We start from the raw sequence: 52,513 nt of genomic DNA on the forward strand, positions 1-52,513 counted from the left end.
CTCCAGCCTGTACCGCCCTGGCGGCTATCGTAGAGCTCTTTCCCTGCACCTATACCTATAGAGAACAATAAGCCAAAGCTGCGACTGCGGGCATCTGACCAATTCTGGTGCTCGCCATATGCCGTGCCTGCGGCGGCAAAAGCAGCAGAGGCGAAGAAGTGCTGAGCTTTGTCTTTTCCCGTCCAGCTATCGTTGGCCATGTGGGTACAGGCAGTGCTCAGAAAGAATAGGGGGGCGATGATGGCCGAACGGAGAGATAAACATTGCCCCATGGAGTATTCCTTTTATAGATGAAATATAAACCAGCCTTTAGATAAAGTAGCATGTCAATTCCATGACCGAAACCGATCAGAAACTGGATGAAGGGCAATAAAATAGCTGCGGTAGCCGCGGGATAAAATCAGTCTCCTTTCGGAGACCGTATTTACGGTAGACCAAGCTTTAAAAATTAGCGTTTCTTTAATAGTCAGATTTAGATCCGACGAAGCCAAAATATATTGATGGCAAAGTCGTCAGCCATCACTTTAATTTGGCCAATAAAAAACCCGGCTATTAACCGGGTTGCTATCTGAACATCGAAATTTACAGGATGCGGCTGATTAAACGGTCGATACGAATACGCCGTAAGCGACGAATCAGTTTCCTGACTTTCACCGGATATTGCTGAATATTTTCTAGCTCAAGGTAGTGGGAAACAACTTTGGTATGCGTGCGGATGCATTCTAGCTCTTTCGCCCGCTGTTCGTGCATTTCATGCTTGGGATCGTGGATCAGAATAGCGTTTTCTAGATCTAGACGCCAGGCTCGCGGGTTCAGGTTATTACCCGTAATCAGCTGCCAGGTATCGTCTACCCACATGCCTTTTAGGTGATAAGTGTTATCACCGTCTTTCCATAGTCGAACCACAAGCTGGCCATTATCCACAAAGCGCTGTAAGCGACTGAGGAAGCGACGCAGATTTATTTCATACAGATAAGGTAGAGCTCCGATGATCTTGAAAGGCTCATCTTCCGGAATATAGAAATCGTTTGCCGTTTTGTCTCCGACAATAATCTCAACCTGTTTACCTTCGCGCAGCAAATAAATGATATTGCGTACCAGCAGTGCGGGCAGATTGAAGTAAGGCGTGCAGATAGTGAGTTTTTCGTCGGCTGAACACATCAGATGATGTATTGCTTTATTTAACGGACTTTTCTTTCCCAAGCCAACCAGCGGGGTCACGGCTAATTCATCATTACTGCTTCGAGCCGTAAATTCATAACCGACATCACGCAGGGACAAGCGGAATTGGCGGGTCTCGTTTTTTATTTCAGGGTTTTTCGGACGATCGCTACGATCTAAGCGCTGTACCGCACCGGCTCCTAGGATCTGTTGCTTGATGTATTCCGCCATTGCATTCGCCATGGCCGGATTTTTAATTAACTGGTAGCGATCATAACGGTATTTATCGTGCTGATGCAGATAAACATCATTAATACTGGCTCCGCTGTAAATGACTCTATCATCAATAATAAAACCTTTCAGATGTAGGACACCCAAGGCTTCGCGAGTATTTACCGGTACGCCATACACAGGAACGGCAACGCCCGGATGCTGCGCCGCCATATCACAATACCAATCGGCGTTGGTATTAACCGCAGCAGCACCAATACGGCCACGCTGGGCACGATGCCAGTCAACTAATACACAAATTTCCAGCTCAGGCCGCTGTTGTTTCGCCTGATAAAGTGCCTGCATGACGTCCCGACCAGCATCATCTTGCTCCAGATACAGCGCGACCAGATAAATACGTTGGGTTGCCTGAGCAATTAATTCCAGCAGAGTTGCACGGAAAACCTTTGGGCAGTAAAGCGTTTGGACATCATCAACTGACTGGGGGAGTTTGGGCAGTTGTGCAAGGTGTTGTTGATGTTTGCTACGTTTGAATTTTGACAACATCACAGTGCGCTTCTTCTCTCGTTATTTGATGGCAAAACCGCCATAGCTTAAGAATACTAATCCATAGAATCTGGCGATAATACCACTAGTTACCCGTATTGTGCGTAAGTTTTGCCTGCGGGTTAGCTAATCGACAAGCTCTGTGGCCTCGGTCACCCTTATGCTCGTCATCTTTCACGCTGGCTGCTTGCTTTCAATCCAATGACTTCGCGAGCTAAGCTTTGGCAAATTCGCAACGTTGCTGTTTGGCCACCGCGTGAAATTTATCGGGCATAAATGAGTCAATAAATCACAGCGTTAATTCGAGATTAACGATTCCATCTTCCAACTGTACGTCAACGCTGAATCCCAGCTTTTGTGCCAGCCCGATCATCCCGCGATTGTGCGGCATGGTAATGGCAGTTAAACGGGTTAAACCGTGGCCACGGGTATAGTGAATCATTTTCTCCAATAGCCGGCTGCCTAGCCCCAGACCTTTCAGATCGGATCGAACCAGAACTGCGAACTCGGCGTCAATATTGTCTGGATCGCTTAAGGCGCGAGTGACACCGATGATTTCGCTGTTTTCATGTTGTGAACGCACTGCGACAAAAGCCATTTCTCGATCGTAGTCGATTTGCGTCATATTCGCCAAATCATCGTGATTGAATTCGTTTATCTCACTGAAATAGCGGTAATAAAGATCTTCTTTCGTCACCTTATCAATGAAGTCTTTCAGCAAGGGTTCGTCTTCTGGCAGGATTGGGCGGAACAGGCAGGTGGAACCGTCTTTCAGGCGCACCTGTTCTTCCAGTTCTTGTGGATAGGGGCGAATGGCCAGGCGAGTTTGCGGATCGCCGCTAATTGGCGCCAATTGCATAGAAACATCCAATAGTGTGAATTCACTGCCGGAGGCCAGCACTGGGTGAATATCCAGGCGGGTGATCTCTGGGCAATCGAGTATCAGATTGGAAACCTGCACCAGTAAGTGGCTAAGACCCGGAATATCCAGAGGTTGTAGTGCGCCCCGTCGGCGAATTTTTCCACCTTTTACCGCCTGTAAAATCAGATAGCGAGCCAGCGCCATATTCAGCGGCGGCAGAGCAACCGCTGCCTGCGTTTCCTGATGCCACTCTACGCCACCCTCCCCCAGCATAATCAGCGGGCCGAAAATAGCATCTTGCTCCACAACAATCCGCAGTTCCTGTGCGCCAGCGCGGTGAGCCATGCTTTGTACCAGCAGGCCATGAACACGTGCCTGCGGATAAGTACGCTTAACCCGATCGAGAATATCGTCAGCGGCGCGCTGTACTTCTATCGCAGTGCGCAGATAGAGCATGACCCCCTGAACCTCCGATTTATGGGGAATATCCGGTGAACGCAGTTTGATTGCTACCGGATAGCCAATTTGTTCAGCGATATGTACCGCTTCCACACTGTCACTGGCAATCCAAGTTGGCAGGATGCTAAGGCCGTAGGCTTGCAGAATGGGCTGCACTTCATGGGTATCCAATTGCGTGGTGCCGTCCGCCAGCGCCTGACGAATTAACTGATGCACGTGAGTGGTATTGGCTGTTAGTCCTACCGGTAGAGCGGGCGTTTCCTTTAACTGTTTCTGGTTACGGCGGTATTCCACCATATGCATAAAAGCGGTAATCGCCCCCTCAGGGGTGCGATAAGTTGGTATTCCCGCTTCGGTAAACATACGGCGGGCGTCCTGAGAGGAATATTCGCCACACCAATTAGTTAGCAAGGTAATTCGTTTTCCGCGCGGGTGTTGCTGGATGGCGGAGATCAGCAGTTCGGCTGTTTTATTACCCGGAGCTGCTGCGCTAGGGGAGTGAATTAATAGCAGGGCATCATAATCTGTACTGTCCAATAATGGTCTGACCGCCGCCAGATAGCGTTCGGCACTGGCATCGTCCCGTAGGTCTATTGGGTTGCGAATAGTGACAAACGGCGGTAGTGCTTGGCTTAGCGCGCTATGAGTTTGTTCCGATAAGGTCGCCAGCTTGCCGTTACGGCTAATCAATTCATCCAGAGCCATCGCCGCTGGCGCAGAGCCGTTGCTGACAATCAATAGCTTTTCACCGCGCAGCGGGCGCATATGACTGAGCGTTTCGACTGCAGAGAATAATTCGTGTGTGTCTTGCACTCGCAGTAAACCCGCTCGTTGGATTGCTGCGTCGTAGGCGGCGTCCAGCCCTTGCTGACCGTCGAGTAACTGCTGAGCACGCTGAGTTCGACCACTTTTTACTACCAAAATGGGTTTATTACGCGAGGCGCTGCGAGAGGCGGATAAAAAGCGGCGGGCGTCGCTGATATGCTCGATATACAGCATGATAGCGCTGGTCTTGGCATCGCGAGATAGGAAATCAAGCAGGTCATCCAAATCTATATCCAAACTGTTGCCCAGCGCAATAAAGTAGGAAAAACCGACTTCTCGCTGCTGTGCCCAGTCCAGCACAGTGTTGGCCACTGCCGCCGACTGGGAGATAAATGCCAGCTTGCCTTTTTGAATCGGAACTGGAGAGAAACTGGCGTTCAGTCCTTGCCACGGAGCCAGTAGCCCAAGGCTATTTGGCCCAAGTAAGCGCATGTTATAGCGATGAGCACAGGCTTTTAACTCGGCGAATTGATCCGGCGGCGCGGACAGAATAATAACGGTTTTACAGCCTCGGGTGCCTAAGGCATCTAAAAGTGACAGATTGCGGCTGGCATTGGTGCACAGAATGGCTAAATCTGGTGTTAGCGGTAGGGACGCAATATCGGGATAGGCCAATACGCCGCTGACCGCTTTATGGCCTGGCGTGACCGGTAAAATGGGCCCGTTAAACCCGCCGTCCAGCAGATTACGCATCATCAGGAAGCCCGCCCGCTCCGGTTTTTCAGAGGCACCGATAACCGCAATCGACTTGGGGCGTAACAGTGCTTCTAATCCTCGTTGGCTCATGGCGTCTCCTGTTAGTTAACCTGCTAAAGGTTGCCTGAGAGACTTTAGCTGTTTTCTGGCAGAATTGCTGTGACCCGTGGCACTGGATGGTGAGGTTTACCCGCTAAGTATTGTTGCCTGAAATAGTTAAAGTGTGCGCTCAGTCCTTCCGCCGCTTGCAGATCGCCTGCTTGCGCCAGCAAAGCGGCAGCAACTTCAACGGTGCAATGCTGTTCTGGTCGCTGGGCTTCACGTAGCTGATAGTTTGAAGTCATGCTGACGTTAAGAGAAAGCATCGGTAATCCCGCAAGATATGGGCTTTTGCGAAACATTTTCTTTGCTTCTGTCCAAGTGCCGTCGAGCAAAATAAACAGCGGTGGTTTACCGCCTGCTGGCATCTTATTAAGAACCTGTCGATCCGGTTCGGCATAGGCTTCGGGAAACACGACATAAGGCTGGCGGGAAGGATCGGCAATGGCTGCTAATAGCGCTGGGTCTACTTCAGTTCTGGCCCACAGGAAGGCCTGTGTGTCCGGCAGAATATCGGCGATCAAACGGCCGGTATTGCTGGGTTTTAGCGGCTCGGTATCGAACATCACCAGACAAAAACGGCTGGTGGCCTGTAATGGTTTAATGGTGTCGCACAGACACAGACGCTCGGCCAGCAGGCAGTTTTGACAGCGAATGGCGCGACAACCGCGGGCGCGGTAAGGGCGCGTCGAAGCGTCGAGGCGTTGTTTACGCAGGCGCAGAACGGCATTTTCAGTCATAACGGCGGCGGCAGTTGGGGTATCAGTCACGACTGACTCCTGAGAAAAAGCGCTATTCTAATCAACCCTTGGGGACAGGGATAGAACAAACGCCCCGACAGAGACATTCTCGGCCGGAGCGGTGGAGTTAACCGCGATGATTAACTCGAAATGGGTTAAACTAACGCTAAGATAAACTGATTACTGCGCCAGTTGCTCATCCAGCCAGCCTGCAAAGGCGGCTTTAGGCAGTGCGCCGCTGAGCATATCGACCATTTTGCCGTTTTTATACAGCATAATGGTGGGAATGCTGCGAATGCGAAAACGCGTACTGAGAGCAGGTTCCGCTTCGGTATTCACTTTGACGAAGCGGATCTTGCCTGCGCGCTCATTCGCCACATCTTCAAAGATTGGCGCAAAGCTGCGACACGGTCCACACCAGGGTGCCCAAAAGTCGATAACAACCGGGAGGTCGTCCTGTAGCAGTTTATCCAGCGTTTCTGCGGTGGCGTTGGTCACTTCGCCGTCAAACAGCGAATGACCACAGCGGCCGCATTTAGCGCCATCATCAATACGTTCTTCCGGCAGGCGATTGGTCGCCATACATGCTGTGCATACCGTATTCATAAATTAGCCTTAATTCTTGGGTAAAGAGAGCAGGAAACAACAGTATTAAGTGGTTTTAGCGTGGGAGAGCGCGGCTCTGACCACGGTGTTGTTTCGTTTATGTTATCTATTATGATGACAAATGCTGTTATCGCCAAAAAGGTTTATTCGATGAATACGATAGTTGCCGGCTTTTAGCGCTCACTTATGGCTTACCGGGCGGACATCAGGTAATCTTCGCGCCCTGCGCGTTGGTGGAGAAGACAATGAACGATTCATTTAGTGGCAAAAACGGCAAAGTTAAAGTGATGTACGTCCGTAGTGACGAGAGCAGCAGCGACGACCGTAACAAAAACAAGCGTCCGGCAGGCAAAGGCCGTCCGGATAACGCACGTCAGGGCGGTTCGCATCAGGGCAATCCACGTCAGGATGGCTCACGTCAGGACAATTCACGTCGTGGTGACTCTCGTCGTAGTGATTCAGGCCGTAATGAAAGCGATCGTCCTCGCCGTCCGGCCCGTTCTGAAGATAGCGGCTCTTACGACTCACCGTGGAAGACCGTTTCCCGTGCGCCGTCCGAAGAGCCTGAGTTTGATCACGGCGGTATCGGCGGTAAGAGCCATATCGATCCGGCACAGCTGCGTCGTCAGCGTGCGGAAGAAACCCGTGTGTATGGTGAAAATGCCTGTCAGGCGCTGTTTAACAGCCGTCCTGATGCCATTGTTCGCGCCTGGTTTGTGCAGTCTGTTACGCCGCGCTTTCGCGAAGCGTTGAAATGGATGGCGGCAAACCGCAAGGCTTATCACGTGGTTGATGAAGAAGAACTGGCGAAGGCCTCCGGCACCGAGCATCACGGTGGCGTATGCTTCCTGATCAAAAAACGCCAGGGTCTGGACGCAGAAACTTATCTGCAACAGGCTCCGCAACAAGATTGCGTATTGGCGTTGGAAGAAGTGGGTAATCCGCACAATCTGGGCGCAATTATGCGTACCTGTGCGCATTTCGGTATTAACGGCGTATTGCTGCAAGATCCGGCAATGTTGGAGTCCGGTGCGGCAGTGCGTACCGCAGAAGGCGGCGCGGAACACATCAAAGCGATTAACGCCGATGATTTCCTGTCCGTATTGGATACCTTCCGTAACGCGGGCTACACCATTGTGACCACCTCCAGCCATAAAGGGACGACTCTGGCGAAAGCCGAGCTGCCTGCCAAAATGGTATTGGTGTTAGGTCAGGAAAGTGATGGTCTGACGGACAGCGCGTGGCAGCAGGGCGATCTCAGCGTTTCTATCGGCGGGACTGGTCGGGTAGAAAGCCTGAACGTTTCCGTTGCAACCGGTATTTTACTGGCCGAATGGTGGCGTCAGAACAGCGGCGAATAAGCCATTGAGCTTTGCGTAGCACCGCACTGCCAGTGATTTTGTTGCGTTTATTTAGCGGGTTATAACCCGCTAATCCAGTCAGGCTCAAACGATGTTTGGGCCTGATTTGTTTGTAATGCAACATGTTAAATGTTCAATCCTTTCAGTATCATCCTGTCTTCATTTATTTCCCCGCAAACTCAGCTGACACTGTTTTTTATTCAAAATGACGACTAATTGATAAATAAGTGAGAGTGTTAATTTATTTCTTTTGTTAATTCTATTTTTTATATTTAAAAGTAAGATAAATAATTTGTGTGATAACTTAATGATTAAGTTGCTAATAATTAATTAATCGATATTTAATTAAAATATTAAAATAAATTAAGTCGATAAAAACAGCTAAATTAGAAATGACAGCTATCATCATTTGTGATGATGTAAATCGCTGCCTATGCAATTAGATTGATTAATATATGCAATCTCATATGGGGATTTAAATTAAATTCTTTAAAAACAATATCATGATTCTTATGCCGTGTTGGCGGGAATTATGTCAAAACTCGCTATTAGCGCATGCTATATCATCAAAATAATGTATTTCCCCGATTTTAATCATCCTAATTTAATTTATTTGAATGTGAGGAAGAGCTTCATGGAAAGGCGTGCATTTTTGAAAGGGGCGGCGGCTCTGGGTTTAACGGCCGGAACAGCGTCGGTCAATGCGGTAGAAAATGCGTCATTACCGCTGACGGATGAAGTTGAAGGGGCATTAGCCCGTTTCCGTAAAACGGTTCCAGCCAATTTTAATTCCGATTACGTTGAGAATGCGGTTATTCCTTTCTTTCTGAGTCGTTTCTATGACGGTGAAAAACCGATGTTGCCGATGATTGGCCTTAGTCTCAGCAAGAAAAATGCGCTGCCCTATGATCTGTGGGGATTGCTGTATAAGGATTGGAAACCAACGCCATCCGAAGGAGAAACCGTATTTTTGCAAGGGCTGGATGAGCGTGGGGAACATAATATGCGTAAGCGCATATATTATTCCGCGGTGACGCCCGATTTGTATCAGCCAATGTATCAGGAAAAAATCGCGGCATTTTTCGATCTGTTAATGGAACCGCAATTTGCGGATAAACCTTTTATGCGTCACTACGCGGATAATTATGTCGACGTGTATTGGGATCTGCATTTAGGCGTTAAAGGGCAGGCGGTACCTCAAAAGGTTCGTGAAGTCGGTGAATCTTTTAATGCCGTGCTGGCCTATCGCGATCCTCTTCAACCCATTGTCTACGAACATTATATGAGGGTTCGCAACAATATTGATTATCTTAAACAATGGATTGATGAACGCGTGGATGATATTCAAACCGGACGCGTTGCCGAACCGCAAAAAACGCTGGCCTGGTATTGGCTAAAAAACTCCGAAAATAATGATAATTTCAGCAAGAAAGATATCGTTTTTGAGTGCTTCCATAACTTTGTTGCTTTTAATCAATGGGGCAAAACGCTGTATGGCATCATGATGAATCTCAGCGAAAATAATGGCGATCCGGCGGTAAAAGCTGCCTTTAAGAAAACCATGAGCGGGGATTATCATCATGCTAAAGACGCGGCCTACACGCCGTTGGATCTATTGGTTATGGAGTTATTCCGCACTATTTCGCCAAACGCCCGCAGTGTTTCCGTTGTAGAGGATGTGCAGCATAAAGTGTATGGCGAGCGTTTTGGCCTGCCTCTGAAGCGCCATAGCTATATCAATACGCCTCATACCAGCAGTAGCTTCAATCCGGTTCACTGGGAGCAGCCGGAGAAATTTGATCCTGACCGTTATCTCAAGGTGCCGACCAGCGCGGAAATCACCGAAGAAGAATGCAAGCGTATTGGTCTGGCTCGCTGCCCATTCGATATTACCTCAATGCCGGTAAACGATGGTCGCAATATGGCCGTGACCAACAGCGGATTTGGGACGGTATTTAGCGTCATTGATGATAAAAAACAGCCGGTATGCGATTACGCTGGTTTTGCTCCCTTTGGTTTTAGCTATCGCCGTTGTCCAGGAGAGCAGTTTACTATTCAGGTTATGGGCGAGTTTTTGACTAAAGTTTGGCGGGACAAAATTACCTTCCATAAACTTACGTTAGCTAAGCCCGAGAGAGTGCCGATCAGTCCGCGTACGGTGATCGATGACGATATCAGTTTCAGAAGATAGCGATAGATACTTGTGGTGTGATTGGCAAAAAAATGCCGCTCGTTGATAAGCGAGCGGCATGAGAGTCATGAATCAACCTGATTTAGTGGGCGCCACCGGCGCCACTCCCACCGGAGGTAAACGGAGGACGAGCAAACCACACTAACGCCAGTAGTAGCAGGAACACCCCAGCCGACAGCCAGAAAATCTCATTAGCCGAAATAATCAGCCCCTGATTGGTTATTTCCCGTGCCAGATAGGCCGAGGCCTGCTGGTGGTTCATGCCTAACTTTTCCAATTCCTGATAGGTCTGCACCGAATTCGGGTTATACGGATTTACAAACTCCGTTAACTGGGAATGGTGAAGAGACTCGCGCTGAGTCCAGAGCGTGGTGGTGATTGAAGTACCAATCGATCCCGCCAGCGTTCGTAAAAAGTTAGATAAACTGGACGCTGCCGCCATTCTTTCCGGCGCTAACCCGGACAGGGTAATAGTGGTCAGTGGCATAAAGAAGCAGGCAATAGCGAAACCTTGCACAAACTGCGGCCACGCTGAGGCGCCAAAATCCATTCCCGGCTCGAACGTATATGCCCGCCAGTAGAAACAAACCGCATACATAATGAAGCTGAATGTCACTAGCTGGCGCATATCAATACGATGAGAAAAACGCCCGATAATCGGCGACAGTATCACCGGCAAAATCCCGACCGGAGCCGATGCTAATCCGGCCCAGGTGGCGGTATAGCCATAGACCTCTTGCAGTAGCTGCGGCAGCAGTACAATAGCGCCGAAGTACAACATATAGGCTAGGCTGATACACAGACAGCCAATAGTAAAGTTACGCGATTTAAACAGCGAGAGGTCGATAACCGGATGATCGTCGGTCAACTCCCAGACAATTAAGAAGGAAATCGCCACCACCGCGACGGATGCCAGGACGATAATTTCGGTGGAGTTAAACCAATCCAGCTCTTTGCCCTGATCCAGCATGATCTGCAGGGCTCCGATCCCGACCACCAACAGTACCAATCCGATAGTATCGATCGGTTTGATTTCGGTTTTAGTTTCCCGCCCTTTCAGGGTTTGCATCGCGACCAGAATCACCACGATCCCAATTGGAATGTTGATGAAGAAGATCCAGCCCCAATGATAGTTATCGCTGATATAACCGCCCAGAATCGGGCCGAAGATCGGGGCGACCACGATGGTCATCGACCATAGTGCCAGGGCCATTCCTCGCTTGGCTGGGGGGTAGTTATTCAGTAGCAAACTCTGCGACAGCGGGATCAGCGGACCGGCAACCAGCCCCTGAATCACGCGGAAGAAGATCAGCATGCCTAAACTATTGGAAACGCCGCACAGCCAAGAGGCCAGCGCAAATAATGCGGTTGACCACAGAAATAAGCGAACCTCACCAATTCGTTTCGCCAGCCAGCCGGTGATGGGGATCGAGATTGCGTTCGCCACACCAAACGAGGTGATAACCCAGGTGCCCTGTGAGTTCGAGGACCCCAGATCGCCTGCTATGGTCGGTATTGCCACGTTAGCAATAGTGGAATCCAGCACTTGCATGAAAGTCGCCAGCGAGAGCGCGACCGTCATCCAGGCGAGTCTGGAGCCCTCTAGGGGTTTTTGAGCCACATTAGCCTCCGGCGGGCTTAACTGGCATTCGCCTGGATCACATCGGCAATCATTTGATTAACCGGTGCCAGATCCAGAGAAAGCGCATTACTTTCGAAGGCGGGTTTTTTACGTACGCTTTCGGCCAGAACCAATCCATCCTGATTAGCCGTATCGACCCGAACGACGGAAGACAGACCAATACGCAACGGGTGCTCCGCCAGCTGTTTGGCATCCAGCTCGATACGCACCGGCAGGCGCTGTACCACTTTTATCCAGTTACCGGTGGCGTTTTGTGCTGGCAGTAAAGAGAAGGCGCTGCCTGTCCCCATATCCAGACCGACCACTTTGCCCTGATAAACCACATCGTCGCCGTAGAAGTCAGTGACTACGGTAGCCGGTTGGCCGATACGCATATTAGCCAATTGGGTTTCTTTGAAGTTGGCGTCGATCCACAGCTCATTGGCGGGAACCACGGCCATCAGTGGCGTACCGCTGGCGATCTCTGCGCCAACCTGCACGCTGCGACGAGAAACGTAACCGGTGATCGGGCTGACAATTTTGGTGCGTTGCAATGCTAACCAAGCGTCACGCATTTGCGCGGCGGCCTGCTCGATGGCCGGTTGTTTTTCCAGCGGCGTATTTAAAACCATGGCCTGATTGGCATTAAATTGCTGTACCGCTACGTCTAGCGTTGCTTTGGCCGCTTCTACCGCATCGCGGGCGTGTTGCAATTCTTCCCGACCAATGGCATCTGCCGCGCCCAGCACTTCACGACGTTTTAGATCGCTTTGCGCTTTTTTCAGTTCAGTTTTTCTTAGCTCGATATTGGCCTGATACTGCTTGCCGTTAATCACGAGCTGGTGGGTTTGACGCACGCTATTCGCCAGCGCGGTTTTTGCTCTGGCAAAAGCCTGCTCAGCATCGGTGGTATCAAGAGTGACCAGTACATCACCGCTTTTTACCAAATCGGTATTTTCGAAGTTAACGCTAACCACGCTGCCAGGAACCTGGGACATAATCTGTACCTGATTACCGGAAATATAGGCATTATCCGTTTCCTGATGGTGACGCAGCACCAGGAACCAGTAAACCAGATAAGCTACCCCAATAATGATAAAAATAACCGTCAAGAGAATCAGTATATTCTTGCGCTGCTTCTTTTTATTTTGCGGTTGTGGCGGGGTTTGAATTTCCTCGCTTGCGCTCATGGTGTTCTCCACGCTTTATATTATTTTGTTGTATGAGACATCGCGGTCGGAGCTTGATAGCCGCCGCCCAGTGAACGGATCAGTCCAATCTTCGCCTGCAATAAGTTATTGCTGGCGTTCAGTTCTGCCTGTTGTTGTTGCAAGAATTGTGACTGGCTGGTCAATAGATCGCCGCGCCCGATAATTCCTGCTTGATAGCGGGCATTGGCAACGCGATACACCTGTTCCATCGCGGCGGAGGCTGAAGCGGCTTGTTGTAGCTGCTGCTGGCTACTCTGCTGGATGGTTATGGCGTCCGCCGTTTCCTGTACCGCATTTAAAATTGTTTGGTTATAGGCCTCGACGGCCTCGTCGTATAAAGCCGATTCTTCACCGAGTTTGCTGCGTAGCGCGCCTGCGTGGAATATCGGTAGGGAAATTGCCGGAGCAAAGTTCCATGCCTGACTAGCGGCTTCGAGCAGATTCGGGTTAGTCCCCTGGAAATTGGTGGTGGAGAAACCGGCAAAGCCGGTGATCGATAGGCTTGGATAAAACTCTTTTTTCGCCGCCTGTACTCGCTGATCGTAAGATTCGACCAACAAACGTTGCGCGGTGATATCCGGCCGTTGGCCCAGTAAATCGGTAGTCAGATCTGCGGGAGGAGATAAGCGATTAATATCCGGAAGATCCACCTGACGTAGGTTTTGCGTTGCGCTAGGTCCTTGCCCAGTCAGGGCGGCCAATTGATGTTTTAATTGCTCGCTCTGTGCGGTTAGTTGGATTATTTGCTGTTTCACGCCGTCAGACTGCGCCTGAGTCTGCTGTGGAATCTCAACGCCGTAGATACCCGCCTGATATTGTTTCTGATGTAACGCTACCAGACGCTGATTGTTATCCACTTCCTGTTGCAGTAGTTTTTGCAGCGCCAGATTGCTTTGGAGCTGGTAATAAACTGAAGCGACTGAGCTGGTTAGCGTTAGCGTGGCCTGTTGCTGCTCTGCCTGGGCAGCGTCGACCTGTGCTTTAGCTGCGTTGACCCGATTGCGGAATTTCCCCCACCAGTCAAACTCGTAGCTCATGTTTAGCCCCAGCGTATTCGCTGTTTCATACAGGGGCTTGCTTGGATAAGACTGCAAAAATGGCTGAAGCGTATTTTGCGATATTTTTTGTCGGTTGCTGCTGCCGTATAGATCCAGATTTGGCCCATTGGTAGCGTCGGCCTGACCCATAACGCTTTGTGCCTCACGTACCCGTGCCGCCGCCTGTTTCAGCGACGGTGAGGTTTGCAGGCTTTGTGTCATTAATGTATCAAGTTGGGGATCGTCCAGAACCCGCCACCACTGAGAGCTTATCGCCAGAGAATTGGTTTTCGGTTGCGCCAGTTGCAGTTGCTGGTTATCCATCATATGAGACTGAGGCGCAATATTATCGCTAGAGGCACAGCCCGCCAGTAGTAAAACGGCGAACAAAGGCGTGACCCTCCAGCTATGTGGGGATGGCATAGTTATGTTACCTGGACAGAGATGTAAGAATTACAATTCTGGTACTTCCATTTGATCCAGACGGGTTAATAGCTTACGAGTCAGCTTTTCAAGCTGTTGCTGCTCGTCAGCATCCAGTGTTGACCAGAGGAAATGCAGACATTTATGTTGTGGCGGCAAGAGTTGGTTTAGAAACTCTTCACCGGCCTTGGTTAAATGCAGATGAAGGCAACGGCGATCGTTATGGCTTTCGCGTCGTTCGATCCAACCTTTTTTTTCCAGTTCATCAGCAATGCGGGTCGCGTTGGTACGAGACGATCCTAACGCAGCGCTCAGTTCTGAAGGTTGAATGCTGTGGCTTTCCTGAGCATCCAAAGTAATTAATGCCATGAACAGGGTTTCGTTAATCCCTTGAGCTTTCAACATTTTATTGCGATTTTCGAGCAACTTGCTATGCATATGCATGCACAAGCGGGTCAGCAGAATTTCCTGATAGGGGAAGTCCTTCTGACGTTTAGCACGAAAATTAAGCATTTGTTCAATGGGAGTAAACGAGCTTTCCATGATAAAGAGCCTCATTAATTTCAGATGATACAGTAACGATAGTTACTAATAATGTAAACGCTATAATACGGTAAAACTTTAGCAATTAGTGTTATTTCACCGAGGTATAGCGCTGATTAATGCCAAGGATAGTAGGGATATCGCAGAATTGCCCACGTTTTGAATGCGTTATCCCATCATTAGCAATTTGAAGGTTATCCCGTAGCTCAGAGCGCCGAATAAAGTCGCGAAAATGATGCTCTTGGTTTTATAGAAATAGGCGCAGATAACGATAAATCCGATCAACGTAGGGATGAGTTTGTGCGCGTCACGCACTATTTCCGGCACGCTGGAAACCACCAGCAGGGCGCAAATCGAAGCAATTCCGATACTATCTAGCAGGAGCGACATTTTCCCTCGTTGCAAACCGACCTGCTTGCGCGCTGGACCCAGCCGTAGCGGGAGATAACGAAATAAATAGTTCACCAGCCCGACCACCATGCCGATCACGATGACATCCGTATTCATAACTGTTGCTCCTTAGCCTGTTTTCCTGCCGCATTTGACTCTGTTAAAGACGCGGTCGGAGGCTGAATTAACGCCGCCAGACAGCCACCGCAGATGCCAGCCAGAATCGCCACCGGAATAGAGAACACGAGTGCTCCCAGCAAAGCGCCACCTAGCGAAGCCACCACTGTCAGGCTGTATTGGCGTTTAAAGGAAGCGAGCAGAAAACTCAAAAATAGCGCTGGCAGCATAAAGGACAGAGAGGCTTCAATTGCCGGATAGTTATCTAACGGTCCGTTGCCAAATACGGCACCTACCGCCGTACCTACCACCCAGGACAGCCAGGAGGTGAATGCGATGCCCAGCATCCAGTTTTCACTCCAGCGGCGCTGATCTTTCATCAGTTTAGCGGTAGCGGCAGCGAAGACTTCATCGGTTAAACCGAAGGCCCACAGGGCAGTTTTTTTACCGGATAGACGTGCCACAATGCGGTGTTTCAACGCAGGGCCATACAGAATATGGCGGACATCCATTGCCATTACCGTAAGAGCGGAAACCCACAGCGACATTCCCGCACTCAATAATGCGGTAATCACGAATTGGCTGGCACCGGCATAAATAATGCAGGAAAAGAAAATGCTTTCCAGAGGAGTAAAACCCAGCTTAACCGCGCTTAATCCAAAGGCAAAAGCAACAGGGAGATAGCCGATCACGATAGGAAGGCTGTCGGTCACACCTTCACGAAAACGGGCGACGGGTTGATCGGGGAAAGGGGAGTGAGTTATTGGCTTTGGCATGATGGTAGCTGCAGGTAGGCTCGGTTAAAGGGTAGAAAGCAAATTTAAACATTTGGTAACATTACCAGAGTGTTAATACTCTTTGTACCCCATAACCGAAATTTATATCTCAATTTACTATTCGCAAGCTAATTATTTAATATTTTTTAAATTAGCTCACTGGATGATCGGCCGCCGGGTCAAATTTCTTACCCATTAACCACACCAAAATATTGAGCAGACATAATCCGCCGCCAGCAATGGCAACGCCGTACCAACCAGCATGTTGATAGGCGGCGGCAGAAATCAGCGAGCCCAATGCACCGCCGATAAAGTAAATGGTCATATAACCGGCGGTTAAGCGGTTCCGCGCTTCAGGCATCATACGGTAAATCACGCTTTGGTTAGTGACATGCACCGCCTGCACCGCGAGATCCAAAATGACTACGCCAATGATTAGCGCGATTAACGAATATTGCCCCAAAGCGATGGGAATCCATGACAGCAACAGCAGGCCCAGACCGGCGCTGGTGGTGAGTCGCGCTTTACCTTTATCTGCTAAACGACCCGCTTTGTTTGCCATCAGCGCGCCAGCGGCGCCCACCAGACCGAACAGGCCGATAGTGCCTTCGGAATAACCGAAAGGAGGTGAGGCCAACAAAAAGGCCATTGAAGTCCATAACACGCTGAAATTAGCGAAAGATAAGGCTCCCAGCATAGCGCGAGTGCGTAATACCGGCGTACCGAAATACAGCGTAAAAATAGAACTCAGCAATTGCCCGTAGTTCAGACCGGCCTTTTGCTTATAACGCGGCAGGTAGCGCCACAGTACCAGCGCCATCACCGCCATTAGCACACTGGCAACCCAGAAGATAGTACGCCAGCCACCGAGGGAAGCCAGTGCGCCAGCCACGGTTCGTGCCAGCAGAATACCCAGCAATAGGCCACTCATGATGGTGCCGACGACCTGACCGCGCTTTTCCGGTTTTGCCAGCGTTGCAGCCAGGGGGACCAGTAACTGCGCGACCACCGAAAACAGGCCGGTCAGCGCGGTGCCCACGATCATCATGGTCAGGTTTTGCGACATCGCCGTAATCAGCATGCCGCCAGCGGCTAGCAGCGTCATGCCGACGATCAGACCGCGGCGCTCAAACATATCTCCCAACGGCACTAAAAACATCAGCCCAACGGCATAGCCCAATTGAGCGGCGGTAACGATAAATCCAGCTTGATTGACCGAAAGACTAAATGCCTGAGCAATGGTTTCCAGCAACGGTTGAGCGTAATAGTTACTGGCGACCGCCAGACCGGTGGCGATAGACATCAGTACGATCAATGCAGGGCTTAGCCCAGCATGTTCAGTTGTTTGGTTCATGAATAATTCTGCTTAAGATGATGAGGGCGACAGTATTGGATAAATTAAAACGATAAACCAATGTATAATTTTCATCTGATTAATCTCATTTCGAGATAGATAAATGAACCTGAAGCAGATTCGTTACGCATTGGCGGTGGCAGAAACCCAGAGTTTTACTCAGGCGGCGCGACGTTGTCATACGGTGCAATCGGCGCTGAGCCACCAGATTGCTCGTTTGGAGCAAGAGTTGGGTTGCCAGCTGTTTGAACGTACTTCGCGGCGGGTCAGCTTAACCGACGCCGGGCAAGCTTTTATTCTGCCCGCTCAACGCCTGTTGGCGGAGCAACAAAACTTGCTCAATGAAGTTAATGCCGCCAGCGGTAACGTGACTGGCACTTTGACTCTTGGCACTATTTCAACGCTAAATGCCTTCGATCTGACGGAAAAGCTTGGAGAATTTAATCGCTGCTATCCGGCGGTGAATATTCGGCTGTATGTTGGAATGAGTGAAGCTTTGATTGAAGACACCCGACAGCAGAAAACCGATGTGTCTTTTGTCGGAATCTGGCCGGGGGATAAAAATACGCTGCCCCTCTCTCACTGTAAGTTAACGGATGAGCCTCTGGTGGCGCTGGTGGCTCCAGATCATGTTTTAGCCGGTAAGGCCAGCGTGGACCTGCAAACATTGGCTGCTGTCCCGCTGGTGGATTTCTACAGTGGTACGGGGGCACGACGTCAAACCGATCGCGCTTTTCAGACCGCGGGTATCAAACGCCACGTCAATTTCGAGATTGATCATATCGAATGGCTGGAGAATCTGGTGCGGCGTGGACTGGCGGCGGGGATCGTTCCTATCTCGACCGCTCAGCGGCTTATTTCTCTGGTGTCTATCCCGATCGACGATGGGCCGCGGCGTCAGGTGTATTGCATCTGGCATACGCCGCTTAGCGCTGCCGCCGAACGTTTCCTGCATTTTAGTGGGTTTACCGGACAAGGCATCGCCAGCGCTGAGTAAATCTGAAAAATCCGTAAGGGGGTCGGTTAGATTGCCAGATAAAAAACAGGCACCGAAAGGCGCCTGTCTGGGTTATGTCAGCGGTGAAGGTTTACTGCGCGGTTTTGCTATTGGCAGCTTCAGCGGCGGTTTTTACCCAGCCGTCAAAAGTTGCCTGATGTGCGGCTATCCAGCCATTCACATGGCGCTCAATATTCGCATCCGATGATTCACCGGCGTGCATTCTCATATTCTGCGCATTCACGTCGCTAATCGGTAGTTTCATGATAGAGAACAGTTTGGCTGCTGCCGGATTAGCTTCCGCCCATTTCTTATTGGCGACGATATGCATCACGCTTGGCGGGAAACCGTAGTTGGCACCGTTAGCCAGCTGGGTATCGATACTTTTATCCGGTAGAGAGGAGAACGGTACTTGGAGCCAGATTACGTCACGACCCGGAACCAGCACATCGCTAACCCAGTAAGGCGTCCAGGTGTAATACAGAATTGGCTTGCCTTCTTTGTAACGGGTAATGGTATCGGCAATCATTGCCGCATAGTTGCCCTGATTATGGTTGACGGTATTACTCAACCCATAAGCATCAATCTGATGATTAATGGGTGCTTCACAGCCCCAGCCCGGATTACAGCCAGTCAGATCGGCTTTGCCATCGTTGTTGGCATCAAAAAGCTTGGCAATCTTCGGATCTTTAAGCTGTTCGATATTGGTAATGTGGTATTTATCCGCAGTTTTCTTATCGATCAAATAGCCCTGCGCCAAACCTTCAATGTAATTGCCCTGACGATAGAATTTGGCATCGCCACCCGCGGCTTTATATTGATCGTTATGCAGCGGCTCCCAGTTCACGGCCAGAAAAGTGGCATCACCGGCAGCGATAGTGGCATAAGCCACGTTGTAATCAACTTCCTTGGTCGGTTGAACGTCGTAGCCGAGTTTTTCCAGCGCTTTATTCACCAGCGCGGTCTGGAAAGTTTCTTCGGAAATAGTGCTTTGAATGGGTAAAACGGTCACGCCTTTGCCTGGTAATTCAGCGGCGGATAATTGAGAACTGACCAGCGTAGTTAGGGCCAGTGCCCAGATGCCTGTGGTGCGCATGAGTTGTTCCTTCTTAGTTTTACCCTTCATATTTCACGCCGCAGCGGTATTGGCAGCAATGTGAAATCTATCGGGCATGAGTAAAATTGATGACTTATTAAGTCCATTTTTAGGGAGAGCGCAGCGATGGGGTCGAAGTGGCGTAAGCCACCTGAGCGCCCTTTGGTGCAATAGACCTAAGAATCTCGCTTGAATCCCGTTCCCTGTACTGCGCCGAGATTTTGGCTATCCATAAGGTATTTATATGATTTAGTTTTAACGCTGCCGCTGGGACGATTGCCATTGCGGCAGCGTTAAGAACGCGGGCTATCAGCCCTTGTGACAAGCTGCTATCAGGCTTTTTTGATAAAAGGTTGAGTGAGCAGACCCAGTGGGCCTGTGGTGTACCAGCGGCCAACGCCTTTGCTACGGCGATCTCGGCCCAGAGCTTGAGTTAGACGGTCGAGGATAATTGCCAGAATAACAATCCCCACGCCACCGACGGCAGCCAGACCCATATCCAGACGACCAATACCACGCAGTACCATTTGACCTAAACCACCGACCGCAATCATCGAGGCAATAACCACCATCGACAGCGCCAGCATCAGAGTTTGGTTAACGCCGGCCATAATGGTCGGCATGGCCAGCGGCAATTGCACCTTGAACAGTAACTGGCGTGGATTGGCACCAAAGGATTCTGCGGCCTCGATCAGATCTTCCGGCACCTGTTTGATACCTAAAATAGTCAATCGCACGATGGGTGGCAGAGCAAAGATAATGGTGACTACGACGCCCGGCACGTTACCGATACCGAACAGCATCACGATTGGAACCAGATAGACAAACGCAGGCGTAGTCTGCATCGCATCCAATAATGGCCTGATAATTCTGGCGGCGTTATTACTGCGCGCCAGCCAGATCCCGAGGGGCAGCCCGATCAAAATACAGAAGAACAGCGAAGTCAGAACCAGCGCCAACGTAACCATCGCCTGTGACCATGCACCGATGGCACCGATGGCAATCAGAGATACCAGCGTCGCGACGCCCATCCCTAAGGAAGAAAACTGCCAGGCAATCAAAGCGAAAACCAGAATGGCAACCGGCGCAGGCATTCCCAGCAACATGTGCTGAAAACCGCTCAGGATAAAATCAACCGGAACCCGAATGCCCTGGAATACCGGGCGGAAGTGGGTAACAACCCAGTCAATGCCCTGTGTAACCCACGAGTCCAGCGGCACCCACGTGTTGTGGAATGGGTCCATCAGGCTAAAATGTTCGGGAGCGACAGCTGGCGCGCTGTTTAACCAGTCTGCGCCTGTTTGTGCGGTTTGGTTGGTGGCTTCTTGGGCTGCCGCGCTGCCCTGAGCCATACTGGCACCCCAAGGATCTGCCGCAGCAGAAAGTGCCTGTGGTGCCGCATCGGTAGCGGTGGTCGACGCTTGTTGAGCAACATCAGCCGCCGTCGCCCACGGATTATTGATAACCTGCTCGTTAATCTGTGTTGTATTACTCATTTGGCGTCTCCTTATCTAAGGCTTGCAGCAGCATAGCCTTGGAAATAATACCGATATAGTTGTTGTCCTCGCCCACCACCGGAACGGCGCAAGGGGCTTGAGCAACAAGTGAAATCAACTCATTGAGCGGCATATCAGCCGGAACCGGCGCTGGCTCAGCCAATAAGGCATGATCGAGCGGCTGGTTTTCTGAAAGAGCCTGTTTCAATGAATCTATCGATACTACGCCGATAAATTTTTGCCCGCGTTCCAACACATAGCCGTAATCGCGGTCTTCATCTTGAAGCAGTTTTAACGCTGAACGAGGACCGAATCCTGGAGTCTTGCGGATTAAGGCCACCGGACGACGACGAGCAATATCTTTTGCGCTAAATACGTGACTAATATCAACGCCACGGAAGAATGTTCTTACATATTCATTGGCCGGATTATTCAATATTTCATCCGGCGTACCGACCTGAACGACTTCTCCGCCTTGCATAATGGCAATACGGTCGCCAATACGCATGGCTTCGTCTAAATCATGGGAAATAAAAACGATGGTACGCTGGTGCTTGGCCTGCAATTTAACCAACTCATCCTGCATTTCAGTACGAATTAATGGATCTAGCGCAGAGAAGGCCTCATCCATCAATAATATGTCAGGATTATTTGCCATTGCTCGTGCTAAACCAACGCGTTGACGCATACCGCCAGAAAGTTCATCGGGATATGAATAAGCATAATTATCCAAACTGACCTGACGTAATGCTTCTAATGCTTTTTCATGACGTTCTTTTAGCGGGACACCGGCTAATTCCATGCCGAAGGCTGTATTATCTAACACGTTCAGATGAGGCATTAAGGCAAATGACTGGAATACCATACTGATTTTATTTCGGCGAACGGTGCGTAATGCGCTGTCAGATATTTTGGCAATATCTTCACCATCAATAAGGACTTCGCCGCGAGTTGGTTCTATCAGACGATTGAGAAGGCGTACCAGGGTGGATTTACCGGAACCCGATAACCCCATGATGACGAATATCTCGCCTTCTTCAATGGCCAGACTGGCATCTTTGACGCCAACGGACAAACCGGTTTTACTAAATATCTGGTCTTTATTCATACCAGATTCAATCAATTTAAAGGCCCGATCCGGGTGCTCACCAAATATCTTATATAAATTTTTTACTTCGAGTTTAATTGCCATGCAGTGGGTATATTCCTCTGTCAATTTTTAGATTATATTTTTTCCTGATGCAAAAATAGAGCGCTATATACCCTAACATACTGAGAGTCTGAGGCAACCCTCAATATTCCGATAATTTATTTGATGTTGTTAATCATGCCCTTATATATGAAGTGACCCATTTGATTTAGCTGCGTTAATACTGGGGTTATTTGAGCTGATATCCATAGGTAAATATAAGATATTTTTTATGCCAATAATGGGTGTGAAATGTTTTCTATAGAGGTGATAATATGGCAATGTTTTTATCACTGATAAAGACAGATATTTGACAGATATATCAAAGGATATTGTCTTTGATGATAAACATATATTAGTGCGATTAATCTATAGATAATTTTCGTGGTTGAAATTGCTCTCATCCCTTTTGTGCTCTGGCTATAAGCCCAATGAGAATTTTCTTGGCAAGGCTGATTTTGATGTGATTTTTAACTAAACAGGCGGATCTGTTCGGCAATTTTTATAGTCATAACGAAAGGAAATTTAACGGGGCAGGGTAGCGATCTGTTATTACCCATCGCGACCCTCCAGACAAGGATCTCCCTGTTACTCAGAAAGACCTTTAGCAACGTTAATTTTCCTGAATCAAAAATCCCAATCTTCATCCTCTGTCGTTACGGCTTTTCCGATGACATAAGAGGAACCGGAGCCAGAGAAGAAATCGTGATTTTCATCAGCATTTGGCGATAATGCAGACAAAATGGCCGGGCTAACCTTGGCTTCGCTGGCTGGAAATAGTGCTTCATAACCCAGATTCATTAGCGCTTTATTAGCGTTATAGTGCAGGAATTTCTTCACATCTTCGCTCCAGCCCACGCAATCGTACAAATCTTCGGTGTAGCGTACTTCGTTATCGTATAAATCCTGTAACAGATCGAAAGCGAAGTTTTTAATTTCCTGACGGCGAGCGGCATCGGCCTTTTCCAGCCCTTTCTGGAATTTGTAGCCAATATAGTAGCCGTGTACCGCTTCATCCCGAATAATCAGGCGAATCAGATCGGCGGTATTGGTCAGCTTGGCTCGGCTGGAAAAATACATCGGTAAATAAAAACCAGAATAGAATAGAAACGATTCCAGAAATACGCTTGCAACCTTCTTCTTCAGCGGATCGTCGTGGTGGTAATGGCTTAGGATGATCTGTGCTTTTTTCTGCAATGGACCATTCTCTTCACTCCAGCGATAAGCGTCATCCACATCAGATGTCATGCATAGAGTTGAAAATATCGAACTGTAAGAACGAGCATGTACCGCTTCCATAAAGCTGATATTGGAAAATACCGCTTCTTCATGGGGGGTTATTGCATCCTGCAGCAGTGCGGGCGCCCCAACGGTATTCTGAATAGTATCCAGCAGCGTCAGACCGGTGAATACGCGAATGGCCAACTGTTGCTCTTGGGGAGTTAGAGTTGCCCAAGAGGAAATATCGTTCGACAGCGGAATTTTCTCCGGCAGCCAGAAATTGGAAGTCAGACGATTCCAGACTTCCAGGTCTTTATCATCTTCTATTCTGTTCCAGTTGATGGCTTTCACGCGGGATAAAGGTTGCGTAGCGATCATATTCTTGATTCCTTTTATAACGGCGGTCTACAGCGAGCAGGAGACGCAGCCTTCAACTTCTGTACCTTCCAACGCCATTTGGCGCAGGCGAATGTAATAAATGGTTTTAATACCTTTCTTCCAGGCGTAAATCTGGGCTTTATTAATATCCCGCGTGGTAGCGGTATCACGGAAAAATAGCGTTAGTGATAGCCCCTGATCCACATGCTGTGTTGCTTGCGCATAGGTATCGATAATTTTTTCCGGCCCAATTTGGTAGGCATCCTGATAATAATCGAGGTTGTCATTGGTCATATAAGGCGCAGGGTAATACACCCGGCCAATCTTGCCTTCTTTGCGTATTTCAATCCTCGACACAATTGGGTGAATGCTAGACGTGGCGTGATTGATATAAGAAATAGAGCCAGTCGGCGGTACCGCCTGTAAATTTTGGTTATACAACCCGTGCTCCATAACTGAATGGCGCAAAGCTGCCCAATCATGCTGGGTTGGAAGAGGAATCCCTGCACTGGCAAACAATGCCTGCACGCGTGAAGTTTTTGGCTGCCAGCTTTGCTCAATGTATTTGGTGAAATAGCGGCCGGAAGCATACTGTGAATCATCAAAACCTTTAAAACAGCTCCCGCGCTCAATGGCTAATTGGTTAGAAGCACGAATCGCGTGATAGGCAACGGTATAGAAATAGAGATTGGTGAAATCCAGCGCTTCTTCAGAACCGTAATAAATCTGTTCACGAGCCAGATAGCCGTGCAGGTTCATTTGCCCTAAACCAATAGCGTGAGATTCCTGATTCCCTTTATCAATAGAAGGAACCGAACGAATATGACTCATATCGGAAACCGCAGTTAGCCCGCGGATGGCGGTTTCGATGGTTTGCGCGAAATCTGGCGAATCCATGGTATGAGCAATATTCAGCGAACCGAGATTACAGGAAATATCTTTGCCAACATGCTTGTAGCTCAGATCGTCGTTATATTCCGTTGGCTGATTGACCTGCAAGATTTCAGAGCACAGGTTACTCATGTTGATCCGGCCTTTGATCGGATTCGCTTTATTTACCGTATCTTCAAACATGATGTAGGGATAACCGGATTCAAACTGAATTTCAGCCAGAATTTGGAAGAATTCACGAGCGCGGATTTTGCTTTTGCGAATACGCTTGTTATCCACCATCTCACGGTATTTCTCACTGACACTGATTTCTGACATAGGAACGCCATAAACCTGCTCAACGTCATAAGGTGAGAACAAATACATTTCTTCGTTCTGCTTCGCCAGTTCAAAAGTAATATCGGGAATCACTACGCCGAGAGACAGAGTTTTAATCCGCACTTTCTCATCGGCGTTTTCACGTTTGGTATCCAGAAAACGCAAAATATCTGGGTGATGAGCATGTAGATAAACTGCGCCAGCGCCCTGCCGCGCACCTAATTGATTGGCATAAGAGAAAGCATCTTCCAGCATTTTCATAATGGGAATAACGCCAGAAGACTGATTTTCAATTCGTTTAATTGGCGCGCCCACTTCACGAATGTTGCTCATTAGGAAAGCAACGCCGCCGCCTCGTTTGGATAATTGTAAAGCTGAGTTTACCGCTCGCCCGATGGACTCCATATTATCCTCGATGCGCAGCAGGAAGCAGGAAACCAGTTCGCCCCGTTGTTTCTTGCCACAGTTGAGGAAGGTTGGTGTAGCAGGTTGAAAACGACCAGAAATCATTTCCTCTACCAGATTTCTCGCCAGTTTCTGATCGCCAGCGGCTAGCGTTAATGCCACCATACAAATACGATCTTCATAACGCTCCAGATAGCGCTGGCCATCGAAGGTTTTTAGCGTATAGCTGGTGTAATACTTAAAGGCACCGAGGAAAGTCGGGAAGCGGAATTTTTTTGCATAGGCTTGCTGAAATAAGCTTTTAATAAAGCTGAAGTCATATTGTTCCAGCACTTCTTTTTCGTAATAACCTTCTTCTATCAGATAATCGATTTTTTCCTGCAGACTATGGAAAAATACCGTGTTCTGATTAACGTGTTGCAGAAAATATTGGCGCGCAGCCAGACGATCTTTATCGAATTGAATTTGCCCATCGGCATCATAAAGATTGAGCATGGCATTCAGCGAGTGATAATCCAGCTCGCTGGTTAATGGGGCGGTCATTGTGAGTTCTGTCGTTGCCAAAATTCGGTTACTCCCTTACGAACATTTGCCACATCTTCATCAGTACCCAACAGCTCAAAGCGGTACAGATAAGGGACCTGGCATTTGTGGGAGATAATCTCACCGGCCAGGCAATAGGCATCGCCAAAATTAGTGTTTCCCGCGGCGATAACGCCACGGATCAACGCGCGGTTATGCGGATCATTGAGGAAACGGATAACTTGAATCGGTACTGCACCGATCGAACTGCCGCCGCCGTAGCTGGGCACAAGCAAAATATAAGGTTGCTCAACCTTTAATTTTTCCCGCGCTCCGGCAATCGGAATGCGTATGGCCGGAAGCCTCAGTTTCTCCACAAATCGGTGGGAGTTCTCCGATGAGCTGGAGAAATAAACCAGCGGATTCATCATCGTTACCTCTGTCAGACTGCAACGTTTTGACTCAGGGCTCTGATTTTATCCGGTCGAAAGCCCGACCAATGATCGTCACCCGCCACAATGACTGGCACTTGCTGATAACCGAGGGATTTAACATGGTTGAATGCCTGAGAATCATTCGTAAGATCAATGATCTGATAGCTGATTCCATGGCGATCAAAGGCGCGATAGGTTGCATTGCATTGGACACAATCGGGTTTACTGTAAATAATAATGCTCATGATTCGCATTTACCTTTTGTTTTGAGGTAAGGCGTATAAGTCAGAAATGCGGAGAACACTCGCGGCCTGACTCCCTCTTTATCTCTCTTGACAGCATTGCCCTGAGCGACAAATAAATACTATATGTAGAGTTTTATTATTTCAACCGCACTATATGTAGTTGTTTTGATGTTTTTGGAATGATTAGACAACGAAGCGCCGCCAGCCTTGGGCTAGCGGCAAATTGGCAGGAATAAAAAATATTTTTCCAGAAAGTGGTTGGAAAAAGGCTGAAAAAAGACTACTGGCGCAAGCTAACGGCTAGACGGTTAAATGCATTCATGATGCTAATAGCAAAGGTCAAATCTGAAATTTCGGTATCGCTAAAATATTTTTTCAATAAATCAAAGGCGTTGTCCGGTGCGCCGGTTGTCGCGATCTGGGTAACCGATTCAGCCCAGGCCAGTGCCGCACGTTCTGTATCGCTATACTCTCCGCTGACCTGCCATCCGGCTAACATATCGATTTTACTTTGGTTAACACCGCTGTCACGTAGGGCTTTCCCGTGCATATTCAGGCAGTAGGCACAGCCGTTGAGTTGTGAAACTCGCATAAAAATCAGTTCAATCAGTGACTTGTCGAGAGAGCTATTGTCTAGCGTCATCAAGGCACTCACCAGTGCTTTATAGGTGGAAGAGGACAGCTGAGCGTAATTAAGACGTTGTTCGATCATAGAAAGTACCTTCTACAAGTGCAGTGACATTGAAGACTACTCTAACAACCCTATGACCTATACTATAGTGGCATAATTTGATTTTTTTTATGGGTCATGATGATGAGTTTTCCCGTTCAATTGCAGGTTGATCGTCAGCAAAGTGAACCTGTTTTTCGCCAGATTTATCTGCGATTTAAAGAAGCCATAACGCAACGAATACTCTTGCCAGACACACGAGTTCCTTCGGTTCGCGCTCTGGCTAGCGAGCTGGGCGTAGCCAGAGGAACAGTAGAAAATGCCTATGCTCAATTGGTTGCAGAGGGCTATTTACAAAGCCGAGGGCAATCAGGAACTTATGTGTCTGACCAATTGCTGAGGGGGCTCGCCTCCATTCCCGCCGAGCCGTCAAAACCGCGTCAAGCTGCTCAGATCAACCACGCTTTTGCTTTGGAAACAGAAAGTCCGCAACCTTTTCAACTGGGGCTACCCGCCTTGGATGCCTTTCCTTATGGACTGTGGGCGCGAATTATTAATCAACAGACTCGCGCCGCGACTCGCGCTTCATTGGGGCATCCGCCCGCTACCGGACTCTTAGTTTTACGCGAGGCAATTGCCAGTTACCTACAGCTTTCCCGTGGATTCCATTGCTTACCGGAACAGGTTTTTATCTGTCCGGGTTATCAGGCTCTGCTGGATTTGGTGATATCGACGCTGTTGCATCCTGGGGATGCGGTTTGGTTAGAAGATCCGGGTTATCCGGTTACTCAGCAGTTATGCAGAGAGGCCCAACTGCGCAACGAACCGATTCCGGTTGATGGGGAAGGGATAAATCTGGGTGCAGCTATAGACAAAGTGCCTGATGCAAGAGCTGTTATTGTCACCCCGGCACATCAAAGTCCAACGGGCGTTGCCCTGAGTCTACCGCGTCGCTTGGCGCTATTGGAATGGGCGGCGGAGCAGCAGAGCTGGATTATAGAGGATGATTATGACAGTGAATTTCGCTATCAAGGTCGGCCACTACCGTCGCTAAAAAGTCTGGATCGTCAGGGGCGAGTATTGTACGCCGGGACATTTAGCAAAGTAATGTTTCCGGCATTACGTATAGCCTATTTGGTGGTGCCTAAGGAATTAGTTGATAGGTTTACTCAGCGTTGTCGATTGCGCGCTTGTACCGTGCCGCCGCTGATTCAATCCAGCGTGGCTGAGTTTATTCGTCAAGGGCATTTTTATCGACATTTGAAACGAATGCGGCATGTGTATCCTGAACGGCGGGCATGGTTAGTGGAGGCGTTGGAGAGTCAGCTAGGTGATGTTTTGCAGGTCGAAGAGCAGGCTGGCGGGATTCAACTATTGGCGCGTTTGGATAAGAATTACAGCGATCGGCTGGTGGTTACGCTGGCGCATCAGCAGGGATTAGCGATACAGGCACTTTCCGATTGGCAAATAGATATTTCTGAAGGCAATGGATTGCTGTTAGGCTTTACCAATTTGCAGTCAGCAGATGACGCAAAAAGGCAAGTCTCTCGTTTGGCCTCGATCATTCGGTTTATGGGGAGAGAATGATACCTAAGATCGGATAAAACGATTCGGCCCACATCCAAAAGGCAATGGGCCGAAAAAAGAGCTAGCTGGTAGTGTGCGGCTAGCGACGCGACAATAATACGCCGAGCACGACACCCACTGCGGCACCAATACCAACGCCCTGCCAGGGTTTGTCACGAACATAGCTGTCGGCGTTGCCCGCGACGTCTCGGGCATGTTGGGTCAGTGAGGTGGAACCGCTAAACCGTGCTCTGGCATCTCTCAGCACGCCTTCTGCATTTTGACGCACTTTTTCCAGCTCTTCTTTGGTTTTATCACCGGAAGAGCGCAGGACATCATCGAGAGTATCTGCCAGCAGATTTACATCTTGATCGATATTTCGTTCAACTTTCTCTGATTTCTTGAACATTGTGCTCTCCGTTTTACTTAATAGAACATTAAGCATAGTCCAACTTTGGCTAATAAAAGCCGCTTACAGAAGAATCCTAAGAGCTATATCAACAGCCGGCGGCAATAAAATCCCCGCTGGCATTAATAGGAATGACTGAGCTGAACAGTACCAAACCAAACAGTATTAATATTAATCCGCCTATTACCGTGGCAATTCGTGACACATGAATTAGTTTCCCCGCCAATAACTGACCATGGCTAGAGATAAACTTTTCGCGGGCATGATAGACCAGCGTTGCGACGATCATTATGGATAGTGATGTGCCCAGCGCCATGCTCATTGCGGCAATGACTCCCCAGGTAAACATGCCTACTGCATTAGCAAAAACTAAAATCAGAATGGCACCGCTACAGGGTCGAATGCCAATTGAGGCGATTATCCAAAAGTAATTTTTCCAGCCTCCAGTCAGTTCTTCTGCTGCTGGCAAATGCTTATGGCCGCAGCCACAGTCAGCTAGCTGATGGGAATCGTGGGGGGCTAGAGGTAATTTATTGATGCCTGATGTAGGAAAAGTGGCTATTTGGTGAATGGCGAGGCGCTTTTCTTTCTTATAAAGGTGGAACAAGTTAATGCCTGCAGCGCGTAGCATTAAAACCACGCCGAATAACATAATAAAGACCGCACTGCCTTTCTCGACAAAATAGCGGCTGAGGCTCAAATCTCCCATTGAGAGATTAAAAAAGACCGCCAGAATCAACACGAACAAAGTAGCAACAACCCCTTGCATCATACTGCCGAGGAAAGTGATCAAGCGGCTGGTGTTGGCTTTTTCGCGATTGGTAGACAAATAGGTCGTAATAACAAACTTGCCATGTCCAGGCCCGACGGCGTGTAAAAAACCGTAGGTAAAGCTAAAGAGGATCAGCATCAGCCCGGCTCCGCTCTGATTATTTTGTTGTTGCAGCAGATACATCACCAGATAACGATGCATGTATATCTGTAGGTTAATGCAATATTGAACAAAATCAGACCAATGCCAGATAAAGGTGGCGACTAGAGCGATCATCAGCAGAGCAGTCAGCGTAGCGCCGGTGGCTGAGGTTCGCGTAAGTTTAATGTTCGCAATCATGATTAGGTTATCCCTGCTATTGATATTAACAGGTGGGAGAGACTGCTATTACCTTGCTTCTACCCAGAGGATACAGTGAGACGATCTGCACTGAATGATTAGTACTATAGGTAAGTTATGGCGGATAAGTATTGTCGACGACTTTCGCTTTTGTAAAAGAATATATCGTTTGTCCGATGAAACATGAAAATCAGTATTAGTGCCAGGTTGTACATTTGGTTACTTAACGAAACCAATGACTCACGGAAAGGAAAAATAGCTTCCTCTATGATTCTTTCAACGGCCCGACAGGGCTTAGCGAAACAAACTCTGAGGAATTACAAATGAAAAAAGTATTAGCGCTGATCGTTGCTGCAACTATGGGTCTGTCTTCTGCTGCTTTCGCTGCTGAAACAGCTGCTGCACCAGCGCCTGTTGCTACAGGTACCACAGCTGCGGCTCCTGCGGCAGAGAAAGCGGCTCCGGCCAAGGCAACCAGCCACAAAAAACACAAAGCGACCAAGAAAACTACTGAACAAAAAGCACAGGCCGCTAAAAAACACGAGAAAAAAGCACCGGCTCAAAAAGCGCAGGCTGCTAAAAAACATGAGAAAAAAGCACCGGCTCAAAAAGCGCAGGCTGCTAAAAAACACGAGAAAAAAGCACCGACTCAGAAAGCGCAGGCTGCTAAAAAACACCACAAATCAGCTAAGAAAGCCGCCGTTGCTCCAGCAGTAACTCCAGCAGCATAAGCACTTCTGATTACCGTTGTCTCCAGGTTTGCCAAACTTCAACACCCGGTTCTTCCGGGTGTTGAAGTTTCTATCCGTAGGGAATGATTCAAACCCCGAATAGGTTACCCACTTTACTTTCAGACAGTTACCGTCCGAACTTTCACTTCCCGCGGATATTATCCTGCCAAAGTCTCGTGTAAATGCCGCCACAGCACTTTACCTTCCGTTGTTTTATCGAAAATCGCTGTTGATAAACGACGATGTAACGGCTGGTTAGGCATTTTTTGCTGTTCCAGATAGCTGACCACCGCACCTTGCGAGCTTTCCTGAATCAGTGTCATTTCGGAAAGACAAATAGTTAACTCCGGCTTAGCCGCAGACTGTGCCCGAAAAAATTGGCACAAAGCGGAATAATCCAACGCATGCCCGGTTAGGGTAATCATGGTGTATTGGGGGGAAAAGTCTCGGAGTAAATGCTCACAAACTTCTGGGTGAGTATCACGGCCGCTAAACCATTGTTCGATAAGCTGGTGGCTGCTGCTGATGAGATCAAAATAAGGATTGGCGTTATTCATATTGATTCCTGATTGATGATAACTTAACGATTGCGTAAATCACGTAAAATAGACGCATGAGCCATACGGCTGGATAGCCATAGTGGTAATAAAGCTGAAGTCGCCGCCAGTAAAAAACACCAGTGAAAAGCCTGAATTGCTGGCTGGCGTAGTGCGGGGTTATCCAATGCGCCAACGCCTTTTAACGCCAACATTAAATTAAGTAGCAGGCTGAGTAAGGCAACGCCAAAGCCGAAGCCCATTTGGCGATTGATGTTCCATAGCGCGCTGGCATCGGCCAAATGACGTTTTTCTGTATGCAAGAAAGCGGTGCTCTGCGCAGTACAGCTACACAAGCTGCCGCCAAATCCCATACAGGCAAAGGCGATAAACATCAACGGCAGTTGTTCCGCCTGATCGATGCTGGTGAGTAGTAACATACCCATCCCTTGCGTCAGACAACCACAGATAAACAGTAGTCGTGGCCCGATTCGGTTAAAGATTTTTCCCGTTAGAGTAATGGCAATAAAAGCGGCAATAGACCAAGGAATCATCAGTAATCCAACCTGTGAGGCACTCATCCCCAATATAGTTTGCAGGTACAGCATGGTAATCATGCTAACGCCGATGAAAATACCGGGAATAAACAGATAAACCAGCATTGAGATGCGCATCAGCGGCTCTTTAATCAACCTCAAATTAAGAATTGGATGAGAATGAGCCATGCTGTGACGAATAAAACCCCTCAACATGATTAGGCCTAAAACCACTAACACAGCGCCAGAAATTCCGTGTTCTGGTCCACTTATGCGGCTTAATCCTAGTAGTAACAGAATTAATGCCGCCGAACCTGAACATAAACCTGCGATATCCAACGGTGATTGTTCGGTTTTCTTTTCCTCTGGCTTTAACCACATAACGGCGAGAGTGAGCGCTAACAGCGCAATGGGCAGATTAAGATAAAATATCCAACGCCAGCCTAAGGTATCAACAATCAAGCCGCCAACAGCCGGTGATAGCGCCGGAGCTAACAGGCCAACCAGCATAATGATGGAAGAGAGACCCGCGCGTTCATCGGGACGATAATGTTGGTAAGTTAACGTCTGACCTATCGGAATTAATAAGCCTCCGCCAAATCCTTGTAATACTCGCCACACGATCAATAACTCGATAGAACCTGCGGTTCCTGCCGCTACGGTAGCAAGTGAAAATAACAATAAAGAAAATAGGAAGGTGCGCCGTGCACCTACAGTTTTGGCCAGCCAGGCGCTCAGGGGAATAACCAGAGTCAGCCCCAGAATATAGCCAGTGCTTACCCAAGCCAATTGACTGACGCTGGCGTGCAGACTGCGGGCGATATCCGGATAAGCCACATTGGCGATAAACATGTTAATCAGATCAACAAAAAATCCGAGTAAATAGACGATTGCAACTTTAGTACGGTATGCCATTGGAGCCTCCAATTGAAGGCGGCGAGTGTATCTCCGAGACTATTGCTGATAAATCCATACAATGTGATTACACTGGTAAATAAATTTTGACAATTTGAGCGGCAATGCATGGTCAGTTTGCATCGATTGAGTACTTTTGTTGCAGTAGTCAATGCGGGGTCATTCACCGCTGCGGCAGATATTTTAGGGCAGACGCGTGCGGGGGTGAGCTTCAATATCAAGCAATTAGAAGCTGAGCTTGGCGTTGCTTTACTGACTAGAACGACGCGTCGTCTGGCGTTGACGGAGGTAGGCGAACGTTTTTATCAGCATTGCCAGCGCTTGTTACAAGATGCTGAATTTGCAGTAGAAGATGCCCGGCGTGGCCACGGTACTCTCAGTGGAACTTTACGTATCACTACTACGCCGGAATACGGTATTCACACTTTGGTTCCGATTATGGCGGCTTTTATGCGTCAGCATCCGCATTTGACCATCCAGCATGCCTGTTCTTCGCAACATGCCAATCTAATCTCTGAACGTTTTGACGTGGCGATCCGTCTGGGACAACTGGTTGATTCCAGCTATCGGGCCGCATTGATCGAAACATTCCCGATATTACCTGTGGCTTCACCGATGTATTTGCATAGTCACAAAATACGTTGTTTAGAGGATTTGCGGCAGGCGCAGTGGGTTGCCCATAGTCGTCTTGCCACACCGTTGACGTGGCAGGTACAAGGGCCGGATAACGGCTGGCAACGGTTGGATGTTTCCGTGCAGCCGAAAGTTTTGGCCGATACCTCGGCTTCACTACAGGTATTTGCTCGACAAGGGGCGGGTATCGCGTTGTTACCGGAATGGCTGGTGGCGGAGGATTTAGCCAACGGGCTGTTGCAACAAGTCTTGCCTCAGTATCGTTTTCCGGAGCAGGGGGTTTATGCCCTGTATCCTAATACTCAGCATGTATCGGAAAAAGTTAGGGCATTTATCGACTTTCTTCGCCTTAGCGTGAAATTGAAGTCAGCTTAAAAACCAAAACTTTCACCAAATATGAAACGTAGAGCGCCACGCAGTCATTGCCTTTGGCGGAGCAAAACCTCTCTCCATGTAGACTATTCTGAAATAACCTGTTTGAGGCAATAAATAGGTTATTTCCCTTATTTATTGCGGTAAGGTCGCTCCAATTGCTGTCGGAAGGAGGGATGATAAATGTATTTAAGACCAGATGAAGTGGCGAAAGTCCTAGAAAACTCTGGGTTTGAGCGAGATTATGTGGTCGAACAGGCCTATGGCTATCGAAAGGGCATTCACTATGTGTATGTTAATCGGGAAGCGCGCATGGGGAGAACCGCACTGGTTATCCATCCTGCGCTGAAAGATAGAAGTCTGCTGTTTGCCACGCCAACCGCTCCGATTCGTATCAGTGATAAATACCATGAGTTTCCGCTCTATCTGGCGGGAGAGGCCGAAGAACGTTATGGTATTTCTCACGGTTTCAGTTCGCGGGAATTACTGCAACGCTACCTGCATAGCATGTTTCAATAGCTTTATACTTCAAAGACTTTTTGGCCTTAATCGGCAGAAATAACTCCAAGCAAAAATCTGGCGCGCCGTATCCATCCAATCAATGCAATACGGCGTCTGATTCCTGATTGAAATTCATATTGTAGGTGCGCCGGAACTGAGCCAGCTCGAAGGCGTCGATATCCAATTCAGCAAAATAGAACAAAGCGGCTTCTGTATGCTCCGAAGTTAGCGTTGGTGGAATATGCGCCCGCAGCAGCGTATTACGCCATTGCGCCACATTTTCATCGGAAGCATCTTTGATAAAAGTCTGATAAATAAAAATAAGATAGGCAGCTTTTCGCACATCCTCAGCATAGCCATTGCTGATGGATCGGATAAACATTTGCGTTTGACGGTTTCCCATTTCTTGCAGCATCGATTCAATATAAATCGGTTTTATCTTCAACAAAGTCGCTAAAGTATCAACGGTTTTTCGGGTATCAGACGTTAAGACTCGGTAACCCACAATAAAAACTACAATGAGTACAGCAATGATTATCCATGTCATTATTATATCTTTCATCAACTTAGAATAATTAATCGAGTAGCATTCTCGTCGAAGACCTGACGCTTTGGCAAAGCTTAGCGATGATCGCCGCCAAAATTTCCTTGAGATTGCTGCACAGAGTTCAAATGACGATTAAAAGAAGCCGCGTCTTTGGCTAATGCATCAAGATGTGCGCCTAACATTTTGATTTGCTTTACTAGCTGATGTTGTTCCGGCAACGAGTTAGCTTGGCTCAACTTTTTCAGCAGTAAATCATTTTGTGTTTTTAGGATTGCTTCACGAGCTTTTGACTGTTCCAAGGCGTGTTGCAACGCTTCATAGCTTTCCTGCCATACCTGATGTTGTTTCTCGAACGTAGACTGCAACTCATTCATTGCACTAAGAAACTTCACTTCCAGCTCGCGCATTGTCATTGTTTCTCCCTTGGCATATCCCGATTATCATTGGCAGTATAACTAAAACTCCCCTTAACCTCATCCGCTAGAATTTATCTCACCTTGCACTTAGCTGAATGGGTTACTCGAAACCAACGAGTATAGATATTTATCATAAATCGGTGCCTTGGATGTGGTTTACTTTTTACCTGTGCGTTGTGCCTTTGGGAAATAAGCCTTGCTATAAAAAGGCAGCTGTGCGTTAATAAGCGCATCGGTTTGTAACACAGACCTATTTATGTAAGCCATTTAAGTAAAGCAGTTCCTAGTTAAAGCGATATTTTTAGACATCACTTCTCCGACGAATTTCCTTCTTTAGTGCCCCCATAAGTAATTACTGATAAGCAGACCTCTTTGCCATATGTTGGCTCAAAAAATAATGAAGGAAATACCCCTATGTCTACTAAAATGACTGGTTTAGTTAAATGGTTTGATGCTGGTAAAGGTTTTGGTTTTATTTCTCCTGCTGACGGCAGCAAAGATGTATTCGTACATTTTTCTGCAATCCAGAGCAGCGATTATAAAACTTTGGACGAAGGCCAGAACGTTGAGTTCAGCATCGAACAAGGCCAGAAAGGCCCTTCAGCGGTTAACGTTGTTGCGCTGTAAGTAAACCCAGCTTAGGCTGCGTTTATAGTTGGGAAATTGCGATAGCGATGATGGCTATGCCGGAGCAGACAATTTAGTTCTCGATGAGAATACCAACACCATAAGACCTCGCTACGGCGGGGTTTTTTGTTTTATTGATATTAGTGATTACGTGTTACCCCGCCATATTTATCCTTCTCTGAATTTTTAGTGTAAAAAACCGATCTATATCGTGATTAGGATAAATGTAAATCCAGTTATCTTTTTTATATTCTGCCATTAGCCACGTTCGAAAAAGTAGAATATATTCGAAAGCGGTTTTTTAATCGCCAGCGGGCTGCTTGGTATAACGACAGTCTTCGCACCTGCGGGGGCACGACTTTTACGTTATGGATATATCAACATTTTCACTGTGTAAGGGAGTAGGACGTGAACTGGAATGAAATAGCAATATCAGCGGTAATAGGTGCTGTATTGGTAGGCGTGGTTTCGCTATTAAAGAAAAATGGAAAGATCGGTAAGTTCTCTGGAGTTATGTTGGTTGTCATCCCTATTATAATCGGCAACTTTGTTTATTATAAGTATATTAACCGGAATATCGATCGCGCCGAAGTGGAATACTCCATGGAAAAGTTTGCTGTTTATCAAACAATAAAACAGCAAGACCCTACGCTTTATACTAATCTGGTCAACCGCTTGGTTGCCTTAAAATCTGGCGGCAGCTCAGAACAAGAAATTATTGATGAAATTAAGCAATCAGTCGCCTTGCTGACGGTAAGTAAAATTCAAAGTGCCCCGGATAAGAGTGTTGTTGAATATATGAGTGTTATTCTGGATGAGCTTCATTTTTATCAGGAAAATGACAAAACTCATCAGCTTTGCTACAAAGCGCTTTATCCGCAGGTTGAAGGAGGCGTTAATACGGTAAAAGAACTTCCCGCCACTTTGGTACAACGAGATTTGGAAGCGTTGAACAACCTGTTTACTGCATCAACCGGAAAGCCAATAAAACCAGAGAATGAGCAATATAGAGGCCAACTGGAAGCCATTGTGCAGGAATTACATCAGAAATATGGTGATGATTTACTGATGCTGAGTAATCCGACCGCTGCCAATGTGGACCGTAAAAAGGTTTGTGATATGGCCGTTGAGCTATACGGCAATGTATTGCGATTGCCGCAAAAAGAAGCTGGAACTATCATCAGAACGATGCTGGCAGGCGAACAGAACTGAGACAGAGAACCAGCCAATTGCTTTACAGACAGGCAACAAGCCTTTGGCTGAAAATATCATTTTACGTGGTAGTCGGCGAAAATTAATCGTGATTTTTTTTAATTAAATAATTCCGGTTAATCATAAAGTTAGAATGTTAATTGTCTTGTTATCTGATAAATACTACCCATACTGATTGAAATGCAGATAATCTCAATCAGTATGGGGCTATATACCTTAATTTTTGATGTGAAACATACCTAATATTCATTTGATAATTTCTAATATTGATTTGTAAGTCGTGAGATTATTCTGAATGCAAATCAATCATTTCAAGCCAGATATCCAATGTATGGCTTCTTGCCTAATAGCTAATTAAAGACATAAAACTATTCCTTAATCCAAATTTATCGGTTTTCATGCTGATTAATTATTGAACTTATATCCGTTAAGTTAGTGTCACTATTTTTTAATAATTAAAATAATCACAATAAGTCGTAACATTAATGTTATATTAATCGGGAAAAGTTGAATTTTGACTTACTCCATACTAATGCTGTGTATATTTTTTGTTATCTAAAACGATAGCGAGCAAAAAATAGCTATTCATTTTGTCATTAGTGGAATTTAGCTTCACCACCGGGTCACAGACTTAAATTTTCACCTGCATAGATTAAAAAACAAACAAATAGAGATGTAATTCAATGAGAAAACTACTCGTCATAATTTTCTGTTTGAACTTGTTTGCCGTAACCAAACAAGCCACAGCAGAAGATGGAAAAACCGTAGATGTCGTATTAATCGGCGGCGGTATCATGAGCGCAACGCTAGGCACCTATATTCAAGAACTTGAGCCAACATGGTCAATCGATATGTTCGAGCGTTTGGATAGCGTAGCCAGCGAAAGCTCAAACGGCTGGAATAACGCCGGTACCGGCCACTCTGCATTAGCTGAAATGAACTACACGCCGGAAAAAGACGATGGTTCTATTGAAATAGCGAAAGCCATTGAGATTAATGAAGCTTTCCAGATTTCTCGTCAGTTCTGGGCCTATCAGGTAAAAAATAACGTCCTGCACGATCCTCGTTCATTTATTAATAGCGTTCCGCATATGAGTTTTGTATGGGGTGACGATAACGTTAATTTCCTACGTAAACGCCATGCAGCCTTACAGCAAAGTACGTTATTCCACGGTATGGAATATTCTGAAGATGCTGAGCAAATCAAACAATGGATACCTTTGGTAATGGAAGGGCGCGATCCTAAACAAAAGATCGCCGCTACCCGTATGCCAATTGGTACCGATGTAAACTTTGGTGAGATTACTCATCAATTAGTTGATGCATTGTCGAAGAGCGATAATTTCTCCCTGAGTCTGGGCCATGAAGTTCGCGATATTAAACGTAATGCGGATAAGACCTGGAGCGTTACCGTTGCCGATCTGAAGAATGATGGCAAAGAACGTACTGTGAAAGCCAAATTCGTCTTTATCGGTGCCGGTGGCGCATCATTGCCATTACTGCAAAAGTCAGAAATTCCTGAAGCAGATAATTACGGCGGTTTCCCGGTAGGCGGCGAATTCCTGGTTACCGATAACCCGGAAATTGTGCAACGTCATTTAGCCAAGGTATACGGTAAAGCGGCTGTTGGTTCGCCTCCAATGTCTGTGCCGCATTTAGATACCCGTATGCTGGATGGTAAACGCGTGCTGCTGTTTGGGCCATTTGCTACTTTCTCCAGTAAGTTCCTGAAAAATGGTTCTCTGTGGGATTTATTCGGAACTATGACCTTCTCTAATATCATGCCGATGACCCATGTAGGCATAGATAATTTCGACCTAGTTAAATACTTAATCAGCCAAGTAATGCTGAGTGATGAAGATCGTTTTGAAGCGCTGAAAGAATACTTCCCGGAAGCGAAGCAAGAAGATTGGAAACTGTGGATTGCCGGTCAGCGCGTACAAATCATCAAAAAAGATGAAGATAAAGGCGGCGTTCTCCGCTTAGGTACTGAAGTGGTCACCTCCCAGGATGGGACTATTGCCGCATTGCTGGGCGCATCACCGGGGGCTTCAACCGCAGCGCCAATTATGTTGCACCTGCTTGAAACCACCTTCAAGGATAAAGTGGCTTCTGAAGCGTGGCAGGCTAAATTAAAGCAAATTATTCCATCCTATGGCCAGAAATTGAATGGCAACGTGGAAATGACCAATGAAGTTCTGGGCTACACCAGCACCGTATTGCAGTTGGATAATTTAGCGCCGCAGCCAGTGATTGAAGCTGAAGTTAAAACCGAAATGAAACTGGAACCCGTGGCCGAAGTTGCCCACTGATTAGTTTTAAACGTACCAATAATGCTCGCCGGAGAGTGATCGTCTCTCCGGCTTTTTTATATCAAAAATAGGCTGATTATTTTCCTTTTTATGCCGATTGAGGCGAGTCTCTCTCAGATATTCTGTGGATTAAATTTATCCAAGGCTACACAAAACATAAACTGCGATCAAAAAGAAATTGCATTGTTACGCGGTAAAATAAAATAATGCTCACCGGTCATCTATCAATAGAAAGGAATCTTATGTCTGGTATTTTATTTAAAACGCTCTCAGTATTGTCCTTGAGCTTGCTCCCGCTGCAATCATTTGCGGATATCTCGGTAATCAAAAAAAACAATATCAAACCGGGCAATATAGAATATGCCAAGGTGCTGTACTCAGGCGATGTGACAGAAAATAAAACCGTAGAATTCATCTCTGTTCTCGATGAAATCAATGCTAATTACCCAAAACTGAAAAAAATCTATGTCTACATCAATAGCTATGGTGGCGATATGGACAGTGGCTACATGGCTTATGAGGCGATAAAAAGCTCACTGGTCCCGGTTACTACGGTGAATTTATCGATGGTCGGTTCCTCTGCAACGTTATTTTACTGCGCTGGAGCGGAACGTTTATCAATGAAAGGCGCTTCTTTCCTGCTGCATCCTGCCGCCGTAACTAACGAAAACAGCAATTTCCTGAAGCCTGACTCACTAAAAAATATGCAAGAGGCCGTGAATGTATATAACAATATGTTCGATACGGTTTATAAAGAATGCACCACTTACACGGATGCTGAGCGGAAAAATATTCTTTATAGCGAAAATGGTCGCGCTTTGATCAATTCGGCTACCGCGATAGATAAAAAGATAGCTAGCGGGCTTGCCAACGGATTTTCTGATGTTCAGATATCTTATTACATTACGGAAAAACCAAATCAATAATAGTGCTTAAGGTTTCAATGATAAAAGGGAGCGCACTTGGGGCTCTCTTTTATTTCCCTGCCGGTGTAATTTACCGCGAGAGCATTAGGAAAACGACCTCGATTTCAGCGTTGTATTATTCGGCTAATTCTCGTTGATAGCGTGGTACAGCATTACCCGCGCGATTCTGCGGTATTGCTCTTCGATTATCTCAACATAAAATCATACAGGATGTTTCCTTTGGTATCGTCATAATCTAGGCGGTCGCCCAATGCGCTGCCAGCATCGTCATCACATTAGGTGGCGTAGATCGTTAAACCCCTTAACACGCCGATGGCGCGGCTATCAACCAAGGGATCACGCCGCCATTGCTCGGTTTTACCTCTGTTCTCGCTATCCACGACAAAGAACCACAAAGCATCCAGCGGTTTCACCTCCCAAGAGCGGTTTTCTATCTGACGTAACATAATTTTCTACTCTATTCAGCGAATTAAAGATGGCACAAAGTGGTGCTATTCCATTGCTGGATATTTTGCGAGATCCAGACGAACTGTCGGCAGTATCGGGTGAGGATCGGGATATTAAGAAGAGGGGAGACGCCGGGATTCAGGTTTTATGGGCTAGCATCGTTAACTTCGATAATTCAATATAGGGGTTCTGCGTTTCTGGCCACTCCTTATTATCAGAGTGGCCTTTTAGTTTTAAAGGGCGTTTTTAACCAAAGAACCTGCGCCAATTTCTGCAATATTTCTCGCTCCAGTGAGCGTCATCGCTACGCGCATTTCTTTATCAAATAGCTCCAGCAAATTAGCGACACCGGCTTCACCGGCGGCAGCCAAGGCATAAACAAAAGCGCGGCCCAGCATCACGCTGTCAGCTCCCAGCGCAATCATTCGAACCACGTCAAGACCGCTGCGAATTCCTGAATCTGCGAATATCTTCAGATCGCCTTTTACCGCGTCAGCAATGGCTGGCAGCGCATGGGCGGTAGAAAGTACGCCGTCCAACTGGCGGCCACCGTGGTTGGAAACCACAATCCCATCGGCACCAAATCTAACCGCATCTTTGGCATCCTCCGCATCGAGAATACCTTTAATAATCATAGGGCCTTGCCAGAATTCTCGAATCCACTCCAGATCTTTCCATGAAATTGAAGGATCGAAATTAGTACCAATCCAGCCGATATAATCTTCCAGATTGGTCGGCGTACCGCGATAGGCCGATACGTTGCCCAAATCGTGCGGTTTGCCGCATATTCCGACGTCCCATGCCCACTGTGGATGAGTCATGGCCTGCAAAATACGGCGAGCTGCCGCATTTGGGCCGCTCATACCGGAATGGGCATCGCGGTACCGCGAGCCAGGAACCGGCATATCCACGGTAAAGACTAGCGTTTTCACTCCAGCAGCTTTGGCTCGCTCAAGTGCATTCCGCATAAAACCACGGTCTTTTAAGACGTAAAGCTGGAACCACATTGGTCTATCTATAGCCGGTGCCACTTCTTCTATCGGGCAAACCGAAACGGTGGATAGGGTAAATGGAATCCCTTTTTTAGCCGCCGCTCGCGCAGCCTGCACTTCGCCACGGCGTGCATACATGCCGGTTAAACCAACCGGTGCCAAAACGACCGGCATTGACAGAGTTTCATCGAATAATTTGGTTTCCAGACTCAGCTCGGACATGTTTTTCAATACGCGCTGCCGCAGTGCAATACTCGCTAAATCTTCGGTATTACGCCTTAACGTATGCTCCGCGTTGGCTCCACCGTCAATATAATGGAACAGAAAAGGCGGAAGTTTAGCCTGTGCTGCGGCCCGGTAATCGGTTGAAGCGGAGATAATCATAATCTGTACCTTAGTTTGAAACGTTGACTTAATTTTTACTCTCAGGGAGCCAGAATCACTGCCATTCCTGCGGCTATCGCACCGTAAACCAGCATTGGCAGAAGCGTTTTTTTGATGATTTTCCCCTCGGCGTTACTGAGGCCTAAAATCGAACAAACGGCGATAATATTGTTCAGGCACACCATATTGCCCATGGCTCCACCTACGGATTGTAGTGCCAAGGTTAGATTGACATTCAGCCCGCTGCTCAGGGCTATGGATTGCTGAATCCCGCCGAAGGTCAGGTTAGACACGGTGTTCGAACCGGAGAAGAACGAACCTAACGCCCCAAGGAATGATGAGAACATTAGCCAGCTCTCACCGGTAATAGCCGCTAGCTCTTTACCAATTAAAATGACGGGAGCGTTGTCACCGCCTAGCATCATCATATTGACCATAACGAGCGCGCCGAATAGGGCAATAAACGGTTTGGATATCCGTGATGCGGTTTCGCTAAACATATGTTTAACCTGTGTGCCACTTAGCCTAAATAGCGGAATACACAGCAGAACCACTAACAGGAAAGGAATCAGCGCTGGGACGTATAGCGTTTTGTAACCCGCCGCCGCAGAAGTGCCCAGCACCTGTTGTAGGTTGATAATCAATGCCTTACTGACGCTTAGCTCACCTATCCAGCCTAAGCTGCCTTGCCATAGCGTAGCCGTATTATTGAGTAACGCTTTTAGCCCTATTTGATGAATGCGGGTTACGATCAAAATGGCAATGAGTAGCAAGGTCGGTGTCATGGCTTTGATGACCTGCAAGAAAGGAACCGCCGTTGCCGTGTCTTTTCTGTCCGTTTGGGTCAGCCCGATTCCCATGCGTGCCAACAATACTGAAAGCGCCAGACCAATAGCTCCTCCAATCAATGCGGGGAATTCATAGTTAACTTGCGCTAGCAGTAAGTAGGGAAGAGTGCAGCTCAATACGCTGAGATAAATGAAAATCAGGTTGCCGCGAATTTGCTGCCAGGAAACGATAAAACGTAATGCCAGCAATGGGATGACAAAAGCGGCGACAAAATGAATCAGTGCGGTTTGGCGGCCTATTTCCAGCAGATTTTCATCGGAAAGACCGAGGTTAGCGAAGCCAAACCAAGTCGGCGTGCCTACGGCACCGAATGAAACCGGCACCGAGTTCATAACCAGCGTCAATAAGGCCACACGTAGAGGGTTAAATCCCAGCCCGACCAGTATTGGTGCTGCGATGGCGGCCGGTGTGCCAAATCCGCTGGCGCCTTCAATCATGAATGCAAATGCCCAGCCGATAATCATCAGCTGAGCAACTGGGTTAGGGCTGATATTTTCCAGCCAGTTACGTACCACGTTTTCTGCGCCGCTCACCTGCATCAGCTTATTCAACAAAATTGCGCCAGCAATAATGGTGATAGGGGTAAATACGGAAACTAGCGCGGTAATAATATTGGCGTGCAGCAACAGCGGTGCGCTGTTGAACCAGAATAATTGCACGCAATAAACCACGACGGCGGTCAGTGGCAGAGCAATATAGGATGGAATTCCGTTACGCCTGGTCATCATCCAAATCAACAGAGCGATTGGAGCAATACTAAAAAAAAGGGACATATCATCCTCAGGGTTATTATTTTTCTAGATGGATAGGGATGTAGCCAAAAAGTTAATTAGCACAACATTATTATTCTAATCACAACCTTTGCTGATGTACTACGCTGCATTTTCGCAACAATTAATTAGCGTGAAAATTAGGCCTAATTCAATTAAATCCTCAAAAAACGAATTTTAAATTAACCGTTATTAATCAATTAGTTAGCTTGTTTGTTTTGTGTGAGTAATGTGCTGTCTCACATTAATTAGACAGGATTAGGCCATAGACTATATCCAAAAATGACCTAATCATTGGAGGGGATCTCGCGGGAATGTGGGGTAATCAGGTGATATTTTCAAAAGTAGTGGCTGATATTCTTATAGGACGTAATGATATGTTCGATGAGCAAGCGGGTTTTCAACGGTAAATTGCGGGTATAAGGATAAACTGCATAAACGCCCAAAACTTTACCGCAGTGGCCAGCCAGAATTTCAACCAATTTTCCGTCCTGAATATCTTCATACACCATACAACGCGGCACCATAGCAATGCCGTGACCGCTGATAACGGCTTTCCGAATAGCTCTGGCATTATTTACTGACAGATTTCCATCCACCTGCATTTCATAGATTTCGCTGCTACCGGGTTGTTTCATTAACCAGTTGGCCGTGCCACTTTCCTGATAGGTGTAAGTTAGACAATTATGATTTAGCAATTCCTTCGCCGAATGGGGTTCTGGATGCAGCTCCAAATAACCGGGAGAACAGACTATGATCCAGTGGGAATCGAGAATAGGACGTGCAATCAGGCTGGAGTCAGGCATGGTGCCGGTGCGAATAGCCAGATCAATACCTTCGTTGACCAAATCGACAAAGCGGTTTTCCAGCCGCATTTCAATTTTCAAATTAGGGTGTTGGCTGCAAAACTCGGCCACGCATTCGCTTAGTAGTAATTCCCCGGAAATAGTGGGTACTGACATACGAATAACGCCGGTTAACTCATCACTTTTTTCACTGACCGCATACAAAGCGTCCTGAACTTTCGTGCTGATTTCGCGTGCATGGCGATACAACACCTGACCATTTTCAGTAAGCCGTAGACTGCGCGTGGTGCGATAAAGCAGGCGGGCACCTAAAGATTTCTCTAGACGACCGATACGTTTACTCACCACGGAACTGGTGATACCGGCGGCTTCGGCTGCTTTACTAAACGAACCGCAATCGACTATTAATGCGAAAAGAATCAAATCGTTGGCATATTCGTGAGTGGGTAACATAGCGTCCTATTCTTCTTTGGCTCCACTGATTGACACAGTGTAAGACCTCTTGGTCAGGAAGCAATATGCATTAGTTATTTGGTTGAAACGATAGGTGATGCCCATAGCGTTCAATACCTATATTTTTTAATAAACCAGATCTGTAAGATAAATAATGGTGATAATTTTTTAAATTACGTTAAAAAAACTGAGGGTGGTAATGATAAATGTATGGCTATTTTTATTTCTTAATCTATTTTATATAATTAATAAGTTGGCTGAGCTTGTTTTAAATGTCAGGTTAATTTATTCCGCCTATCATGTTAATCCTTAGAGGAACTTCCATGTGAGAATTAAAAGAGTCATATTTATAATGAATATGTTCTTTTTTAAGCGGTTTTCTGGTGAGGAGAATAAGCATATCTCTGGTTGAATTTTTGGTTTTATCCTTTGCAATAACAGGTGTGAGGCTGTGTTTTTTCTCGTTATCGGCGAATAATAAAGTATCGAGAAAGTTTTTATGCTGGAATTCTGTCACAATCAGATCTTTATTGATGTCATTGTGTTTTAATCCAGTCGTCTGTTTCATATCATGAATAAAGGTTTTAGCACTGTCATCGGCAATATTATTACTACCTAAAAAAATCGTCATAGTATGGTCGCACCCGTCGCTGTGGACTCCTTCGGATGTGGGCTCACCAATAATGGTTGGTGACGTTGTTGTTCTCAGGTTAAAGACTGTACAGAGGTGTTGATTACTAGCCTGATTTAGTTTGGTACGAGGAATAACGGTTACCCCTTCAATAAGGTAGGCTTTTGCTTTTATTAATGCCTGAAAAACTGTATTTAGCTGTAAATCATCACCTATTCCGCGAAAATGACGGATTTTCCCTGAGTCATGGCGGATAAATTCGTCCTCAGTCGAAAGTACGAAAGGTTGGAATTCAATCCTTTCGATCTTGGCATCATCAAAGTTAAAACAAAATCGACCGGCTTTGGATTGACGGAATGGTAGAGTTGGATCGCTAAGTAAATGAGCGCTAACAGACTCTAGTTTTGCAAAATCACTGGGTTCGGCTCCCAGCTCAAGTAAAATATCCTTCATGATATTTCCTGGGATAAATATATGATGATTTTTTTGGTATTCGTTTTTAACACGATTAAGCAAAGAAAAATTACCCATGAATGTATTACCTCTCAGAGTGGGCAGTTATAAATGTTATTGTCAGTCTAAGTATTAATGCTGTTAGCTTAAACCCATGATGAAAATAAATTGGGAGTAAATGCAGTGATGATGTTTTATCCGTGCTCATTTTTTACGCTAATTAAGCACACCTTACTAGAATGTGTTTTTTTAAACTCTAGTGAAAGGCTAGCAAAGCAAATTATGAATAACAAATTAATATCATGAAAATAAAAACGCTCCAAAAATTACGGCGTAACAACTACTTTACATGAATGTAATACAATTGATTTTCTAGTATAATTATTCGTGTAACAATCTAATTTTATTTTTATTGAATGAAAATGAATCACTTTAAACGCTTAACTATTAAATGGGCAAATAATCAAACAGGAATTTTCTATCGAGGAGGGAAAGCATTCTATGGCCATAGGATTATGATAAAAAAGCCGAATAAGACCGCTGCTTCCACTCAGCTTTCCCATCCGGCTTTGCAATCAAAGTGAAGTTATTACAGATTTTCTTTAAAGAAAGGCACCACGCGGCCTAGCGCTAGCGCAACGGGTTCCGGCTTATCGTATGATTTTGTCGCATTAACATTGTTGTGTCGGCAAAATTGTGTTGCCTGTTTTTAGGCAGCCAACAAATAAAATTGTTCTGCCGGTGATAGAGGCTCTCCGGCGGGGTGCTGAAGCTGCCTTTTACGTATCATATGCACTCGCTCAATGCCTGCCAATATCGTCTGGGTTCGTCGAAACGATTTAAATCCCAGCATCGTCCGTATTCGCCGTTTGATATTCCGGTGATCCTGCTCCACAAGGTTGTTCAGGTATTTGCTCTGTCTGATAGTCATCCTTTCTTCTTCTGGTTTGTTACCATTGAGTGTGGTCAACGCTGCCATGTTGGCGTCACTTTTATTGATAGTGACCACCTCGGGTTCGCCGTGATGACGAATGGCCTTGCGAAAGAAGCGTAATGCGGCAGCTGCGCCCCGTTTGGCGGTCAGCAGAAAGTCGATGGTTTGACCTACAGCATCAACGGCGCGGTATAGGTATTTCCACTGGCTTTTGATTTTGATGTAGGTTTCATCCATGCGCCATCGACGCCCCACGTGGCGTTTATGCCGACGAAACGCCTTATCCAGGAACGGCACCAAGCGGATAACCCAGCGGTGTAACGTGGAGTGGTCAACGGCAATACATCATCTCCTCGAGATTGCGCAGGCTCAGGGCGTAAGCCAGATACCAACGAACACATTGCGCGATGATATCGCCGGGATAATGTAGGCGTTTAAAGGCGTTTTGGATCAGAGGCATGGGTAGGCAACATCGTAAAAAAAACAGCATATTACCTGACGACGCCTTCATGCGACAGAACCGTGCCAGAAGCGGATATTGCAGATACCGCAGTAATCAATGAGAAACAAGTTAGCTTCTTAGTGGCCCAAATCACGCCAATAACCTTATTGCTCGTTAGGATTCCAGTAGACCTGGACGCCAGTTATCAGTGTGAAGAACGTAATGGCTGCTTCTTTTCCTTCCTCAATAGTCAAGTAAGGCTTTGAAAGATAAACATCACCACCTGAATGGGTGAAGCGGTAGCGGTGTTCTGGCTTCACTTCTACGCCAGTAAGTGCTTTCACCTGACCAAGGTTGCAATGGATTCGGTACCCCTGATCTTTGTAGTGCTGAAGCGTATAAATTCCCGTGGTATTGTTTGGGGCGGTACGTGCAAGGTTAGTCAATTTTCTGCTCCTGTTTAATACAAAATCCGCGGCGTTTGATTGTCAAAAGCCCGATCATGTGTTTGGCCACTGCTTCAGCTTCTTATCGGTGTTGGCGCACAACTTCGAATAATAACCCGTTGTAAAACCTTCTTTCGGCGGTTTGATGAAAATGTAATGGCGCACTAAAATTGGTCACCCAAATAGATGTGATGCAACAGGGTTAGAAATATCCCGGTATTTGAGAAGGCCCGCTGAAGCAGGCCATACTATTTACTGTAAAGCATCAAGGATGCGGTAAGCGGCTTCGACACGCGCAGGGTTAGGATAACTTTTGTTTGCCAGCATCACTATGCCAAGATTCTTCTCGGGAATAAAAGCCACGTAGCTTCCAAACCCGCCGGTTGAGCCAGTTTTATGCACCCATGAGGCATTTAATGCTGGCGCTGGCGGATTAATCTCCGCCGCACTTAGCGGTGCGAGTGCGACTTTATTATCGCTCCCATCGACAGCGACGGTTGCTTTCATCGGCCAGTTCAGCATTTCCCAGCCCAGCCCCTGATACATGTCACCCACTTGCCAATACCGCGACTGGGCAAGCAAAATCCCCTTTCTCAGCGAGACATCTTTTACTTCAGAAGGCGCTATGTTGGCCCGCACCCAGCTTGCCATATCCTCTATTGAGGATTTTACGCCGTAGGCTTCAGCATCCAGCATGCCCGGAGAAACGTGAACGGCTTTCCCATCGCGATAGCCCCACGCATAGTGTTTTTCTTCGCGTAGAGGAACCTGTATCCAGGTATGCGTTAGATTCAATGGCTGGAACACGCGTTTGTTCATCGCCTGCTCAAAGCTCATACCTGAAGGTTTAACCGCCAGTTTGCCAAACAACCCAATACTGGCGTTTGAATAAAGACGCGTTGTGCCCGGTTTCCACTGTGGCTGCCAGGTTTCATAGTAATTCTGTAATGACGCCTCATCGGTAATGTTATCCGGTACCTGAAGCGGCAAGCCACCGGCGGTATAGGTTGCCAAATTCAGCAAACTAATTCCTTCCCATTGCTTCCCTGAAAGCGCTGGCCAGTATTGACTCACTGGATCACTAAGTTTAATTTCACCACGAGCAATCGCATCGCCACCCAGTACGCCAGTGAAGGTTTTACTCACGGAGCCGAGTTCGAATAACGTCTGCTGCGTGACAGGCTGTTTGCCTGCGACATCTGCCATTCCCCAGGTAAAGTAGTAAGGTTGGCCCTGATAGATCACCGCCACCGCCATGCCGGGAATAGCCTGTTCTTTCATCAAAGGAATAACAACGTTATCAACAATGCCGCTTAGCTTTTTTTCCGTTTGAGGCGTTGCAAGCACGGAACCTGACGCGACGAGCAGCAGCACACAGGAAAGGGTTTTATGCATCTGTCTATCTTCCATAATTAAGAGTTGAAGGGTTGTACGCGCTTAATTTGATGAATTTGGCCGCAGGTTGCAAACGATAAAATTTAGGAGGTTCTGTCGCATGAAGGCGTCGTCAGGTAATATGCTGTTTTTTTTTACGATGTTGCCTACCCATGTCTCTGATCCGAAACGCCTTTAAACGCCTACATTATCCCGGCGATTGTAACGGTCAACTAAAACCGGACACGGATTTAGGCACATTGCTGTAATCGGCGTTCATATTCATCCGGTGATATATTTCCCAGCCGATAATGCCGCCTTTTCAGATGATAAAAACTGTCGATATAATCGATAACATCAGCGATACCCTGACTTCGGGTTTCATAACGACGATAGTTAACCCTCTCAGCTTTCAGGCTGCGGAAAAACCTTTCCGTAACAGCATTATCCTGGCAGTTACCTTTTCGGCTCATGCTACCTGTAACATCCAACTCCTGCTGGCAGGATTGGAACTGCGCGCGGGTATATTGCACCCCTTGATCGCTATGGAACACCACAGACCCTGTGGGTCGGCGTTTATTTACGGCCAGCCTTAAGGCCCGGACGGTCAAGTCGCTGTCCGGCTTGTCTGAGAAGGCCCAACTCACTATTTTTCTTGAACATAAGTCCATCACGATAGCCAGATATAACCAGCCCTGAGCGGTACGCAGATAGGTAATATCACCTGACCACCAGGTATTCAATTTCTCTGGATTACACTGCAAATTCAATAGATTAGCGGCAACGACAGCGGGTTTTCCGCCGCGTGGATAACGATCACGTCCGGGGCGTTTAGCCTCCAGTAATAAGTTTTTCATTAGCTGCCGAACGCGGTATCTGCCCACGTTAAAACCTTGTTCCCGTAACTCGATGCACATGCGCCGGTTGCCATATGTGGCATCCATTTCAGCGTGAACATGCTTAGCCTCCGCGTGCAACATCAGAACATCGGGCTTGATCATTAGCCGACGACTACGGGCATAAAACACGCTGCGCGTGAGCGATAAACAGCGGCATACCTGTTGGATATTTGCACCGACCTTCTTCAGTTTCACCGCGACTTTTTGTCGTTGTTCATTTCCATGGCGAAGAAGGCCGAAGCCTTTTTTAACAGGTCATTGTCGCTCTGCAACTGCCGTACCTGCTTTTCAAGTTCTTGTATTCGCCGTTGTTCCGGTGTTATAGCACTGGCTATCGGTGTGTTTCCGCGGATCTCTCCGCGATACTGCCGTAGCCAGTGTTGTAAGGTTGAAAGGCCAATATTCATTGTTTCAGCAGCCTGGGTCACCGGGTACTTATGCTGAAGAACCAGATTGACGCACTCTTGTTTAAACTCATGAGTAAATGATTTTTCTCGCATTTTCACCTCGTTAGTGTTGCTCATTATATCTCTAACAAAGTGTCCGGAATGATTAGACCATTACAGTTTCTCATTGTTGATCTAACTACCACACGAACTGCGATTGCTTAGTTGGCGGATAGGCCAACATCCGTTTCGGAATGACCCCTAGAAGATGTCTGCACATTAAAAAAAGTGAACCTACACTGATGTAATTGAAGTAAAAAAGTTTTCTAATGAAGAGAAAGCAGGCATGGTTAATTCTCATGCCTGCTGTATTCGGATGTTAAGACAAAAGGTGCTATTCGCCATTTTTGTGATTGTGCTCCTTCAGACTAGGGTGTTTAGGTTTGTTTTCTGGCGTGACACGTTGTCGTTTATCTTCTTTTCCAGTTGATTTAGCAATAGGCTTTGGGCCGGGTTTAATGCTCATAAAAAATCTCCTTGAAGAAGTTAATGTGTTTATGTGCTGTGTTAGTGGTACCAATGACGTTATGAGGGTGGTTACTCAAAATTACAATTGACCTAAGTTTTAAATCTTGCGGTCCATCACAATAATTATTTATTTTCACTGTTAGGTAACAAATTTTGCGGCTGCGTGATGTCACATATCGATTTCGAATGAGTCGAAATTATCCCGTTACACAGATTTAGTCTTCAGGGTCATTTAACTCAATATTTGCTTTCAACAACGCACTGAAGTTCAGAGGGGAGGCGTTTATTATTGGCCCATAGACGGGGCTTGAGCAAATGGCGGTGATACGGCGCGCATAGGTTTTGCCGAAACGTTTTTTGTCCAACTTTCCATCACGAAAACGCTGGCATGATATTTCATAGGTATTGAGTACATTATGAAGGTGAACATCCCAAAGTGCTTTCATAGATTGACTCAGGCAGAAGTCTTCACCTTTTTCTTCTTTATGCTTCATGATCTCGGCGTTGTACTTGGCAAAATCAGTTTCTGCTTTTGTTATCATTTCAAGAGTTTTTAGCTCGGAATCTCCTAATGAGTTTAAATCTCGCTTTACGGTTCTATATGCGCTGAATGCTGCAACACCAGCAGCTAACGTCGAAATAACAGCCCCAAACGCGTAGAGGATGTCTCTTATTGTCCAAACAATTGTGGTCGTAGTATTTACTGGATCCTGCATTATTTCCCACTCTCTTTCAATGCTGCCACCTCTTCCGCTAAATGGTCTGCAGAATCGAATGATATTTGAAGCCCTTTGTGACCGCGATCCTTCAAAACGGGATGTTTAGGTTTGTTTTCTGGCGTGACACGTTGTCGTTTATCTTCTTTTCCAGTTGATTTAGCAACCGGTTTCGGGCCAGGCTTAATACCCATGCATATCTCCTTGAGGCTTCTGATTGATTCAATGTTACATTATGACAGTAGTGCTAATCACGTAATGAGAGATCTAGGGATTAATCACCTACATAATTTTAAAAACCCGTCGCTCATCACATTTCAGTCCTTAAAATTTTCTGTAGCTGTTGATGCGCTGAGTAATCTCCTATCTGTCAAGACAAGATGTAGCGAGGTATGTCCCTTTCGGCATGTACCTAATCATCATTAAGGTACCCATTTCAGTGAACATATTAGATCATGTGAATAGACCCAGGTTTCGTAGACACTTTTTTGCCTCATAATGGAGGCTCAATGAAGGAGTGTTTATGTCAGCCAAAAATTTCA

At 47.0% G+C, this 52,513-nt stretch carries 50 protein-coding genes and 1 pseudogene; 12 read left to right on the plus strand and 39 right to left on the minus strand.

Annotated features, from left to right (window positions below):
* From AD970_RS17230 to trxC, 5 genes are all read right to left on the minus strand, one after another.
* Positions 1-272, minus strand: a 272-nt coding sequence (locus AD970_RS17230; RefSeq protein ID WP_049601905.1) for a YfiM family lipoprotein, incomplete at its 3' end; no start/stop codon positions are given.
* A 310-nt stretch (positions 273-582) separates the two neighbouring features.
* On the minus strand, positions 583-1,935 hold the full coding sequence (gene pssA / locus AD970_RS17235; RefSeq protein ID WP_408068312.1) for a CDP-diacylglycerol--serine O-phosphatidyltransferase: 1,353 nt from the start codon (positions 1,933-1,935) through the stop codon (positions 583-585).
* Positions 1,936-2,227: 292 nt separating this feature from the next.
* Positions 2,228-4,870 carry a bifunctional acetate--CoA ligase family protein/GNAT family N-acetyltransferase gene (locus AD970_RS17240; protein ID WP_049601911.1) on the minus strand — a complete coding sequence of 881 codons (2,643 nt, stop codon included), beginning with the start codon at positions 4,868-4,870 and terminating at the stop codon, positions 2,228-2,230.
* Between the two features lie 44 nt (positions 4,871-4,914).
* The gene (locus AD970_RS17245) at positions 4,915-5,649 is read right to left on the minus strand and encodes a tRNA-uridine aminocarboxypropyltransferase (RefSeq protein WP_408068311.1); all 735 of its coding nucleotides are present in this window, start codon (positions 5,647-5,649) and stop codon (positions 4,915-4,917) included.
* A gap of 150 nt (positions 5,650-5,799) precedes the next feature.
* Positions 5,800-6,225 carry a thioredoxin TrxC gene (gene trxC / locus AD970_RS17250; protein WP_072080681.1) on the minus strand — a complete coding sequence of 142 codons (426 nt, stop codon included), beginning with the start codon at positions 6,223-6,225 and terminating at the stop codon, positions 5,800-5,802.
* 245 nt (positions 6,226-6,470) lie between these two features.
* Between trxC and AD970_RS17255 the strand changes: the two genes are divergently transcribed.
* On the plus strand, positions 6,471-7,586 hold the full coding sequence (locus AD970_RS17255; RefSeq protein ID WP_049601916.1) for a tRNA/rRNA methyltransferase: 1,116 nt from the start codon (positions 6,471-6,473) through the stop codon (positions 7,584-7,586).
* Between the two features lie 634 nt (positions 7,587-8,220).
* Positions 8,221-9,777: a twin-arginine translocation signal domain-containing protein gene (locus AD970_RS17260; protein WP_049601918.1), complete on the plus strand. Its 1,557-nt coding sequence runs from the start codon at positions 8,221-8,223 to the stop codon at positions 9,775-9,777.
* Between the two features lie 82 nt (positions 9,778-9,859).
* Here AD970_RS17260 and emrB read toward each other — a convergent pair whose 3' ends face one another.
* From emrB to AD970_RS17295, 7 genes are all read right to left on the minus strand, one after another.
* Positions 9,860-11,398, minus strand: a complete 1,539-nt coding sequence (gene emrB, locus AD970_RS17265) for a multidrug efflux MFS transporter permease subunit EmrB (protein ID WP_049601920.1) — start codon at positions 11,396-11,398, stop codon at positions 9,860-9,862.
* Positions 11,399-11,415: 17 nt separating this feature from the next.
* Positions 11,416-12,588 (minus strand): multidrug efflux MFS transporter periplasmic adaptor subunit EmrA, encoded by a 1,173-nt coding sequence (gene emrA, locus AD970_RS17270; protein WP_049601923.1) that lies wholly within the window; start codon positions 12,586-12,588, stop codon positions 11,416-11,418.
* 20 nt (positions 12,589-12,608) lie between these two features.
* Positions 12,609-14,069 carry an efflux transporter outer membrane subunit gene (locus AD970_RS17275; RefSeq protein WP_049601926.1) on the minus strand — a complete coding sequence of 487 codons (1,461 nt, stop codon included), beginning with the start codon at positions 14,067-14,069 and terminating at the stop codon, positions 12,609-12,611.
* 30 nt (positions 14,070-14,099) lie between these two features.
* Positions 14,100-14,612, minus strand: coding sequence for a transcriptional repressor MprA (gene mprA, locus AD970_RS17280; protein WP_049601928.1), 513 nt, complete (start codon positions 14,610-14,612; stop codon positions 14,100-14,102).
* Between the two features lie 168 nt (positions 14,613-14,780).
* A complete protein-coding gene (gene ygaH, locus AD970_RS17285; protein ID WP_049601931.1) occupies positions 14,781-15,119 on the minus strand; it encodes an L-valine transporter subunit YgaH in 339 nt (112 codons plus the stop codon).
* The gene (locus AD970_RS17290) at positions 15,116-15,895 is read right to left on the minus strand and encodes an AzlC family ABC transporter permease (RefSeq protein WP_049601934.1); all 780 of its coding nucleotides are present in this window, start codon (positions 15,893-15,895) and stop codon (positions 15,116-15,118) included. The genes ygaH and AD970_RS17290 overlap by 4 nt, the downstream gene beginning before the upstream one ends.
* A gap of 151 nt (positions 15,896-16,046) precedes the next feature.
* Entirely contained in the window at positions 16,047-17,249 is a 1,203-nt protein-coding gene (locus tag AD970_RS17295) for an MFS transporter (RefSeq protein WP_049601938.1), read from the minus strand.
* 103 nt (positions 17,250-17,352) lie between these two features.
* Here AD970_RS17295 and AD970_RS17300 point away from each other — a divergent pair, with 103 nt between their 5' ends.
* Positions 17,353-18,246 (plus strand): LysR family transcriptional regulator, encoded by an 894-nt coding sequence (locus AD970_RS17300; RefSeq protein ID WP_049601941.1) that lies wholly within the window; start codon positions 17,353-17,355, stop codon positions 18,244-18,246.
* Between the two features lie 91 nt (positions 18,247-18,337).
* Here the strand turns inward: AD970_RS17300 and proX are convergent, their stop codons facing one another.
* From proX to AD970_RS17340, 8 genes are all read right to left on the minus strand, one after another.
* Entirely contained in the window at positions 18,338-19,342 is a 1,005-nt protein-coding gene (proX, locus tag AD970_RS17305) for a glycine betaine/L-proline ABC transporter substrate-binding protein ProX (protein WP_049601944.1), read from the minus strand.
* A 332-nt stretch (positions 19,343-19,674) separates the two neighbouring features.
* On the minus strand, positions 19,675-20,838 hold the full coding sequence (proW, locus tag AD970_RS17310; RefSeq protein WP_049601947.1) for a glycine betaine/L-proline ABC transporter permease ProW: 1,164 nt from the start codon (positions 20,836-20,838) through the stop codon (positions 19,675-19,677).
* Positions 20,831-22,030 (minus strand): glycine betaine/L-proline ABC transporter ATP-binding protein ProV, encoded by a 1,200-nt coding sequence (proV, locus tag AD970_RS17315; protein ID WP_049601949.1) that lies wholly within the window; start codon positions 22,028-22,030, stop codon positions 20,831-20,833. The genes proW and proV overlap by 8 nt, the downstream gene beginning before the upstream one ends.
* A 624-nt stretch (positions 22,031-22,654) precedes the next feature.
* Positions 22,655-23,626, minus strand: a complete 972-nt coding sequence (gene nrdF / locus AD970_RS17320; protein ID WP_049601953.1) for a class 1b ribonucleoside-diphosphate reductase subunit beta — start codon at positions 23,624-23,626, stop codon at positions 22,655-22,657.
* A 27-nt stretch (positions 23,627-23,653) separates the two neighbouring features.
* Positions 23,654-25,804: a class 1b ribonucleoside-diphosphate reductase subunit alpha gene (gene nrdE, locus AD970_RS17325; protein ID WP_049601957.1), complete on the minus strand. Its 2,151-nt coding sequence runs from the start codon at positions 25,802-25,804 to the stop codon at positions 23,654-23,656.
* Positions 25,780-26,190, minus strand: coding sequence for a class Ib ribonucleoside-diphosphate reductase assembly flavoprotein NrdI (gene nrdI / locus AD970_RS17330; protein WP_049602026.1), 411 nt, complete (start codon positions 26,188-26,190; stop codon positions 25,780-25,782). The genes nrdE and nrdI overlap by 25 nt, the downstream gene beginning before the upstream one ends.
* Positions 26,191-26,204: 14 nt before the next feature.
* Positions 26,205-26,441: a glutaredoxin-like protein NrdH gene (gene nrdH, locus AD970_RS17335; RefSeq protein WP_049601959.1), complete on the minus strand. Its 237-nt coding sequence runs from the start codon at positions 26,439-26,441 to the stop codon at positions 26,205-26,207.
* Positions 26,442-26,721: 280 nt separating this feature from the next.
* Positions 26,722-27,153 carry a carboxymuconolactone decarboxylase family protein gene (locus tag AD970_RS17340; protein WP_049601961.1) on the minus strand — a complete coding sequence of 144 codons (432 nt, stop codon included), beginning with the start codon at positions 27,151-27,153 and terminating at the stop codon, positions 26,722-26,724.
* Positions 27,154-27,249: 96 nt separating this feature from the next.
* Here AD970_RS17340 and pdxR point away from each other — a divergent pair, with 96 nt between their 5' ends.
* Positions 27,250-28,698: a MocR-like pyridoxine biosynthesis transcription factor PdxR gene (gene pdxR, locus AD970_RS17345; protein WP_049601964.1), complete on the plus strand. Its 1,449-nt coding sequence runs from the start codon at positions 27,250-27,252 to the stop codon at positions 28,696-28,698.
* 79 nt (positions 28,699-28,777) lie between these two features.
* On the opposite strand, the gene AD970_RS17350 is transcribed toward pdxR, so the two are convergent.
* Together AD970_RS17350 and AD970_RS17355 are read right to left on the minus strand one after the other, a co-directional pair.
* Complete coding sequence (locus AD970_RS17350) at positions 28,778-29,086, minus strand: DUF883 family protein (protein ID WP_049601965.1); 309 nt, start codon at positions 29,084-29,086, stop codon at positions 28,778-28,780.
* Between the two features lie 88 nt (positions 29,087-29,174).
* Positions 29,175-30,197, minus strand: coding sequence for a nickel/cobalt transporter (locus AD970_RS17355; RefSeq protein ID WP_049601968.1), 1,023 nt, complete (start codon positions 30,195-30,197; stop codon positions 29,175-29,177).
* Between the two features lie 323 nt (positions 30,198-30,520).
* Between AD970_RS17355 and asr the strand changes: the two genes are divergently transcribed.
* Positions 30,521-30,928, plus strand: coding sequence for an acid resistance repetitive basic protein Asr (gene asr, locus AD970_RS17360; protein ID WP_049601971.1), 408 nt, complete (start codon positions 30,521-30,523; stop codon positions 30,926-30,928).
* Between the two features lie 158 nt (positions 30,929-31,086).
* Here the strand turns inward: asr and AD970_RS17365 are convergent, their stop codons facing one another.
* On the minus strand, positions 31,087-31,485 hold the full coding sequence (locus tag AD970_RS17365) for a cytoplasmic protein (RefSeq protein ID WP_053215284.1): 399 nt from the start codon (positions 31,483-31,485) through the stop codon (positions 31,087-31,089).
* Positions 31,486-31,508: 23 nt separating this feature from the next.
* Entirely contained in the window at positions 31,509-32,915 is a 1,407-nt protein-coding gene (locus AD970_RS17370) for a DHA2 family efflux MFS transporter permease subunit (protein ID WP_049601975.1), read from the minus strand.
* A 108-nt stretch (positions 32,916-33,023) separates the two neighbouring features.
* Between AD970_RS17370 and AD970_RS17375 the strand changes: the two genes are divergently transcribed.
* Together AD970_RS17375 and AD970_RS17380 are read left to right on the plus strand one after the other, a co-directional pair.
* Positions 33,024-33,923, plus strand: a complete 900-nt coding sequence (locus AD970_RS17375) for a LysR family transcriptional regulator (RefSeq protein ID WP_049601977.1) — start codon at positions 33,024-33,026, stop codon at positions 33,921-33,923.
* Positions 33,924-34,103: 180 nt separating this feature from the next.
* Positions 34,104-34,439 (plus strand): DUF2002 family protein, encoded by a 336-nt coding sequence (locus tag AD970_RS17380; protein ID WP_049601980.1) that lies wholly within the window; start codon positions 34,104-34,106, stop codon positions 34,437-34,439.
* 79 nt (positions 34,440-34,518) lie between these two features.
* Here the strand turns inward: AD970_RS17380 and AD970_RS17385 are convergent, their stop codons facing one another.
* Entirely contained in the window at positions 34,519-34,968 is a 450-nt protein-coding gene (locus AD970_RS17385) for a DUF1198 domain-containing protein (protein ID WP_049601985.1), read from the minus strand.
* Between the two features lie 74 nt (positions 34,969-35,042).
* On the minus strand, positions 35,043-35,381 hold the full coding sequence (locus AD970_RS17390) for an MbeD/MobD family mobilization/exclusion protein (RefSeq protein WP_049601988.1): 339 nt from the start codon (positions 35,379-35,381) through the stop codon (positions 35,043-35,045).
* A 417-nt stretch (positions 35,382-35,798) separates the two neighbouring features.
* On the opposite strand from AD970_RS17390, the gene cspE reads away from it, so the two are divergent.
* The 4 genes from cspE (at position 35,799) to AD970_RS17410 (ending at position 40,461) form a co-directional block, all read left to right on the plus strand.
* Positions 35,799-36,011, plus strand: a complete 213-nt coding sequence (gene cspE / locus AD970_RS17395; RefSeq protein WP_049601991.1) for a transcription antiterminator/RNA stability regulator CspE — start codon at positions 35,799-35,801, stop codon at positions 36,009-36,011.
* A 408-nt stretch (positions 36,012-36,419) separates the two neighbouring features.
* The gene (locus AD970_RS17400; protein WP_072080682.1) at positions 36,420-37,223 is read left to right on the plus strand and encodes a DNA gyrase; all 804 of its coding nucleotides are present in this window, start codon (positions 36,420-36,422) and stop codon (positions 37,221-37,223) included.
* Positions 37,224-37,906: 683 nt separating this feature from the next.
* Positions 37,907-39,535 (plus strand): malate dehydrogenase (quinone), encoded by a 1,629-nt coding sequence (gene mqo, locus AD970_RS17405; RefSeq protein WP_049601994.1) that lies wholly within the window; start codon positions 37,907-37,909, stop codon positions 39,533-39,535.
* Positions 39,536-39,777: 242 nt separating this feature from the next.
* On the plus strand, positions 39,778-40,461 hold the full coding sequence (locus tag AD970_RS17410; protein ID WP_049601997.1) for an ATP-dependent Clp protease proteolytic subunit: 684 nt from the start codon (positions 39,778-39,780) through the stop codon (positions 40,459-40,461).
* Positions 40,462-40,736: 275 nt separating this feature from the next.
* Here the strand turns inward: AD970_RS17410 and AD970_RS19725 are convergent, their stop codons facing one another.
* Positions 40,737-40,907, minus strand: coding sequence for a hypothetical protein (locus tag AD970_RS19725; protein WP_157045580.1), 171 nt, complete (start codon positions 40,905-40,907; stop codon positions 40,737-40,739).
* Positions 40,908-40,936: 29 nt separating this feature from the next.
* On the opposite strand from AD970_RS19725, the gene AD970_RS19730 reads away from it, so the two are divergent.
* A complete protein-coding gene (locus AD970_RS19730; RefSeq protein WP_157045581.1) occupies positions 40,937-41,092 on the plus strand; it encodes a hypothetical protein in 156 nt (51 codons plus the stop codon).
* Positions 41,093-41,141: 49 nt separating this feature from the next.
* On the opposite strand, the gene lldD is transcribed toward AD970_RS19730, so the two are convergent.
* The 12 genes and pseudogenes from lldD to AD970_RS17465 all read right to left on the minus strand — a co-directional run bounded on the left by lldD (position 41,142) and on the right by AD970_RS17465 (position 52,165).
* Entirely contained in the window at positions 41,142-42,284 is a 1,143-nt protein-coding gene (gene lldD, locus AD970_RS17415; RefSeq protein WP_049602000.1) for an FMN-dependent L-lactate dehydrogenase LldD, read from the minus strand.
* Positions 42,285-42,325: 41 nt separating this feature from the next.
* The gene (locus AD970_RS17420) at positions 42,326-43,906 is read right to left on the minus strand and encodes an L-lactate permease (protein ID WP_049602003.1); all 1,581 of its coding nucleotides are present in this window, start codon (positions 43,904-43,906) and stop codon (positions 42,326-42,328) included.
* A 335-nt stretch (positions 43,907-44,241) separates the two neighbouring features.
* A complete protein-coding gene (locus AD970_RS17425) occupies positions 44,242-45,162 on the minus strand; it encodes a LysR family transcriptional regulator (RefSeq protein ID WP_049602006.1) in 921 nt (306 codons plus the stop codon).
* Positions 45,163-45,442: 280 nt separating this feature from the next.
* Complete coding sequence (locus AD970_RS17430; protein ID WP_084728180.1) at positions 45,443-46,246, minus strand: 2OG-Fe dioxygenase family protein; 804 nt, start codon at positions 46,244-46,246, stop codon at positions 45,443-45,445.
* A gap of 709 nt (positions 46,247-46,955) precedes the next feature.
* A pseudogene (locus AD970_RS17435) lies at positions 46,956-47,640 on the minus strand (IS6 family transposase).
* Between the two features lie 146 nt (positions 47,641-47,786).
* The gene (locus AD970_RS17440) at positions 47,787-48,068 is read right to left on the minus strand and encodes a hypothetical protein (protein WP_049602012.1); all 282 of its coding nucleotides are present in this window, start codon (positions 48,066-48,068) and stop codon (positions 47,787-47,789) included.
* 252 nt (positions 48,069-48,320) lie between these two features.
* The gene (ampC, locus tag AD970_RS17445) at positions 48,321-49,463 is read right to left on the minus strand and encodes a CMY2/MIR/ACT/EC family class C beta-lactamase (protein ID WP_049602016.1); all 1,143 of its coding nucleotides are present in this window, start codon (positions 49,461-49,463) and stop codon (positions 48,321-48,323) included.
* Between the two features lie 230 nt (positions 49,464-49,693).
* On the minus strand, positions 49,694-50,536 hold the full coding sequence (locus AD970_RS17450; protein WP_157045582.1) for an IS3 family transposase: 843 nt from the start codon (positions 50,534-50,536) through the stop codon (positions 49,694-49,696).
* On the minus strand, positions 50,533-50,865 hold the full coding sequence (locus AD970_RS17455) for a transposase (protein ID WP_072080683.1): 333 nt from the start codon (positions 50,863-50,865) through the stop codon (positions 50,533-50,535). The genes AD970_RS17450 and AD970_RS17455 overlap by 4 nt, the downstream gene beginning before the upstream one ends.
* A gap of 256 nt (positions 50,866-51,121) precedes the next feature.
* The gene (locus tag AD970_RS20360; protein ID WP_268872533.1) at positions 51,122-51,253 is read right to left on the minus strand and encodes a hypothetical protein; all 132 of its coding nucleotides are present in this window, start codon (positions 51,251-51,253) and stop codon (positions 51,122-51,124) included.
* Positions 51,254-51,470: 217 nt separating this feature from the next.
* Positions 51,471-51,971: a hypothetical protein gene (locus tag AD970_RS17460; protein WP_049602017.1), complete on the minus strand. Its 501-nt coding sequence runs from the start codon at positions 51,969-51,971 to the stop codon at positions 51,471-51,473.
* A complete protein-coding gene (locus AD970_RS17465) occupies positions 51,971-52,165 on the minus strand; it encodes a hypothetical protein (protein WP_049602020.1) in 195 nt (64 codons plus the stop codon). Before AD970_RS17465 ends, AD970_RS17460 begins: the two co-directional genes overlap by 1 nt.
* Positions 52,166-52,513: the final 348 nt, after the last annotated feature.

The sequence above is a fragment of the Yersinia nurmii genome, assembly GCF_001112925.1.
GTDB classification, from domain to species: domain Bacteria; phylum Pseudomonadota; class Gammaproteobacteria; order Enterobacterales; family Enterobacteriaceae; genus Yersinia; species Yersinia nurmii.

What these genes read in the sequence shown, in the direction of transcription:
- AD970_RS17240 (WP_049601911.1), bottom strand. Translation starts at nt 4,870, where the DNA reads ATGAGCCAACGAGGATTAGAAGCACTGTTACGCCCCAAGTCGATTGCG.
- trxC (WP_072080681.1), bottom strand. Translation starts at nt 6,225, where the DNA reads ATGAATACGGTATGCACAGCATGTATGGCGACCAATCGCCTGCCGGAA.
- AD970_RS17255 (WP_049601916.1), top strand. Translation starts at nt 6,471, where the DNA reads ATGAACGATTCATTTAGTGGCAAAAACGGCAAAGTTAAAGTGATGTAC.
- AD970_RS17260 (WP_049601918.1), top strand. Translation starts at nt 8,221, where the DNA reads ATGGAAAGGCGTGCATTTTTGAAAGGGGCGGCGGCTCTGGGTTTAACG.
- emrA (WP_049601923.1), bottom strand. Translation starts at nt 12,588, where the DNA reads ATGAGCGCAAGCGAGGAAATTCAAACCCCGCCACAACCGCAAAATAAA.
- AD970_RS17275 (WP_049601926.1), bottom strand. Translation starts at nt 14,069, where the DNA reads ATGCCATCCCCACATAGCTGGAGGGTCACGCCTTTGTTCGCCGTTTTA.
- mprA (WP_049601928.1), bottom strand. Translation starts at nt 14,612, where the DNA reads ATGGAAAGCTCGTTTACTCCCATTGAACAAATGCTTAATTTTCGTGCT.
- ygaH (WP_049601931.1), bottom strand. Translation starts at nt 15,119, where the DNA reads ATGAATACGGATGTCATCGTGATCGGCATGGTGGTCGGGCTGGTGAAC.
- AD970_RS17290 (WP_049601934.1), bottom strand. Translation starts at nt 15,895, where the DNA reads ATGCCAAAGCCAATAACTCACTCCCCTTTCCCCGATCAACCCGTCGCC.
- AD970_RS17295 (WP_049601938.1), bottom strand. Translation starts at nt 17,249, where the DNA reads ATGAACCAAACAACTGAACATGCTGGGCTAAGCCCTGCATTGATCGTA.
- AD970_RS17300 (WP_049601941.1), top strand. Translation starts at nt 17,353, where the DNA reads ATGAACCTGAAGCAGATTCGTTACGCATTGGCGGTGGCAGAAACCCAG.
- proX (WP_049601944.1), bottom strand. Translation starts at nt 19,342, where the DNA reads ATGCGCACCACAGGCATCTGGGCACTGGCCCTAACTACGCTGGTCAGT.
- proW (WP_049601947.1), bottom strand. Translation starts at nt 20,838, where the DNA reads ATGAGTAATACAACACAGATTAACGAGCAGGTTATCAATAATCCGTGG.
- proV (WP_049601949.1), bottom strand. Translation starts at nt 22,030, where the DNA reads ATGGCAATTAAACTCGAAGTAAAAAATTTATATAAGATATTTGGTGAG.
- nrdF (WP_049601953.1), bottom strand. Translation starts at nt 23,626, where the DNA reads ATGATCGCTACGCAACCTTTATCCCGCGTGAAAGCCATCAACTGGAAC.
- nrdI (WP_049602026.1), bottom strand. Translation starts at nt 26,190, where the DNA reads ATGAATCCGCTGGTTTATTTCTCCAGCTCATCGGAGAACTCCCACCGA.
- nrdH (WP_049601959.1), bottom strand. Translation starts at nt 26,441, where the DNA reads ATGAGCATTATTATTTACAGTAAACCCGATTGTGTCCAATGCAATGCA.
- AD970_RS17340 (WP_049601961.1), bottom strand. Translation starts at nt 27,153, where the DNA reads ATGATCGAACAACGTCTTAATTACGCTCAGCTGTCCTCTTCCACCTAT.
- pdxR (WP_049601964.1), top strand. Translation starts at nt 27,250, where the DNA reads ATGATGATGAGTTTTCCCGTTCAATTGCAGGTTGATCGTCAGCAAAGT.
- AD970_RS17350 (WP_049601965.1), bottom strand. Translation starts at nt 29,086, where the DNA reads ATGTTCAAGAAATCAGAGAAAGTTGAACGAAATATCGATCAAGATGTA.
- AD970_RS17355 (WP_049601968.1), bottom strand. Translation starts at nt 30,197, where the DNA reads ATGATTGCGAACATTAAACTTACGCGAACCTCAGCCACCGGCGCTACG.
- asr (WP_049601971.1), top strand. Translation starts at nt 30,521, where the DNA reads ATGAAAAAAGTATTAGCGCTGATCGTTGCTGCAACTATGGGTCTGTCT.
- AD970_RS17365 (WP_053215284.1), bottom strand. Translation starts at nt 31,485, where the DNA reads ATGAATAACGCCAATCCTTATTTTGATCTCATCAGCAGCAGCCACCAG.
- AD970_RS17370 (WP_049601975.1), bottom strand. Translation starts at nt 32,915, where the DNA reads ATGGCATACCGTACTAAAGTTGCAATCGTCTATTTACTCGGATTTTTT.
- AD970_RS17375 (WP_049601977.1), top strand. Translation starts at nt 33,024, where the DNA reads ATGGTCAGTTTGCATCGATTGAGTACTTTTGTTGCAGTAGTCAATGCG.
- AD970_RS17380 (WP_049601980.1), top strand. Translation starts at nt 34,104, where the DNA reads ATGTATTTAAGACCAGATGAAGTGGCGAAAGTCCTAGAAAACTCTGGG.
- AD970_RS17385 (WP_049601985.1), bottom strand. Translation starts at nt 34,968, where the DNA reads ATGACATGGATAATCATTGCTGTACTCATTGTAGTTTTTATTGTGGGT.
- AD970_RS17390 (WP_049601988.1), bottom strand. Translation starts at nt 35,381, where the DNA reads ATGACAATGCGCGAGCTGGAAGTGAAGTTTCTTAGTGCAATGAATGAG.
- cspE (WP_049601991.1), top strand. Translation starts at nt 35,799, where the DNA reads ATGTCTACTAAAATGACTGGTTTAGTTAAATGGTTTGATGCTGGTAAA.
- mqo (WP_049601994.1), top strand. Translation starts at nt 37,907, where the DNA reads ATGAGAAAACTACTCGTCATAATTTTCTGTTTGAACTTGTTTGCCGTA.
- AD970_RS17410 (WP_049601997.1), top strand. Translation starts at nt 39,778, where the DNA reads ATGTCTGGTATTTTATTTAAAACGCTCTCAGTATTGTCCTTGAGCTTG.
- AD970_RS19725 (WP_157045580.1), bottom strand. Translation starts at nt 40,907, where the DNA reads ATGTTACGTCAGATAGAAAACCGCTCTTGGGAGGTGAAACCGCTGGAT.
- AD970_RS19730 (WP_157045581.1), top strand. Translation starts at nt 40,937, where the DNA reads ATGGCACAAAGTGGTGCTATTCCATTGCTGGATATTTTGCGAGATCCA.
- lldD (WP_049602000.1), bottom strand. Translation starts at nt 42,284, where the DNA reads ATGATTATCTCCGCTTCAACCGATTACCGGGCCGCAGCACAGGCTAAA.
- AD970_RS17420 (WP_049602003.1), bottom strand. Translation starts at nt 43,906, where the DNA reads ATGTCCCTTTTTTTTAGTATTGCTCCAATCGCTCTGTTGATTTGGATG.
- AD970_RS17425 (WP_049602006.1), bottom strand. Translation starts at nt 45,162, where the DNA reads ATGTTACCCACTCACGAATATGCCAACGATTTGATTCTTTTCGCATTA.
- AD970_RS17430 (WP_084728180.1), bottom strand. Translation starts at nt 46,246, where the DNA reads ATGAAGGATATTTTACTTGAGCTGGGAGCCGAACCCAGTGATTTTGCA.
- ampC (WP_049602016.1), bottom strand. Translation starts at nt 49,463, where the DNA reads ATGCATAAAACCCTTTCCTGTGTGCTGCTGCTCGTCGCGTCAGGTTCC.
- AD970_RS17455 (WP_072080683.1), bottom strand. Translation starts at nt 50,865, where the DNA reads ATGAGCAACACTAACGAGGTGAAAATGCGAGAAAAATCATTTACTCAT.
- AD970_RS20360 (WP_268872533.1), bottom strand. Translation starts at nt 51,253, where the DNA reads ATGAGCATTAAACCCGGCCCAAAGCCTATTGCTAAATCAACTGGAAAA.
- AD970_RS17460 (WP_049602017.1), bottom strand. Translation starts at nt 51,971, where the DNA reads ATGCAGGATCCAGTAAATACTACGACCACAATTGTTTGGACAATAAGA.
- AD970_RS17465 (WP_049602020.1), bottom strand. Translation starts at nt 52,165, where the DNA reads ATGGGTATTAAGCCTGGCCCGAAACCGGTTGCTAAATCAACTGGAAAA.